This is a genomic window from Microlunatus speluncae (genome assembly GCF_009299835.1).
Taxonomy (GTDB): Bacteria; Actinomycetota; Actinomycetes; order Propionibacteriales; family Propionibacteriaceae; genus Microlunatus; species Microlunatus speluncae.
Window position 1 is genome coordinate 341005 of sequence record NZ_VKCZ01000001.1, and the last position, 56083, is coordinate 397087.

Below are 56083 nucleotides of genomic sequence, written 5' to 3' on the forward strand. Positions count from 1 at the left end.
CGAGACCCGGGCCCGCAGCGCGTCCAGTTCGGCATCGGCATCGCCGGCGTCGACCGCGTGCTGGTACGCGGTCCGGGCCCACTCGCCCGCATCCTCGATCAGGTTGAGCTCGAGCAACGCACAGGCCAGCTGTGCCTCGATCCGCGCCCGCAGCCACGGCGGCCCGGCCTCGCCCAGCAACCCCAGCGCTCGGTGGCACAGGTCGACCAGTTGTTGGTTGATCGCCGGATGGGCGATCCCTTGGACGATGACCGCGGCCCGGCCGATCACCTCACCCCGCGTCGTCCGTTCCCCCTCGTCGGCCGCTCGCAGGCAGGTCTCGATGCTCTGCTCGAGCCGGCCACCCAGATACTGCGCCCGAGCCAGGTCCAGCAGCAGTTCGGCTCGGTCGATCCCGGCCGCCGGCCCGGCGTCGAGGGCGAGCCGCAGATAGCCGGCCGCTTCGTCGTACGCTCCGGCAGCGCGGGCGGCATCGGCCGCGCGGACCGCCCAGGCCGCCGCCTGCACCGGCTCGCCGGCCCGGTGCCAGTGGGTCGCCACCACTCCGGTACGGCCATCGTCGGTCACCGCCAGCGGCTCCAGCAGCAGCGCCGCCCGCCGATGCAGCTCGACCCGCCGCGCCGGAGGCAGGGAGGCATAGCAGGCGTCCCGGACCAGCCCGTGAGCGAACCGGACCCGCGCGCCGTCCGGCTGGATCTCCACCAACCCGGCCGGCACCGCGGGCCGCAACCGCTCCAGCACCGGACAGTCGCCACCGACCAGCGCGGCGAGCAGCTCGGGATCGGCGTCCAGCCCGAGCACGCTGAGTCCGGCCACCAGCTCGGCGGTGTCCAGCCCGGCGGCCCGCAGCGCTACCGCGACCAGATGGCGCAGTTCGGGCTGCTCACCGAGCGTGTCGACCCAGGTCTGGTGACCGCGCAGTTGGCCGCCGGCTACCCGGGCCAGGGTGCGAAGGTACAGCGGGCTGCCGCCGGCCAGCTCGGTCGCGTGCCGGACCGCGGCGGCATCGGCGGGGCCGACCGAGGAGGTCAGCACCTCGGCCGCCTCGGCGGGGGACAGCGGGCCGAGACCGATCACCTCGCTGGCCCGGTGGGCCGGCGTCTCGGCGAAGCCGCTGCCGACCGCATCCCGATGGGTGCCCACCACCAGCAGCGGCAACCGGCGGATCTCGGCCGCGAGCCGGTCCAGCAGTCGCAGCGTCGCCTGGTCGGCCCATTGCAGGTCGTCCAGCACGATCAGCAGCCCGGGATCGGCCGTCGCGCAGTCGGCCAGCGCGTCCAGCACGGCGGTGTCGGCGGCGAAGGTGGTCGCGGCGGTGTCGTCGACCGAGGCGTTGACGCGTTCGCCGCTGCCGGCGGCCAGGGCGGTGATCGCGGCGGCCGGGCCGGGTAGGTCACGGGTCGCCCGCGACCACGGCCAGAGCGCGGGCACCCCGGCGTCGGCGAGCGCGGTGCCCCAGCCGACCGGTCCGGACGCGTCGGCCACCAGTTCCTCGACCAGCCGGGTCTTCCCGATCCCGGCCGGTCCGGTGACCAGCACCAGCTGACCGGTGCCGGCCCGGGCGTCGGCCAGCCGCCGACGCAACAGAGCCACCTCATCGTGCCGCCCGACGAGCGGGTCGGCCGTCCCCGGAACGGGCCTCATTTTCCCTCCCCGGAACGGGCCTCTTTTCGCAGTATGCAGTACCGAATTGCGTACCACCACGGATGTCGCCGAACCGGTGCCCGGGCGACCGTAGCGGCATGAATCAGAGCAGGAAGCTGAACGAGGCCGTACGCCGGCTGTTCGCTCCGGCGCGGCGACCGGGCCGCCTCGGCGCCGAGGTGGAACTGATCCCGGTCACCGACTGTGCGGACCCGCGACCGGTCGATCCGGCGACGCTCGTCGCCGGGTTCGATCCGGCCTTCGTCGCCGCCGCCCGACCCACGTTCGAGCCGGGTGGCCAGCTCGAGTTGAGTCCCGCCCCGTGCGCCGGGCCGGCCGCGCTGGTGACCGAGCTGCACCGGCTGCTGGGCCGGGCCGAGACGATCGCGCGGACCGGCGGCGTCCGGCTCGAGCTGGTCGGCGTGAACCCGTACCACGGCTGCGCCGACGTCCCGCTGCGGACGCCCACGCCGCGCTACCGCGCCATGCAGGCGGTCTTCGACCAGACCGGCGAGGACGGGCGGCGGATGATGCGGCTGACCGCGTCGCTGCAGCTGGCAGTGGATCTGCTGCCCGGCACCGCGGGGCGGCAGCAGTGGCTGGTCGCCAACCTGGCCGGTCCAGCGCTGGCCACGGCCTTCGACAACTCCGCCGGCGAGCGCACCCGGATCTGGCGCGGCCTGGATCCGGCCCGCACCGGCTACGACGGCCGGCATCTCGATCCGGTCGACCCGGTCGGGGCCTACCTGGCCTTCGCCGCCGCGGCGCCCCGGTTGCCGATCCCGGACACCGCCGACGCCGGCTATCACCTGAGCACGCTGTTTCCGCCGGTCCGGCCCCGTGGCGGCTACCTCGAGCTGCGCTACCTGGACGCTCAACCGGTGCACCGGATCGAGGGCGTCGTACGGACGATCAGCACGCTGTTGCTCGTCCCCGCCGCCCGCCGGGCGGCCCTGGAACTGCTGTTGCCGCGCGCGGCGGATCAGGATCGGGCCTGGGCCGAGGCCGCCGCCGGGTGCTCGCCCGAGACCGAGGCACTGCTGGCCATCGCGGGCACCGAACTCACGGCCCCGTTGGCCCGGTCGGCCCCATCGGCTCCGGCAGTCCGGTCGGCTCCGGCAGTCCGGTCGGCCGCGGCAGTCCGGTCGGCCTCGGTGATCGGCAGTGTGCGATGAGGATCGGGTTCGTCGCGGATCCGCTGGAGCGGCTGGACCCGTCGATCGACACCAGTGTCGGGCTGATGCATGCCGCCCGGGACCGCGGTGCCGAGGTCTGGGTGACCGAGGCCGTACGGCTGGAGGCGGTGGGCGGCCGAGCCCGGGCTCGGGCCCGGCGGATCGAGCTGGCGCCGGCGTGGCCCGAGGGCGGCTGCCGGTGGAGCGTGCCGGACCCGTGGTTCACCGTCGTCGAGACGAGCCAGGTCTGGCTGGACGAGCTGACCGCGCTGTTTCTGCGCACCGAGCCGCCGGTCGACGACGCCTTCGTCGCCGCGACGTTGATCATGGATCTGATCGACCCGGCCGGCACCGTGCTGGTGAACGATCCGCGCGGCCTGCGGGAGTGCAGCGAGCACCTCTTCCCGCTCCGCTTCCCCGATCTTGTCCCGCCGACCGCCGTGACCGCCGACGAGCGCACGATCCGTGACTTCCTGGCCGAGCACGGTGCGGCGGTGATCAAGCCGGTCGACGGATTCTCCGGCCGCGGCGTGCTCCGGCTGGACCGGCACGACCCCAACCTCGCCTCGTTGATCGAGATCAGCACCGCGCTGGGCAGCAGACCCGTTCTGGTGCAGCGATTCCTGCGTGACGTGACAGCGGGCAACAAGCGGGTGTTCGTCGTCGACGGCGAACCGGTCGGCGCGGTCTATCGCTTTCCGGTGGCCGGTGACTTCCGGATCGGTCACCCGAGCGTCGAGGCCCCGGTCACGGCGCGCGACCGGGAGATCTGCACCCGGCTGGCCCCGGATCTGCGCCGGCTGGGGATCCGGCTCGCCGGCCTGGACGTGATCGGCCCGTCCTTGATCGAAGTCAACGTGACCAGCGTCGGCGCGCTGCGCAAGGCGGATGCGTTGCTCGGCTGGACCCTGTGCGCCGACCTACTCGACCACCTCCTCGAATCCGCAACCCTGGAAAGGAAATCAGCATGATCACCAATCTCGATCCCGCCTCCCTCGGCCTCGGCATGATCACCGCGATCGTCTGCATCGCGGTGCTGGCCGCGATGATCTTCCTGCTCGGCTTCAACGTCTCCCGGATGCGCGGCATCACCGCGCAGCAGGGTGGTTCGCAGACTCCGACCGACCCGGCCAGTCCGCTGTTGATCGCGATCCGAGCCCACGGCAACGCGATCGAATACGTTCCCACGTTGCTGGTCCTGTTCCTCCTCGTCGCCGCCCTGGCCCCGGCCTGGGTCGCGCTGCCGTTGATCATCGGCGCGACCGGATCCCGCCTGCTGCACGCGTACGGAATGGTCACCTCGAAGACACTGGCGGCGGAGGATCATCGGCGGCTGGCCGGCGCGATGGGCACCTATCTGTTCGGCGTCGGGCTGGCCGTGGCCGCGGCCGTCACCGCCTTCTGAGGATCGGCACCACGATGCCCGGTCAACCGCTGCGTGGACGCTCGGAGCCTCAGCCCTCAGGGCGGGGGCGCCGGCTGGCCGATCACCCGTCGGCCGCGGCCCTGAGATCACCGGCGCTGCGCCGCTATCTGGCGGGGCAGTTGCCGTCGGTGACCTGCTCCTGGGCGCAGGTGGTCGCGCTCGCCTGGGTGGTGGTGCAACTGGATCCGGCCGCGCTCGGCCTGGTGATCTTGCTGCAGTTCCTGCCCACGCTGGTGATCGGGCCGTGGTTCGGTGCCCTGGCCGATCGCTACGACCGGCGCCGGCTGCTGATGATCGCCGAGACCGGGCTGGCACTGGTCGCCGCCGGCTACGCGCTGGCCGCGGCGGCCGGAGCCCTGACCCTGCCGATGATCTTTCTGCTGGCCGGGGTCTGGGGCGTGATCAACGCGTTGGACACGCCGGCCCGGCGGGCGATGGTGCCGATGCTGGTGCCGTCCGGGCTCGCTCCCGCGGCGTCCGCGTTGACCGGGACCGCGATGCTCTTCGGGATGACCGCCGGCTCGGCGCTGGGCGGGATCCTGGTCAGCACGGTCGGGGTGAGCCTCACCTTCCTGATCAACGCGGCCTCGTTCGCCGCCGACGTGATCATCCTGGCCACGATCCGCACCGGTCCGTCACCCCGGGTGGCCCGCGCCGCCGGCCAGGTCCGCGCCGGGCTGCGCTATCTCTGGTCGACGCCGCCGCTGCGGGCGACCATGATCGCGTTCGCGCTGGTGGCCACCTTCGGGTTCACGCTGCAGGTGTCGGTGCCGATCCTGGTCCGGGTCACGTTCGACGGTGGGCCGGATCTGGTCGGCGCCGCGTTCACCGCCGGCACCGCGGGCAGCCTGGCCGGGATGGTCGCCACCGCCGCCCGCCGCGGCGCCGACCCGCCCTCGCTGGCCCGGGCGGCCGCCGGCCTGGGCGCCGCCCTGCTGCTGACCGCGGCCGCCCCCGTCGTGCCCGTCCTGCTGTTCGCCCTCGCCGCCGCCGGCTTCGCCTGGTCGGTCTGCATCATCGCGGCGACGGCCACGTTGCAGTCCGCCGAACCGGCGATGACCGGCCGGGTGATGGCGATCTTCGCCGCCGTCCTGCTCGGTGGCACCGCGACCGGCGGCCCGATCGCCGCCGCGGTCGCCGACCTGACCGACCCCCGCGCTCCGTTCGTCGTCGGCACCCTGGCCGCCGCCGGCGCCGCCTTCCTGGCCTCGACCGGCCGCGCCCGCTTCCGTACCGGCACCTTCGCGACCTTCCTCGCCCTCCACTCCGCCTACCGGCCAACCCGTCGAATCACCCCACTCGCGCCACGTTCCGCGGCGACCCGTCACAACCGCTGCGACACGCCGCCAGAACGGCCGCGGATGTGACGGGTCGGCGGAGTAGGAAGGGGGGATGGGGTACGGAGCGCGGGTGGTGGCCGACTCGGTGGCGGAGTCGGGGCGGCGGCTGGTGACGATGGAGGTCACGTTCCCGCGGCTGGTGCTGGCGGAGTTCAACACGCACCGGGTGTTCTCCCGCAACAGCGCGTCCAGCCGGGCCATCCCGATCAAGAAGCAGCTGGTCCGGATCCGGGAGGAGCCGTTCGTCCCGGCCACCTGGGGGCTCAACCAGGCCGGGATGCAGGCCGAGCGGGAAGCCGACGAGGAGACCGCGGCGGCGGCACGGACGGCGTGGCTGGTCGCCCGCGACCGGGCCGTTGAGCAGGCCGAGGAGCTGCTCCGGCTCGGCATCCACAAGCAGCTGGCGAATCGGCTGCTCGAGCCGTTCATGTGGCACACGGTGATCGTCACCGCGACCGAGTGGAGCAACTTCTTCGCGTTGCGCGCGAACCCGATGGCTCAGCCGGAGATCAACCAGGTGGCCACCCTGATGCTCGACGCCTACCGCGGCAGCACCCCGGTCACCATCCCGGCCGGCGGCTGGCACCTGCCGCTGCTGCAGCCGGAGGAACGCGACGGCACCTTCGAGCACAGCGAGGAGGCCCGCCGGATCTCGGCGGCGCGGTGCGCCCGGGTCAGCTACCTGACCCACGACGGCACCCGTGATCTCGAAGCCGACCTCGGGCTCTATCGCCGACTGGTCGACGGCGGGCACCTGTCGCCGCTGGAACACGTGGCCACGCCCGAAGCCGACGGAGCCTGGGTCGGCAACTTCCACGGCTGGCGGCAACTGCGCAAGACCATCCCGAACGAGCAAGACTTCGGCCTGGTGTCGTGAGTCAGCGCAGCCCGACTGAACCCCGCCCCGCAACCCCAACAGTGGTCAGCGGACGGTGATGATCACCTGGCGCTTCTTCGCCGGTGCATCGGCCTCGACCCACTCGCCGCGATCCGCCGGCGCGACCCGCCAGATCTGATCGGCGACGGTCACGGTCGCGACGCCGAACTCATCCAGGCTGGCCAGCGCGAACTGCCCGTACGCCCACGCCTTCGCGTTCGACGACGCGTCGATGGTCAGCGTCGTGCCCTCGCGGTCGACGGTGATCTTGCCGAACGTCTTCTTCACCGCGGCGGCCAGGCCCTTGGCGTCGCCCTCGGCCGGGGTCTCGTCGTAGCAGGTCACGGCGGCCTGGGAATGCCCGGTCAGCGTGCTGGCCAAGGCCTTGCCGTCCTCTTCATGATCACGGTAGGCGTCGGGATAGGCGCTGATCTGGACGGCCTGGGCCACCTCGGTGATGTCTCGTTCTTCCCAGTTCTTGATCTTGACCAGGGCGTCGTAGAACTCGCCGGTGGAGTAGTACGGATCCATGATCTGCTTCACCGTGCCCCAGTCCTGGGAGGGGCGCTGCTGAAACAGGCCGACCGAGTCCCGGTCGCCGTAGTCGATGTTGCGGATCCCGGATTCCTGGTACGCGGTCGCCAGCGCGACCGACGCGGCCCGGGCCGGCAGCGACCGCCGGACCGAGAGGCCGGCGATGATCGAGGCGTACTTGGCCTGCTCCAGATCGAGCCCAACGGTGTTGTCGCCGGTGCGGATCAGGCAGCCCTCGGGCGTCGACGAGACGGCCTGGCTGAGCCCGGAGCAGCCGGCGCCGGTGATCAACAGCGCCAGCCCGCCGAGCAGAGCAGTGACTTTGGTCTTGATCATCAGTTGACGTGCAGGGCGGCGTTCAGCTCGACCGCCTTGCCCTGCCGGTTGCGAACCTCGACCTTGCCGGTCACCGAGTTCCGGATGAACAACAGGCCGTTCTGGCCGGCCAGCTCGATCGCCTTGACCACCCGGCCGTCCGGCAGCGTGATCTTGGTCCCCTCTGTGACGTACAGGCCGGCCTCGACCACGCAGTCGTCGCCCAGCGGGATGCCGAGCCCGGAGTTCGCGCCGAGCAGGCACCGCTCACCGACCGAGATCACCTGCTTGCCACCGCCGGACAACGTGCCCATGATCGACGCGCCGCCGCCGACGTCGGAGTTGTTGCCGATCACCACCCCGGCGGAGATCCGGCCCTCGACCATGGCGTGGCCGAGCGTGCCGGCGTTGTAGTTGACGAAGCCCTCGTGCATCACCACGGTGCCCTCGGCCAGATGCGCGCCGAGCCGGACCCGGTCGGCGTCGGCGATCCGCACCCCGGACGGCACGACGTAATCGATCATCCGCGGGAACTTGTCCATGCCGAACACCGTGAGGTGCCCGCGCTCGGCCCGGAGCCGGGTCCGTACGTCTTCGAAGCCGTCGACCGCACACGGACCGGCCGAGGTCCACACCACGTTGGCCAGCGCGCCGAAGATCCCGTCCAGGTTGACCTGCCAGGGCCGGACCAACCGATGGCTCAGCAGGTGCAGTCGCAGGTAGGCGTCCGGGCCGTCCTTCGGCCCCGCGTCGAGGTCGATCTCGGTCCGCACCACCTCGGTCCGCACCTGTCGCACCTGGTCGGAGCGAGCCGAAGCGGCCAGCACGGCCGGTGCCTCGGTCGGCACCCCGTCCAGGCTCGGCGCCGGGTAGTAGGTGTCCAGCACCTGTCCGCTGTCATGGATCGTCGCGACGCCCCAGCCGTACGCGCGGGAGCTTGGCCTCTCGGTCATGGCGCCAACTGTAGCGGGGGCGGACAGGCGCCCAGGACCGTGCGCAGCCGGGTCGGTGACGGTGGACAGTCGTATGGTTATCGTTTATCGTTGTTATCGAAGAACGATAAACATGGATCGACAGGGGAGCAGTGATGAGCACAGGAATCTGGCGCTGGACCCGGGCCGACGACGTCGGGCTCCGGGTCGTGATCATGGTCGGGGTGCTGGTCCTGGCGGTCCGGGCGCTGTGGCCGATCGGGGGCTGGCTCACCGGAGCTCCGCTGACCTGGCACGGTCGGGTGCAGGCGGAGGCGCCGGCCCCGACCGCGGTGGTCGACGGCGCGACAGTCAGCTACCTGGGGCAGGTTCGCTGGGAGATCACCGGCGCGACCGCGGGCCAGTGGCTGCTGGCGATGGTGCCGGATCTGCTCGACCTGATCGCCGTCGCGGCGGCGGCGATCATGCTCTGGCAGTTGCTCGGCCAGCTGCGCGGTGGGGAGCCGTTCTCCGCCCGGGCCGTCCGAGCGGTTCGCGGGCTCTCCCTGGTGCTGGCCGGCTGGCTGGTGCTTCGCCCGTTCGTCGTCGCCCTGGCTGATGCCGGCATCACCACCCCCCTGCGCCGGACCGGCCTGGAGTTCGTCCTCCGGCTCGAGCCGCTCTGGCTGGCCGGGTTCGCCGGGGTGATCGGCCTGATCGCCGTCGCCGAGGCCTTCCGGGTCGGGGCCAAGCTGCGGGCCGACACGGTTGGCCTGGTCTGATGCCGGTCGAGGAGCCGCACCGGGTGGTCTGCCGGCTGGACCAGCTGCTGGCCGACCGCGGCCTCACGCTGACCGAGCTGAGCGAACGGATCGGGGTCTCGCTGGTCAACCTCAGCGTGCTGAAGAACCAGCGGGCCCGGGCGATCCGGTTCACCACCCTGACCGCCCTCTGCGAGGCGCTGGACTGTCAACCGGGTGACCTGTTCGACGTTCCGGCCGGGGGCGGTCAGTAGGGTTCTCCGGGTGACTGACGCAGTGCTGGAACTCGAGGGCGACCGGACCGAGCTGTTGCGGTCCTTGATCGACATTGAATCGGTCAGCGGGAACGAGCAGCGGATCGCCGACGCGGTGCAGGCCGCGCTGGGCCGCTACTCACACCTCGCCGTGTCCCGGATCGACAATGTGATCTTCGCCCGGACCGAGCTGGGCCGGGCCCAGCGAGTGGTGATCGCCGGCCATCTGGACACGGTGCCGATCGCCGGCAACGTCCCGGCCAAGATCACCGGCAGTGGCGCCGACATGATCATCCACGGTCGCGGCGCCTGCGACATGAAGGGTGGTGTCGCCGTCCAGCTGGCGGCCGCGGCGGCGCTGACCGCGCCGAGCCGGGACATCACCTGGATGTTCTACGACAACGAAGAAGTCGACGCGAAACTGAACGGGCTCTACCGGATCTCTCGGCAGCAGCCCGAGCTGCTGGACGGTGACTTCGCCGTGCTCTGCGAGCCCTCCAACGCCGGGATCGAGGGCGGCTGTCAGGGCACCATGCGGGTCAATGTCGTGCTGACCGGCGTCGCCGCCCACTCGGCCCGGTCCTGGAACGGGCAGAACGCGATCCACGCCGCGCACGAACTGCTGCGCCGGCTGGCTGACTTCCGCACCCGCGAGGTCACGGTCGACGGCCTGGTCTATCGCGAGGGACTGAACGCGGTCCGGATCGACGGCGGCATCGCCAACAACGTGGTGCCGGACCGGTGCGAGGTCTTGATCAACTACCGGTTCGCGCCGGACAAGGACCTGGCCGCCGCCGAGGCCTACCTGCGCGAGGTGCTGGCCGGCTACGAATGCACCGTCGTCGACGGCGCCCCCGGTGCCCGGCCCGGGCTGGACCAGCCGATCGCCGCCGAGTTCGTCGCGGCCGTCGGCGGCGAGGTGCAGCCCAAGTACGGCTGGACCGACGTGGCCCGGTTTGCCGAGCTCGGCGTACCGGCGGTGAACTTCGGCCCCGGCGACCCGAACAAGGCCCACGCCGACGACGAGTTCTGCCCCGCCGCCGATCTGGAACGGTGCTACGCCGGACTGCTCGCCTGGCTCGGCTGACACCCCAGCGTCCAACAGCATTCGCCGCGGGCGGACCACTAAGGTCGTCGGCGTGACCCAGATCGTCCGCCGGCACGGCGAGAACCATGATCAACGGCTGCTGGACAGCCGTGCCCCGGCGGACTTTGTGCACACCGATCCGTGGCGGGTGCTCCGGATCCAGGCCGAGTTCATCGACGGCTTCGACGCGCTGGCCGAGCTCGGGCCGGCGGTCGCGGTGTTCGGCTCGTCCCGGGTCGCGGCCGATCACCCGATGGCCGCGGCCGCCGAACGGCTCGGTGCCGAGCTGGCCAAGGCCGGGCTGGCGGTGGTCACCGGCGGCGGGCCAGGCATCATGGCCGCCGCCAACAAGGGCGCGCTCGAAGCCGGCGGGACGTCGGTCGGGCTGGGCATCGAGGTGCCGCACGAGCAGGGCCTGAATCCGTACCTGAATCTCGGCGTCAACTTCCGCTACTTCTTCGTCCGCAAGGTCTGCTTCGTGAAGTCGAGCCAGGGTTTCATCGTCTTCCCCGGCGGCCTCGGCACCTTCGACGAACTGTTCGAGGCCCTCACGCTGGTGCAGACCAAGAAGGTCACCCGATTCCCGGTCGTGCTGTTCGGCAGCACGTACTGGCAAGGCCTGCTGGACTGGCTGGAGCACACCATGTTGGCCGAGGGGTACGTCAGCCCGGCCGACCTCGCCCTGGTCACCGTCACCGACGACATCGACGAGGCCGTGGCGATACTCCGCGCCGCGACTTGAGCCCTGTGAAAGCATCAACCCCATGGAGTGGTTCATCGCGGCCCTGGTCGTCGTCGCCCTCGGCGTCGTCGCGGTGGCGGCCTCGGGCAGGCTGGGTGGCATGAGCCGGGAGCCCGATCGCGACGTGTATCGGCAGAATCCCTGGCCGGATGAGGAGCCGGTGACCCCGACCGAGGTGTCCGACGTCAAGTTCGGGATCACCCTGCGCGGGTACGCGATGGATCAGGTCGACGACGTGCTGGACCGGTTGGCGACCGAGCTGGCCGGCCGGGACGCGACCATCGCCGAGCTCCAGGCCCGGCTGCAGACGCCCGACGTCTCCCGCTAGTGGCGTGGTCAGGAAGTTCTGTGACGTTTGCCGGCGCCCAGGCACGCACCTCGCTGCGTTCTCCTCGGTCGATATATGACCCGATATGTCTTCCTCGTCGGCCTGGCGATGCACGCACCTGAACACCGGCAAACGTCACACAACTTCCTGACCACACCACTAGCTCCCGAAGAGTCCACGTGCCGCTGCTGCTGACCGCGTCGGTGACCGTCAAGGTCCCGGTCGCCACCGCCTGGCGGGCGGTGATCGACTGGCCGGGGCAGTCCCGTTGGATCCCGTTCACCACGGTCACGGCGGTCCCGTCACCCGAACGACCGGACACGGACGAGGGGATCGGGGTCCGGGTCGAGGCACTGTCCGGAATCCGCCTCGGGCCGCTGCGGATCGGGCTGCTGGACCGCTTCGTCGTGACCGGCTGGACGGCGCCGTCTGAGCACGGGCCGGACGGGACCGGGCCCCATGAGGTCGAGGTGCTGCATCTCGGCCCGGGGTTCACCGGCGTCGGCACGATCCGGGTTCTGTCGGCGGCGGGTGGCAGCATCATCGCCGTGACCGAGTCCTTCCTGCCGCCCGGCGGCGCCCCTGCCGCGATCATCGTGCGCCCACTGCTGCCCGTGCTCCGCGCCGGACTGACCTTCAGCCTGCGCAGGCTGGCCGCGCTGCTCGAGCGGGGCGAGCGGTGACCGACGCGCTGCCGGGGGCGGACGGCCGGCTGCGCTGCCCGTGGGGCCTGTCCACCGCCGAGTACGTCGCGTACCACGACACCGAGTGGGGCCGTCCGGTGAGGACGGTGGATGGGCTGTACGAGCGACTGACCCTCGAGGCGTTCCAGTCCGGCCTGGCCTGGATCACGATCCTGCGCAAGCGGGACAACTTCCGGGCGGCGTTCGCCGACTTCGATCCGGAACGGGTCGCCGAGTTCGGCCCGGCCGACGCCGACCGGCTGATGGCCGACACCGGCATCGTCCGCAACCGGGCCAAGATCGAGGCGGCGATCACCAACGCGATCGTGGTCCGGCGGCTGGGGGAGTCCTTCGCCGAGCTGATCTGGTCCTACGCCCAGCCCGACCGGCCCCGACCGACGAGCAACGCCGGCGTGCCGGCTCAGACGCCCGAATCGGTCGCCCTGTCGAAGGCGCTGAAACGGGAGGGGATCCGGTTCTTCGGGCCGACGACGGCGTACGCGATGATGCAGGCGGTGGGCCTCGTCAACGACCATCTGGCCGACTGCGAGACCGGATGATACGACGCGCGGTATCCGACCCGAACTGCGCCCCGGTGGTTCGATGCGGAATAATTGCAGCAATAGCTGCCTAACACTGATGATGATCGTCGATGACAAAGGGATTGAGGGTGAGCGATGGCTGCCATGAAGCCGCGGACGGGTGATGGCCCGATGGAGGTCACCAAGGAAGGTCGCGGAATTGTCATGCGGGTGCCGCTCGAAGGAGGTGGCCGGCTCGTCGTGGAGCTCAACGCAGAAGAGGCCGCCAAGCTGGCCAGTGAGCTGAAGTCGGTCGTCGGCTGACCGAATCCGTCGGTGTCGGCCCCGCGGTCCAGCTCGGACCGCGGGGCCGTCCCCTGTGTTGACAGCGAATCGCGAAGGAATCTCGTGACCACTCTCCACCCGAACTGTGCGGCCGTGCAGTCGATCTTGGTCGACCAGGGGCTGCCCGGCCGGATCCGGCTGCTGTCCGACGCCGCGACCACCGCGCGCCTGGCCGCCGATCAGCTCGGCTGCGATGTCGGCGCCATCGCCAACTCGTTGATCTTCGCCGGTGATCCCGGGCCCGGTGACGAGGCAGCGGTGCCGGTGCTGGTGATGGCCAGCGGCGCGTACCGGATCGACGTGGAGAAGGTGTCCGCGACGGTCGGCACCCGGTTGCGCCGGGCCGATGCCGCCTTCGTCCGGACCCACACCGGCCAGCCGATCGGCGGCGTCGCCCCGGTCGGGCATCCGGCGCCGATCCGGACCGTCGTCGATCGGAACCTGGCCCGGTACGAGACCCTGTGGACCGGCGGCGGCATTCCGCACGCCGTCGTGCCGTGGAGCTACGCCGATCTGCTCCGGCTGACCGGCGGCACCGAGATCGACGTCGTCTGACCTCGATCAGGCGGGGGCCACGGCGGCCTGCAGTTGGCACTGCAGGTCGAGCTCGTCCCGGATGCCCCAGTCCTCGATGATCTTGTCGTCGGCGAAGCGGAGCAGGCGCATCATTCGCAACGCCACCACGGCACCACTCGGCGGCAACCCGGGCAGCGGCCCGACCTGCCGGCCGTGCAGGGTGCAGTGCAGCGCGACGAGGTCGCCCTCGGCCACCGCGTGATGGATCTCGTACGACAGCCCCTCGAAGGCTGATCGCAGGAACTGGATCGTCCGCCAGACTCCGTCCGGCCCGGTGGGTGACCCGGGCGGCGCCTCATGCCCGACGCCATCCGGATGGACCAGCGCGGCCACGTCTTCGTACGTCCCGGTCGGGAAGATCTCGGTGAACAGCCGCACCGCGGCGGCCTTGTTGTGCTCGGACATCGTTGTCCCCTTCCGCCGTCGGCAACTCTGCCTCGGCTATGATTCAGTAGAACTGAAATGAATTGATGTCAGATAGGTTCCACTGAATGAGCGAGACTGTCAAGGGCAAACGACCCTACGATTCGCGGCGGCGACGAGCGCAGGCCGAGCAGACCCGGCTGGACATCCTCGCTGCGGCCGCGGAACTGTTCACCGAGCGCGGCTATCCGGCGACCACCCTCGCCGCCGTCGCCGCCTCGGCCGAGGTGGTGGTCGAGACGATCTACCGTGCGTTCGGCAACAAGGCCGGCCTGTTCCGGGAGGTCGTCCGGGCCGCGGTCGCCGGCGGCGGGGACCGGGCGAAGGTCGATCCCGAACGCCGGCCGGCCATCCAGGCCGTGATCGAGGAGACCGATCCGCGGCGCAAGCTCGCCCTCTACGCCCGGACGCAGCCCGGCATCCACCGCCGTTCCGGCCCGCTGCTCCGCGCCCTGGCCGTCGCGGCCGCGACCGACCCGGCCCTGGCCGAGCTCGCCACGCAGATCGAGGACGAGCGCCGGGCCGGTCTGCAGCGCTTCGCCGCGCACCTCGCCGAGCGAGGCATGCTCCGACCGGGCCTGAGCATCGACGAGGCCGGCGACACCCTGTGGATGATCAACGCGCTCACCGTGTACGACCTGCTCGTCACCCAACGCGGCTGGACCCTCGAGCGCTACCGAGACTGGTTGGCCGACACCCTCCACCGCCTCCTCATCGCCGACTTGTCAGAACTGAGTAGCCCCATGACACAACTGAGTTCTGACAAGTCGGCGGAGGAGTTGCCAGGCAGCCGACGCGGTGCCGGCGCCGACCACGAAGATGATCTTGCCGAGCAGTGACCCGATGACGCCCGGATCGAGCCCGATGATTGCCACCCCAACCCCGAGTTGTCAGAACTAGGGGACGCCCTGGCGGCCCCTAGTTCTGACAACTCGGGGTTGGGGAGTCAGCCGGCGTGCCGGGTGATCGCGGCGTGGTAGACGTCCACGGTCTCGGCCGCGATCTTGGACCAGGAGAACTCGTCGATGCAGCGCTGCCGGCCCGCCCGGCCGAACCGGGCGGCCCGGTCCGGGTCGCGCAGCAGCGAGTTGATCTTGGCGGCGAGGTCGGCCTCGAACTCGGCCACGTACTGATCATCGCCGGCCCGCTCCGGCTGGTAGGGCACCAGCAGCCCGGTCTCGCCGTCGACCACCACCTCGGGGATGCCGCCGACCGCGCTGGCGACGACGGCGGTCTCGCAGGCCATCGCCTCCAGGTTGACGATGCCGAGCGGTTCGTAGACCGACGGGCAGGCGAAGATCGTGGCCCTGGACAGCACTTGCCGGACCTGCTCCCGGGGCAGCATCCGCTCGATCCAGACCACGTGCTCCCGGGTCTGCCGCAACCGGGCGAACGCGTCGCCGATCTCCCGGGCGATCTCCGGCGTGTCCGGCGCTCCGGCCAGCAACACCAGTTGGGCCTCCGGATCCAGCTCGGCCGCGGCCCGGACCAGATGGATCAGGCCCTTCTGCCGGGTGATCCGGCCGACGAAGACCACGGTCGGCCGGTCCAGGTCGATGCCGAGCTCGGCCAGGTGGTTCCGCCCGGGGTCGGGCGCGAACTCGTCGGGGTCGATGCCGTTGCGGACCACGTGCACCTTGGCCGGATCCAGGTCGCGGTAGGAGGCCAGGGTGTCGGCCCGCATCCCGTCGCTGACCGCGATCACCGCGTCCGCCGCCTCGAACGCGGTCCGCTCGGCCCAGGAGGACAGCCGGTAGCCGCCGCCGAGCTGTTCGGCCTTCCACGGCCGGTGCGGCTCCAGCGAGTGCGCGGTGACGACGTGCGGGATGTCCTGATAGAGGCCCGCCAGGTGTCCCGCGAGGTTGGCGTACCAGGTGTGCGAGTGCACCAGGTCGACCGGCCCGACCGCCGCGGCCATCGAAAGATCAGCACCGAAGACGCGGAAGGCGGCGTTGGCCTCGGCCGGGTAGTCCTCGGCGTGCGCCGTCGCGCCCGGTCTGGCCTCGCCCATGCAGTGCACCTCGACGTCGATCAGATCCCGCAGTTGCGGCACCAACTGCCCGACGTGGACCCCGGCGCCGCCGTAGATCATCGGCGGATACTCCCGGGTCAGCAGTGCGATCGACATCTGCTCGGCCATGGCCCGATCGTGCCACACCGGACCCGTCCTCGACCTAGATCACCGAAGAGAGGTTGAGACGCCGGCTTCTCGGGTAAGTTGCGGTCATGGCGACGCGTCCAAAGGTGTTGTCGATCGTGCTGGCGGGTGGCGAGGGTAAGCGGCTGATGCCGCTGACGATGGACCGGGCCAAACCTGCTGTGCCGTTCGGGGGTACGTACCGGTTGATCGATTTCGTGTTGTCCAATCTGGCCAACGCGAACCTGCGGCAGATCGCCGTGCTGACCCAGTACAAGTCCCATTCGCTGGACCGCCACATCTCCCTGACCTGGCGGATGTCGACGATGCTCGGCAACTACGTCACGCCGGTCCCGGCCCAGCAGCGGCTCGGCCCGCGCTGGTATCAGGGCAGTGCCGACGCGATCTTCCAGTCGATGAACTTGATCATCGACGAGGCTCCCGATCATGTGGTCGTCTTCGGCGCCGACAACATCTATCGGATGGACGTCGAGCAGATGCTGGACGCCCATCTCGACGGCGGCAGCGGCTGCACCGTGGCCGGCATCCGGGTGCCACGCCAGCAGGCGAGTTCGTTCGGCGTGATCGACTCCGACGCCTCCGGCAAGATCAAGAGCTTCCTGGAGAAGCCGGCCTCGCCGCCCGGGCTGCCGGACGATCCCGGGTCGAGCTTCGCCTCGATGGGCAACTACATCTTCACCGCCGAGGCGTTGATGGACATGCTGACCAGCGACGCCGAGTCCACCGACTCCCGGCACGACATGGGTGGCGACATCATCCCGGCGTTCGTATCGGGCGGCGATTCCCGGGTGTACGACTTCACCGCCAACACGGTGCCGGGCGCGACGATCAAGGACGCCAGCTACTGGCGCGACGTCGGGACCATCGACGCTTACCACGAGGCGCACATGGATCTGGTCTCGATCGATCCGGTGTTCAACCTCTACAACCTGGACTGGCCGATCTGGACCTATCAGGTGCAGATGCCCGGCGCGAAGTTCGTGTTGGAGGGGACGGCCGAGGATTCGATCGTCAGCCCGGGCTGCGTGATCTCCGGCGGATCGGTGGACAGCTCGGTCCTGTCGCCCAACGTCCGGGTCGAGGAACGGGCCACCGTCGAGCGGTCGGTGTTGCTGAACGGCGTCCACGTCGGCCCGAACGCGGTGATCCGGAACGCGATCCTGGACAAGAACGTCACCGTCCCGGCCGGAGCGGAGGTCGGCGTCGATCCCGAAGCTGATCAGGCCCGCGGCTACACGATCTCCGACGGCGGCATCACCGTGGTCGGCAAGGGCATCACGGTCGAGCCGTGATCATGGCCGTCGAGCCGTGATCTTGGACCTCAGGGCTTGATCGCGACCAGCAGGCCGTCGCCGCAGGGCAGCAGAGTGCTGACCAGGTCGTCGTCCTCGCGGACCCGGTGCAGGGTCTCCCGGACAGCGATCGTCTCGTCATCGGAGTTGGCCGGGTCGGCCACCCGGTCGTGCCAGAGCGTGTTGTCCACCGCCAGCACGCCGCCGGGCCGCAGCAGCCGCAACGCCTGCTCGATGTATTCGGGATATTCGAGCTTGTCGCCGTCGACGAAGACGAGGTCGTACGCACCGTCGCTGAGCCGCGGCAGCACACCCAGCGCCGCGCCGGCGATCAACCGGATCCGACGGCTTTCGATCCCGACCTCGGTGAACGCCTCGCGCGCGATCCGCTGGTGCTCCGGCTCGATGTCGACGCTGGTCAGGATCCCGTCCGGCACCATGCCGGCATACAGCGCCAGCCCGGACACCCCGGACCCGGTGCCGATCTCCACCACATGGGAGGCGCGGACCAGCCGGGCGAGCATGGTCAACGCGCTCGCGGTGCCGGGGCTGACCGGCTGCACTCCCAGATCCATGGCCTCCTGCCGCGCCGCGGCGGAGGCCCCGGACTCGGCAGTGAAGTCCTCCGCGAACAACCACGAAGCCGGCTTCGGCGCGGACCTTTCCTGCTGCGACTGGCCATTCATGCCGCTCACCCTATCCGCGCGCGTCCCGTCCATCCGCCGAGACGTCACTTATGCACGGGGATTTGCGGAGTGTCGGTGCACGAGTGACGTCTCGGCCGATGTGGAACATGTCGTTGTTGTCGTGCTGCGGTGGAGAAATCCGAGGTGTACCCCCAGCCCGGCGCCGATGTTCCTGCCAAGTCCGGATCACGCCGCCAACCAGGGATGACGCCGCCCTGATCGGCAGGCTCGGCGACGGCCGGCGACACTAGAATGACGGCCATGTCCGTCGTGCCACCGTTTGGGAATCTGATCACCGCCATGGTGACGCCGTTCGCCGAGGACGGGTCACTCGACCCGGACGGCGCGGCCGAGCTGGCCCGCTATCTGGTCGACGAACAGGACAACGACGCCCTGGTGATCAGCGGCACCACGGGAGAGTCGCCGACCACTACGGCCGGTGAGAAGGTGACGCTGCTGCGCGCCGTGATCGAGGCGGTCGGTGACCGGGCCAAGGTGATCGCCGGGGTCGGCTCGTTCGACACCCGGCACACGATCGAGACCGCGCACGAGGCCGAGGCCGCCGGGGCGAACGGACTGCTGGTCGTCACTCCGTATTATTCCAAGCCGCCGCAGGAAGGCCTGGTCCAGCACTTCCGCACCGTCGCCGACGAGACCGCGCTGCCGATCATGGTGTACGACATCCCGCACCGGACCGGCACCCCGATCGCGACCGAGTCGATGCTCCGGCTGGCCGAGCATCCGCGGATCGTCGCGGTCAAGGACGCCAAGAAGGACTTCGAGGCGACCTCGATCGTGATCAGCCGGACCGACCTGGCGTACTACTCGGGCGACGACGCGGTGACACTGCCGATGCTCGCCATCGGCGGAGTCGGTGTCGTCGGCACGTCGACTCACTTCACCGGCCGCGGGATGAAGCGACTGATCCAGGCGTTCGCCAAGGCCGACACCGCAGAGGCGCTGCGGCTGCACCAGGAGTTGCTGCCCGTGTTAACCGGCGTGTTCGCGGCCCAGGGCGTCAGCATGGTCAAGGCAGGGCTGGAGCTGCAGGGCCGCGGCGTCGGCGGCCTGCGGCTGCCGCAGGTCCCAGCCACGGATGATCAACGGGAGACCTTCGCCGGCTTGCTGCGAGCCGCCGGCCTGCTCGACTGAGGCCCACCTTCCGGACGGGCTGACCGTGCCGTCCGAATTCCGCCAGAAACTGTCAGTGGCCGGGAGTTGACTGTCTCCGTGCCCGTCGCCGACCTCGATCCCGACACCTGCTTCCGCGCTGCCGACAGCCGGGACGCCAGGTTCGACGGGATCATCTACATCGCGGTCCGGACGACCCGGATCTACTGCCGGCCGTCCTGCCCGGCGACGATGCCGAAGCCCGGCAACCTGACCTTCTATCCGTCGGCGGCCGCCGCCCAGCGGGCCGGCTACCGGGCCTGCCGTCGCTGTCGTCCGGACGCGACGCCGGGCTCGCCGGAGTGGGACTTCCGGGCCGATGCGGTCGGCCGGGCGATGCGGCTGATCGCCGACGGCGTGGTCGAACGCGAGGGGGTCGCCGGCCTGGCCGCGCGCACCGGCTACAGCACCCGGCAGTTGAACCGGCTGATGCTCGACCGGCTCGGAGCCGGCCCGCTGGCGCTGGCCCGCAGCCAGCGGGCGCACACCGCCCGGATCCTGATCGAGCAGACGGCGATGTCGTTCGCCGACGTCGCCTTCGCCGCCGGCTTCTCCAGCGTGCGGCAGTTCAACGACACCATCCGCGTCGTGTACGCGAGCACGCCGCGCGGGTTGCGCGCGGGCGCGGACCGACATGCCAAGCCCCGGGCGGACCAGAACGGGCGGGTCAAGGCGCCGCAGGCCTCGCTGCGGGTGGACCTCGACCTGGCGGTGCGGCGGCCGTTCGACGGCGCCCGGCTGATCACCTTCCTGGCCGACCGCGCGATCGCCGGCGTCGAGACGGTCGACGAGACCGGCTATCGGAGGACATTGGCGCTGCCCGGCGGGCCGGCCGTGGTCCGGCTCAGACCCGGCGAGGGACACGTCCGGGCCGAGCTGGCGCTGACCGACCTGCGCGACCTGGCCAGCGCGGTCGAGCGCTGCCGGCGGCTGCTCGACCTGGACGCCGATCCGGTCGCGATCGACGAGACCCTGGCCGGCTCGGCGCTGCTCGGGCCGCTGGTCCGGCGCCGGCCCGGGCTGCGGGCGCCGGGGCATGTTGACGGGTTCGAGGTCGCCGTCCGCGCCATCGTCGGTCAGCAGGTCTCGGTGGCCGGGGCGCGGACGGTGCTCGGCCGGATCGCGGAGCAGTACGGCAGCCGACTCCAAGATTCACGTTCCCTGAGCCTGTCGAAGGGCAGGCCAGATCCGCCTTGCCCTTCGACAGGCTCAGGGAACGAAGGGGTGCCGGATCTTGTCTTCCCCGGCCCGATCGAGCTCGCCGTCGCGGATCCAGCGGACCTGCCGATGCCGCGCAGCCGGGGCCGGGCCCTGGTCGTGCTGGCCGGAGCGGTCGCCGACGGCGGGCTGTCGCTCGACCGGAGCGCCGACCGTGCCGAGGTCCGGCGGAGCCTGCTGGCGCTGCCCGGCATCGGTCCGTGGACCGCCGACTACATCGCGATGCGGGCCCTCGGCGATCCGGACGTCTGGCTCGGCACCGACCTCGGCGTCCGGCACGCCCTCACCGCTCTGGCCGCCGGACCGGCCACCGCAGACCAGATCGAGCGCTGCCGGCCGTGGCGTTCGTATGCCGTGATGCACCTGTGGCACGCGGCCGAAGCAGCATGATCACCAGCACCGGGAGCCCGTCATGACCGACCGACCAGGCGGCAGGACCGTCATCGACTCACCGATCGGCCCGCTGCTGCTGGAGTCCAACGGTCGGGCGCTGACCCTGATCCGGTTCGACGGCGAGTTCGAGCCGGAGGATCGGCTGGCGCCCGGGGCCGTGCCGACGGATCCGGTGCTGGCCGCCGCCGTCGCCCAGCTGCGGGATTACTTCGCCGGCCGGTTGCAGGTGTTCGACCTGCCGCTGGAGCCCGCCGGTTCGGCGTTCCAGCGGGAGGTCTGGACGGCGCTGGGCGAGATCGGATACGGCGAGACGATCAGTTACGGCGAGCTGGCGCTGCGGACCGGCCGGACCACCACGGCCAGCCGAGCGGTCGGCCTGGCCAACGGGGCCAACCCGATCCCGGTGGTGATCCCGTGCCATCGGGTGATCGGCGCGAACGGCACCCTGGTCGGCTACGGCGGCGGCCTGGACCGGAAACGACAGCTGCTCGGCCTGGAGGCCGAACATGCCGTGACCGCACAGGATCGTCTACTCTGATGGAGCGCTGCGTCGCGGGATTTTATGGGCACGATCACACGACAGCGGCTGACATTGACAGCGAACGCTTAGCAGATTGCCAGGTTGGGTCGGAACAATGACGACCATGAGCAGCACGGTCAGCCAGCCGAGGCACGAGACGACAGAGGGGGAGGGCGGCATGCAGAACTGGCCGGCACCCGACCCCAACGCCTGGCAGCCGCCGGCCGAGCCCGAGTGGCGACCGCCGAGCTGGGAAGAGGTCGTCCGCGACCACAGCGCCCGGGTCTATCGGCTGGCGTACCGGCTGACCGGCAACCCGCACGACGCCGAGGACCTGACCCAGGACGTGTTCGTCCGGGTGTTCCGCTCGCTGCACCGGTTCCAGCCCGGCACCTTCGAGGGCTGGTTGCACCGGATCACCACCAACCTGTTCCTCGACTCGGCCCGCCGGAAGCAGAAGATCCGCTTCGACGGCATGCCCGACGGCACCGCCGAGCGGCTGCAGAGCAGCCTGCCCACCCCGTCGGAGCAGCTCTCCGACGCCGGCATGGAGCACGACGTCGCCTCGGCGCTGGCCGCGCTGCCGCCCGAGTTCCGGGCCGCGGTCGTGCTCTGCGACATCGAAGGCATGAGCTATGAGGAGATCGCCAGCGTCCTGGACGTGAAGATCGGCACCGTCCGCAGCCGGATCCACCGCGGCCGGGCCCAGCTCCGGGATTCGCTGGCCCACCGTCGGCCGACGGCCGATCGGGAACGTTATCTGGGCGTGCCCGTTGAGGGAGATGAGACATCTTCCGAGCCGGTCGAGCCGCGACGACGCGGACTACGCGGCCTGCTCGGCGCGAGGACGGCGTGAAGAGGACCACTTGTCACGATTTGGCCGAGCTCCGATCCGCTTACGTGGACGGAGCGCTGCAACGCGCCGATGAGGACCGGGTGGTCAAGCACCTGGCCCGCTGCCCGGGCTGCCGGGACGAGATCGAGGAACTCTTCCGGCTGCGCCAGTTGCTGACCCAGCGCGTGCCCGCCGGTCCGGCCGCCCCCGGCACCCTGTCCGACCGGCTGGTCTCCATCGCCGGACCGCGGGCCGGGCGACCGCTGGACTCCCGCCCGTTCGAACGCCGGGAATGGGCCGATCTGCCGCGGGAACGCCACGCCGCGCTGCGTCGGACCGCCGCAGTGCTGGTGATCGTCGCCGTCCTGACGGCCACCGTTTCCGGCATCGGGTACGCGTCCGCGCCGACCCATCAGCCGCCGTTGGTCGCGGACCCGGCACCGGGCGCCCGGACCGAGTTCGGCTCGACCCTGGCCCAACTGCCGCTGGCCAGCAGCCTGGTCAGCGCCGCCGCGCTGGTCGACCAGACCGCCCTGTCCGCGCCGGACGCCGAGCTCGACGCCCCGGCGCCGGGCACCGGGCCGGAGCTGTCCTTGATCGCCGCGTCGAACTGGTTGCGCCGGGCGATCGACGCCTCGACCACGGTCGGCTATTCGGGCTACCAACGGATGGTCTCCGGGGCCGGCGCCGATCGGACCGCCGGATCGATGGCGATCGCGTACGAACCCGGCCGCGGCGGCCACGTCAAGGTGCGTGGTCCCAACGGCCGGCAGCTGACCGAGGGCTTCCTGACCGCGCCGGCCCGGACGCCGATCGGCGACAGCGACCTGTTCCGGCTGCTGGCCAGCGGCTACCGGTTGACCGGCGCCGGCCAGGCCAAGGTCGTCGGCCGCTCGGCCGTGATGGTCGACGCGATCAGTTACGCCACCGGCCGGCTCGCCGCCCGCTGGTGGATCGACGAGCACACCGGGCTGGTGCTGTGGCAGCAGCGCTTCGCCGACGACGGGTCGGCGCGGCTGTCGGCCGGATTCACCCAGGTCGACGTGAGCAACGCCCTGGCCCCGGACGACTCGGCGCCCCCGCTGACCGGCCCGGACGACGCGACCGCGCTCACCCTGTCGAGCGCACCGATGATGTCCGACCGTGGCTGGTCCTGCCATGATCAACTCGCCGGACTGTCACTGGTCCGGCTGCGCAGCGACGCGGTCGAGCAGCCGGAGTCCTTGCACATGACGTACAGCGACGGCCTGACCACCGTCGCGGTCTTCGAGACCCGGGGTCGGCTGGCCGGAGCGCCGTCCGGAGCCACCTGGGACGAGGAAGCCCGGGCCTATCTGCGGGCCGGGTCGGCCATGGTCGCCACCTGGCAGTCCGGCGACAAGGTCTTCACCGTGATCACCGACGGTGATCGCGACGCGCTGACCGAGGTCGTCGGTCAACTGCCCCATGAAACGACGCCGGAGCCAACTACGATGGGCCGCGTGCAGGCGGGCCTGACCCGCATCATCCACGACCTGGTCGGATAGACGGACATGGCAGCTGACGACCGCCCCGCCGGGGGCAGTCGCAATGACGACTACCACTACTACGGCCCGTTCGGCGCGCCGTCCGGTGGCCCGGAGTCGTCGCCCACCTCGGCCGGCGTGCCGGGCGAGACCGGCGTTCCGGCCGGACCGCCGCCGTCGACCCCGCGGCGCGGCGCCGACGACACCCAGCCGATTCCGACCGTCGGCCCGGCCTATCAGCAGCCGCTGCACCAGCAGCCGATGCACCAGCCGACCCCGCCGCCGACGCAGCTGTTCCCGGCGCCGGGCAACGTGCCGCCGCTGCAGCCCGGGCTGCCCTACCCGCCGCCGAAGCCGCAGCGCCGGGAGCGCCGTGGCCCGACGGTCGGCATCCTGCTGCTGGCGGTGATCCTGGCCGCGGTGATCGGCGGCATCGCCGGTTACGGTGGCGGCCTGATGGCGGCGCCGCGGCCGGCCGGACCGGACCCGGCCTCGTCCCAGCCGGCGAACCCGACCAGTCAGGCACCGCTGCCACCGGCACCGCCGACCGCCAACACGGTCGAGGTGGCCAAGCGCGCGCTGCCCAGCACGGTCATGATCAGATCCGGTAGCGGCGACAACGGCACCTCCGGCTCCGGCTTCGTGCTCGATGCCGAGGGCCGCATCGTGACCAACAACCATGTGGTCGAGAACGCCGCGGACGGCGGCCGGATCACCGTGATCTTCAACGACGGCAACCGGGCCACGGCGAAGATCCTCGGCCGCAGCCCGACCTACGACCTCGCGGTGATCCAGGTGCCGAAGTCGGAGGAGCTGAAGCCGATGGCGGTCGGCGACTCCGACGCCATCCAGGTCGGTGAGACGGTGATCGCGATCGGCTCGCCACTCGGCCTGGCCAACACCGTGACCCAGGGGATCGTCAGCTCCAAGGACCGGCCGGTCGTGGTCGGCGGCGACGATCAGGACCCGTCGGCCTCGTCGGCGTACATCAACGCCCTGCAGACCGATGCGCCGATCAATCCGGGCAACTCCGGCGGCCCGTTGGTCGACGGTGAGGCCCGGGTGGTCGGGGTCAACTCGGCCATCCTCACGATCAGCTCCGGCCGGGGCCAGTCCGGCAGCATCGGGCTCGGCTTCGCGATCCCGATCAACCAGGCGATGGACATCGCCGCGATGTTGATCAAGGACGGCAAGGCGACCTATCCGGTGATCGGGGCCAACGTCACCGACACCCCCGACGGCACCGGAGTCGAGCTGTCCTCGGTCGAGGGCGGTGGCCCGGCGGACAAGGCGGGGCTGGCCGACGGCGACGTGGTGACCAGCATCGACGGCAAGCCGGTCCGGGCGGTCGAGCAGCTGATCGTCGCCATCCGGACCCACCGGCCGGCCGACCAGGTGGTGCTCGAGTACGAGCGCGCCGGGCAGAAGTCGGAGGCCAAGGTCACACTCGGCGCCCGCGAGGGATAGCGCACCCCGGTAGGATCAGATCATGTTCGACATCGGGCCCACGGAGCTGCTGGCGCTGGTCGTCGTCGCAGTGATCATCTTCGGCCCGGAGCGGCTGCCTCAGTTCGCCCGCAAGGCCGCCCATCTGGTGCGGTACGTCCGGACGATGGCCGGAAACGCCCAGAACCAGCTGAAGAAGGAGCTGGGCCCCGGCTTCGAAGACGTCGACTTCCGGGACCTCAATCCCAAGGCGTTCATCAAGAAGCACCTGCTGGACGACGTCGAGCCGATCGTCGCCGACGTGAAGTCCGATTTCGCGGCCGGCACCGAGGCCGGCAAGGGGATCTCGAAGGACATCACCGACGCGGTGAACAACGCGAAGAACGGCAACGGCGTCAACGGCGCCGAGCCCGCCTTCGCCGGCCGCGTCCTCACCCCGTTCGACCCCGACGCCACCTAGATCTCCTTCACCCCTTACGGGATGAGGCGGCCGATCAGTTCCAGTTGCTCGTCGATCGGGAGATCCATCGACCAGAAGACCTCGGTGACTCCGAGCCCCTCCAACTTCGCCAGGGCCTCGGCGATCTGATCCGGCGAACCGATCACGGTCGGCTCCGTCCCCTGGGCCTGCTCGGTGATCCGGCCGTTGACCCGCAGCACGATCGGCAGGGTGGCCGGATCCCGGCCGGCGTCGCGCGCGGCCTGGTGGAACCCGTCGATGCCCGCGGTCAGGGCGTCCCAGCCGTGCCAGCCGGGGTTGAGGCCGAGGCCGGCCGCCGCGGTCCGCCGGATCGAGGCCGGGGCGCCCGCCGCGACCAGGATGGGCGGGCCGTCCGGGCGCACCGGCTTGGGGCTGATCCGGGACTCGGCGTAGCGGTAGTGCCGGCCCTCGAACGAGACCGGGTCCGGGCGCCAGGCGGCCCGCATCGCCTCGATCAGCTCGCCGAAGCCTGCACCCAACCGGCTCCGGGGCACCCCGGCGGCGTCGTACTCCTGCTGCATCCAGCCCTGTCCGAGCCCGACCACGACCCGGCCGTTGCTCAACTGGTCCAGCGTGGCGAACCGGCGGGCGAGGTCGGCCGGATTGTGCAGCGGGCCGACCACGACGCTGGTGCCGAGCCGGACCCGGTTGGTCCGGGCCGCCACGTAGGCCAGCACCTCCAGCGGCGAATAGACGTTCCCGTACGCCTCCGGCAGCGCGATCTCCTGGCCGCCCATGCTGACCGGCCCGGTCGGAGCGAGCAGCCGCTCGAACGTCCAGACCGAGTCCAGGCCGAGCTGTTCGGCCCCCTCGGCCGCCTTCGCGATGGCTTCCGCGCCGGCCAGTTCGCCGGCGGTGGGAAGCGCGAGTCCCAGCTTCATCTACGTTCTCCTCGTTGTCGTCGTTCAAGATCGACAACAGCGAGCGCTCCGGCCTATTCCGAGATCGGCCGGCGTTCCGCGATCAGCGAAATTCCATGATCACGGCGATCATGATCAACGACCGGCGGGGGCCAATCCCAGTTGCTTGCCGAGCAGTCCGCGGCCGCGGCCGGCCAGGTGATCGGCGAGACCGGTCAGCGCCTGCGCCGCCGGCTGGCCCGGCTCGGAGATGACGATCGGTGAACCGTCGTCACCACCGGCCCGGAGTTTCGGATCCAGCGGCACCTGGGTCAGCAGCGACACCGGATAGCCGAGCCGCTGGGTGAGCGTCTCCGACACCTCCTGGCCGCCGCCTTCGCCGAAGATGTAGTGCTTCTCCGGGGTGCCGCCAGGCACCAGGTAGTACGACATGTTCTCCACCACGCCGATCACCCGCTGGTTCATCATCGAAGCCATCGTGCCGGCCCGCTCCGCCACTTCGGCCGCGGCCTGCTGCGGCGTGGTGATCACCAGCACCTCGGCGTTCGGCAGCTTCTGGCCGAGAGAGATCGCGACATCGCCGGTGCCGGGGGGCAGGTCGATCAGCAGGTAGTCGAGATCACCCCAGTAGACGTCGGCCAGCATCTGGGTCAGCGCCCGGTCCAGGATCGGCCCGCGCCAGGCGACCACCTGATCACGCTTCGGCTTCAGCATCCCGATCGAGATCACCTTCAGGCCCAGCGCCGGCACCGGCATGATCATGTCCTCGACCGATGTCGGCCGGGCGTCGGCGACGCCGAGCATGGCCGGGATCGAGTGGCCGTAGATGTCGGCGTCCAGCACCCCGACGGTGCGCCCCTTCGCCGCCAGCGCCAGCGCCAGGTTGACCGTGACCGACGACTTGCCGACGCCGCCCTTGCCGGACGCGACCGCGATCACCTGGGTCAGCGAGTCGGCGCGGGCGAACGGGATCTCCCGGTCGGTCTGGCCGCCCTTCAGCAGTTCCCGCAACCCGGCTCGCTGCTCGTCCGACATCACGCCGAGCACGACCTCGACCGAGCTGACCCCGGCGACGGCGGTCGCGGCGGCGGTGACGTCGCGGCGCAGGGTGTCCTTGAGCGGGCAGCCGGCCACGGTCAGCAGCACCTCGACGGTGACCGCGCCATCGGCTCCGACCTCGATCGAGGCGACCATGCCGAGCTCGGTGATCGGCCGGCGGATCTCGGGATCGTTGACGCTCGCCAGCGCCTGCCGGATCTTCGGTTCGAGGGGATGGGCGGTGGTCGTACGGTCGGACATGTCGTCCAGCGTAGACCGGCCCGGCGGCCGCCGATCACCCACCGAGTCGGCGTGAAACCCCTGGTCGTCCTGGAGGTGACGTGAGTCACCGGCGTCCGGCACGGCCGTCGATGGCAAGGTGGGTCCATGACACCGAGTGGCGACCCGGCCCGCCGGACCGCTCGCGTTGCTGCCGGTGACACCGAAGCCTGGTCGGAGGTGGCGCCGCGCGGCACCCGGCCGGTCTCGACCGCCTCGCGTCGGCAGGTCGTGCTGGTCGTCTATGACGGCGCCGAACTGGTCGACATCGGCAGCGTCACCTCGGCCCTGCACCTGGCCACCCGGCTGGGCGCCGACCCCGGCTACCAGGTCCGGGTGGCGACGGTCGACGGTACCGACATCGTCAGCGCCGGTGGTCTGGTGCTGCGCGTCGACGCGGCGCTGACCGAGGTCGAGGAACCGCCCGACACGGTGATCGTGTCCGGCGGCTGGGGCCACCTCGACGCGATCCGGGACCGCCGGCTGGTCCGGGAGGTCCGCCGGCTGGCCTCGGTCGCCCGGCGGGTGGTGTCGGTGTGCACCGGGGCGTTCGTGCTGGCCGAGGCCGGGCTGCTGGACCATCGTCGGGTCGCCACCCACTGGTATTACGCCGACGACCTGGCCGCCCGCTATCCGGCGGTCCGGGTCGACGCCGATCCGGTCTACATCCAGGACGGCCGGATCGCCACCTCGGGCGGGGTGACCGCGTCGCTCGACCTGACCCTGGCGCTGATCGAAGATGATCATGGTCCGGAGCTGGCCCGGTGGGTGGCGATCGGCATGGTGACCTATCTGCACCGGCCCGGCAACCAGGCGCAGATGAGCATCTTCACCGCGACCCGGCGACCCGACGACACGGTGCTGCGGACGGTCGTCGACCACATCGTGGCCGAGCCGGGCGGCGACCTCAGCGTCGCAACCCTGGCCGCCCGGGTCAACGTCAGCCCGCGGCACCTGACCCGGTTGTTCCGGGACCGTCAGGGCGAGACCCCGGCCGCCGTCGTCCGGCGGATCCGGCTGGAGATCGCGGCCCGGCTGCTGGCCACCACCGAACTGTCGCTGGCCGTGATCGCGCGGCGTTGCGGGTTCAGCTCGGTGGAGACGCTGCGGCAGGCCTTCGTCGCCAAGTACGAGCTCAGCCCGCGGGCCTTCCGCCGGACGATCGGCTCAACCGTTCCGCCGCCGGACCAGGGCAGTCACCCCGACCGCGACCACGAGGCCGCCGACGCCGAGCCCGATCGGGAATTGCAGGCCGGACCACGGAAACGCTGATCCGGCCAGCTCGAGGTCGGCAGGCGCGTACTCGAGGATCTTGGCCGCCCAGCGCGCCGTCGGTACGTCGGTCGTCGCGGCGAGCACCCGCAGCGCGGGCTCGAACGCGAAGCCGGGCTCCGCGTGGAGGTAGGCGACCGGCACCCCGGCGGCCTCGGCCGCCGCGTCGACGCCGTCCGGATGCCGGGCCGCGGCGTCCGTGCCCGGGACCAGCAGCCGGCCGGTGGAGCCGATCGCGTCCAGTCCGGCCCGGGGCAGGAAGGTCAGGCCGTGCCGGCTGCGCACGGTGGCCGGGCCGATCGCCAGCGTCCGGGCGGACCGGATCTCGGCGTACGGGTCGAACGCCGCGGCCAGTTCCAACTCGCCCACACCGTCGGTGAGCAGCACCCCGATGGTGGTCGTCGGCGACCGGTAGCCGAGGTTGAGCAGGTGCAGCAGGCGTTCGGACCAGGTGATCTCCGAGACCGGGATCTCGGCCGGGGCGTTCGGGCTGTAGCCGCGCCAGTGCACCGCCTCGGCGGCGGCCGCGGCGGCCGGCTCGGACACCAGCCGTTCCACCACCCGGAGTGCGCCGTCGATCGAGGACAGGAGCCCGCCGGTGGTGATCACGTCGCCGGTGTCGACGTAGCGGACGCCGCGGCGCCAGTCGACGTCGGGATGGTCGGGGGCGATCTCGTTCAGTCGATACCAGTGCGAGGTCGCCGGTCGGCCGTCCAGCAGCCCGGCGTCGGCGACCAGTCGGGCGCCGGAACAGACGCCGAGGACGAGGCCCTCGGCCGCGGTCTCCCGCAGCCAGGCGACGACGGGCGCGTCGTGCTGCTCGTCGTTCGGCATCTCCGGCACCACGGTGACGTCTGGGGCCACGCCGCCGAGCCGGTCGGCGAGTTCGGCGAAGCTCAGATCGGGGACCAGGTCCAGCCCGCCGAGCAGGGTCACCGGGCGCCGCTGCGGCGCGACCACATACAGGTTGAACGCCCCGGTCGCCGCCAGCACCTCGTACGGGGCCAGCACGTCGGCCGCGTTGGCGCCACCGTTGCCGACCACGACGACCGCCGTCGGCCGGCCGGATTGATGAGCGGGCGGGGTGGCCGTGACGGCGGCCGGCCGGTCCGGCGGCGCGTACCGATAGCGCTCGAAGCTGATCGCGCCGACGCCGAGCATGGCCGCCGGGAGCACCAGGAAGGAGGCGAGCAGGCCGAGCCCGGCCCCGATCACCCGCAGGGTTTTCACCGGAGCACCGGCCGGCGGATCGTGAACTCGTCGCGGCGACGCAGCATGACCGCCAGCATCAGCACGAACATGGCGATGTGCTCGAAGATCATCGCCGTTCCGAGCGCGATCACCCCAATGCCGGTGAGCGCGGCCGCGACCAGCGCCGGGAGCAGCATGGTCGCCGCCATCGCGAGGGTCGTCGGCCAGCCGAACCGGCGGAAGCGCAGCCAGCCGATCATGATCAACGCCATGATCACGCCCATCTCGACGCTGGCCATCGCGCCGCGGGCCTCGGCCGGATAGGTCAGCCCCAGCGCCCCGCGAACGGCGCTCACCAGCATGGCCAACAGCACCATGCCGACCAGCAGCACCGCGGCGAATTCGACAGAGCGCAGCGCGAACCGAAGCCACGGTCGATCGACCGATCCAGAACCCATGGGCCCCAGGGTGATCACTCCGGGGCCGGACCGCGAACGCCGCGGAGCACCGGTCCGAAATCCTGGGAAGCTTGTCTGAACGGCCATGATTCTCGGGTGCCCGGTTCGGCGATCGTTAACCCGGGAGGGCTGGTGCACAAAGCCGCCAGCCTTCAGACTGTGCGTGTCAATAATTTCCCTCAGTGGAGGTGGCCGATGACGCAGCGCATCCGGGGGCGGGTCCTGCTGATCGCTCTGTCCGTGCTCGCTCCGCTGCTGGTCGTCGGCCTCGCGCCGGCCGCGGCCGAACCCGCCGCCGGGACGCCCGCGGGCGCGATCGAGACCTATCAACGGAGCCGGCCGGTCGCCCCCGGCGTCACGGCCGAGCAACTCGAGACGCTGGACGCTCGCGGCTGGCAGCAGGGCAACGCGCTGACCATCGACACCACCCAGGGCGCCCGGATCGACTACCTGGGCAACAAGGACCTGACGACGCTGCGGCCGATCACCGAGCAGGCCGACGCGGCCGGGGCGGTCGCCGCGGTCAACGGCGACTTCTTCGACATCAACAACTCGGGTGCCCCGCTCGGCCCGGCGATCAAGGACGGCGAGTTGATCAAGTCGCAGTCGGAGGATCCCTACCGTGCGGTCGGTTTCGACGCCGACGGCGTCGGCCGGGTGCTCGAGGTGCTGTTCGAGGGTACGGCGACGCTGCCGTCCGGCCCGGTCGCGCTGGACCGGCTGAACGGACCGGTGCTGAAGCCGGGCGAGGTCGCCGCGTACACGTCACTCTGGGGCGCCTCGCCGCGCGGCCGCGCCGTGCAGGGCGCCACCACGGTGGTCGAGGTGATGATCACCGATGGCGTGGTCAGCGCGGTCGCTGATCAGGCCGGAACCGGCGCGATCCCTGCCGACACGACGATCCTGCTCGGCCGGGAGGCCGGAGCCGACGCCTTGCGGGCCCTGAAGCCGGGGGACGAGGTCGCGGTCTCCTACCGGCCGCGACCCTCCGACGGCCGTCCGCTGCACACGGCGATCGGGGTGCACGAACTGCTCGTCCAGGACGGCCAGGCGCGGCCCGTCGACGATCAGGAGTACGCCGGCCGCACCGGCCTCGGATTCTCCCGGGACGGCACCAAGATCATCATCGTCGGCGTCGACAGTGATCGGCAGACGCACAGCAGGGGCGCCACGCTGGCCGAGCTGGGGCGGCTGCTCGCGGCCCGCGGCGCCTGGGTCGGCGTCGAGCTGGACGGCGGCGGCTCGACCACGCTGGTCAGCCGGTTGCCCGGCGCCGCGAAGGTGCAGGTCGACAACACCCCGGGCGACGGCTCGCTGCGGCCGGTGCCGAACGGGCTGGCGATCATGGCGCCGAAGGGCAGCGGCGACCTGGCCGGCTTCTGGCTGGAGCCGGCCGCGTCGCCACGCACCGCGGCGAGCGACAGCCCGGTGGCCGGGAAGGCCCGGCCGGACCGGGTGTTCAGCGGCCTGTCCCGGGCGCTGACCGCGACCCCGCACGACGAGACCTACGGCCCGGCGGCCGTCGGTTCCCCGGTGCAGTGGTCCGCGACCCGCGGGACGGTGCGGGACGGCGTCTACCGGGCGACCGACCCGGGTCCGGCGACGATCACCGCTCGGTCCGGCTCGGCCCGGGGCACCCTGCAGCTGGACGTGCTCGGCCGGCCGGCCCGGCTCGCCGCCACCGCCGAGACGGTGAACGTGCCGAGCGTCGACGCGACGGCGACCTTCGGCATCCTCGGCTACGACGCGTTCGGCACCTCGGCGCCGATCGATCCGGCCGACCTGGAGCTGAGCTATGACCGGTCGCTGTTCATGATCACGCCGACCGCCGATGGGCGGCTCCGGGTGAAGCCGATCAAGGGATCCGGGGCCGGGCTGGTGACTGCTCGGATCGGCGATCTGAGCGCGACCCTCGGCGTCTCGGTCGGGGTCACGAAGCAGCAGTTGGCGACCTTCGACGACGCCGACCAGTGGACCGTCGGAACCGCCCGGGCGACCGCGACGGTGAGCCAGGTGCCGGACGGCGAGGACGGGGCCGGCCTCAAGCTGGCGTACGACTTCGGCCAGAGCACGCTGACCCGGAACGCGTACGCGATCCCCCCGAAGCCGCTCGGCGTCGCCGGCCAGGCCCGGTCGTTCGGGGTGTCGATGAAGGGGCAGGGGAAGGGGGAGTGGACGGCGTTCGGGCTCTATGACGCGACCGGCAAGTTCACCGCCGTCTACGGGCCCTACGTGGACTGGACCGGCTGGAAGAACGTCGAACTCGCCGTGCCCGCCGGGCTGCCGCAGCCGGTGACGATCGGCCGGATCTACACCTTGGAGACGAAAGCCTCGGCGCAGTACAGCGGCGAGGTCTTGATCGACAACCTCTACGTCAACGCCGCGCCGGCAGTCGAGGTGCCGGCCGCCCCGGCGGTGCGGGCGCCGATCATCCAGACCCAGGCCGACGTCGACGGCCGCGACTGGCGGTTCGCGGTGATGTCCGATGCCCAGTTCGTCGCCCGGGAGCCGGACTCGGCACTGGTCCAGGCCGCCCGCCGGACGCTGCGCGAGATCAAGGCGGCGAAACCGGACTTCTTCGTCATCGCCGGCGACTTCGTCGACGAGGCGACCGAGGCGGATTTCCAACTGGCGAAGAAGATCCTGGACGAGGAGATCGGGACGTCGGTGCCGTACTACTACGTGCCCGGCAACCACGAGGTGATGGGTTCGGCGATCACCAACTTCGTCAAGTACTTCGGCGATCCGCACCGGACGTTTGATCATGAAGGAACGCGCTTCGTCACTCTGAACACGTCCGGCGGCACGCTGCGCAGCGGCGGCTTCGAACAGCTCGCCGGGTTGCGCTCCGAGCTGGACGCGGCCGCCGAAGATCGTTCGATCAGCTCGGTGGTGGTGATCGAACACCATCCGCCGCGGGATCCGACACCGGCGAAGAACAGCCAGCTGGGCGATCGCCACGAAGCCGCGTTGCTGGAGGGCTGGCTGGCCGAATTCCAGCGGTCGACCGGCAAGGGCGCGGCCTTCATCGGCGCCCACGTCGGCACCTTCCACGCCGCGACCGTCGACAACGTGCCGTACTTGATCAACGGCAACTCCGGCAAGACGCCCGCCACCGCCCCGGCCGAAGGCGGCTTCACCGGCTGGAGCCTGCTCGGGATCGACGAGGTGTCCCGGTCGGACCAGGCCCGGGCCCGCCGGTTCCCGTACCTCGGCGGACCGGACTGGATCTCGGCCCAGCTTCGGCCGCACGTCGACGACCTGACCCTGACCGCGCCGGCGACCCTGGCCGTCGGTGCGACCGGGACGGTGACCGCGACGCTGAAGCAGGGCGACCGGCCGGTGCCGATCGCCTATCCGGTGAGCGCGGACTGGCGGACCACGGCGAATCTGCAGCTCGACCCGGAGACCGGGATGATCAAGGCCCTGCGTCCCGGGCCGGCGACGATCTCGGTCACCGTGAACGGCGTCATCCGCTCGGCCACGATCGACCTCACCCGTTAACGGGGAAGGCCTGTGGTCGATGAGGCGGGTGGGGCGGAAGTACGCTCCTCGTCGAGTTCGGCGAGGATGGCGCGGAGTTCGGACCTGAGCTCGGACCGGACGTAGTCGCGGGTGGCGATCTCGCCGACCGACATCCGGAGTGAGGCGATCTCCCGGGCCAGGAAATCCATGTCGGCCCGGTTCTGCGCGCCCTGGGCCCGGTCCTGTTCCAGGCCGACCCGGTCCCGCGCCTCCTGCCGGTTCTGCGCCAACAAGATCAACGGCGCCGCGTACGAGGCCTGCAACGACAGCATCAGGGTCAGGAAGATGAACGGATACTCGTCGATCCGCGGCCGCGGCGGGCCGAACGGTGAGTTCCAGACCACCCAGGCGATGATGATCAAGGTCATCCAGATCAGGAAGCCGGCCGTGCCCATGAACCGGGCGAAGCCCTCGGCGAACTGACCGAAGGCGTCCCGATCCCAGCTGGGACGGGGGAGTTTCACCCCGCGACGTCGGCCGGGGGTGTTCAGCCGTTCTCGTTCGCGATCACCAGCAGCCCGGTTCCGGTTGGTCTGTCGGTCGCTGCTAGCCACTGTTCACCGCCTGGGAGGAGAGTTGATCCAATTGAGTGCCCCGCCAGTCGGCCGGCAGCACATGATCGAGTACGTCATCGACGGTCACCGCACCGATCAGATGATGATCATCGTCGACCACCGGGGCGTTGACCAGGTTGTAGGTGGCGAAGTAGCGGCTCACCGTGTGCAGATTGGCCTCCGGCGACAACGGCTCCAGCTCGGCGTCGATCAAGGCCGAGACCAAGGTCGACGGAGGTTCCCGGAGCAGCCGCTGGATGTGCACGCTGCCGACGAACTGGCCGGTCGGCGTCTCCAGCGGGCTGCGGCAGACGTAGACCATGCAGGCGAGGGCCGGGGTCAGTTCGGCGTCGCGGACGTGGGCCAGCGCGTCGGCGACGGTCGCATCCGCGGGCAGCACCACCGGTTCGGTGGTCATCATCCCGCCGGCGGTGAACTCCGCATAGCTGAGCAGCCGGCGTACGTCCTCCGCCTCGTCCGGCTCCATCCGGCGCAGCAATCCCTCGGCGACCTCGGGGGAGAGGTCGGCGATCAGGTCGGCCGCGTCGTCCGGGTCCATCTCGGCCAGCACGTCCGCCGCCCGCTCCGCCTCCAGCTCCTGGATCAGTTGCACCTGCTCGTCCTCGGGCAACTCCTCCAGCGCGTCGGCGAGTTTTTGATCATCGAGGGCCGCGGCGACCTCAGCCCGGCGATCGGGCAACATGTCGTGCAGCTCACGGGCGATGTCGGCCGCTTTCATGTCCTCCATCTGGGCCAGCAGCCGCTCGGTGCCCTGTTCATGATCAACACCAAGATCACGGACCGCCGACCAGTCGACGATCGTCACGTGACCGCGCCGGCCGAAGCGGCGCGGCCGGGAGCCTTCCCGGATCGCGACCTGGGACAGCTCCCAGTCCAGGCTGCGCACCGGGTGCATCGCCACATCGAAGATCGTCGCCGGGTCCGGGCTGTCGGTCCGGGTGATCTGCAGGTCGAACAGGTCGCCGATCACCAGCATCTCCGACTCGCGCCGCTCGAACCGCCGCGGATTGACCGGACCGGAGATCACCACCTGGGCGGCGTCGATGCCCCGGACCCCGGCCATCGGCAGGAAGATCCGGTGCCGGGCGAACAGCTCGACCACCAGGCCCTTGACCCGCGGCGGCCGGCCGGCCGAGCGTCGCTGCACGACGGCGTCGCGGACCTTGCCGATCTGGTCCCCCGAGCCGTCCAGCACCGGTAGGCCGCGAATCCGGGAGATGAAGATCGAACTCGACGCGGCGTTCACGTGCCGAGAGTAGCGCCGCGACCGTGCTCCCGCACGGCCGAGCGTCAGCCGCCTCGCCACGCCCCGCGTCGGACACAGCCAACTCACAGCGCGGCGGAGTAGATTGGGCCCCAGTTCATGCCAGGAGGAACCATGTCATTTTCGCAGCCGAAAGGCGTCGGCTCGATCTTCGAGCTGGAGTTCCCGCAGTCGGTCGGGATCTACAACAGCTATGCCGACGCGCAGAAGGCCGTGGACTATTTGTCCGATCAGAAGTTCGAGGTGCAGAACCTCGCCATCGTCGGCACCGAACTCAAATCGGTGGAACGGGTGCTCGGCCGGAAGACCTGGCGGACCGTCCTGATCAGCGGCGTCCAGACCGGCGTCTCCACCGGCCTACTGGTCGCCCTGCTGATGTTGATCTTCGTCCCGGTCCCCAACCTGCTGGTGCTGTTCCTGGTCGCCCTCGCGATCGGCATCGCGATCAGCATCGTCTTCCAGGCCATCGGCTACGCGTTGACCCAGGGCAAACGAGACTTCACCTCGATCACCCAGACCGTGGCGACCAAGTACGAAGTGCTGTGCGAACACAAGGTCGCCGCGAAGGCGCGGGAGCTGCTGCTCCAGCTGCCCGGCGCTCGGGCCGCCGCCTTCGAGTGATCAACCACCCTCCCACCGAGTTGTCAGAACTGAGTTGTGCTATGACACAACTCAGTTCTGACAACTCGGGAGATGGCGGAGGGATGCTCCGCGACACTAGCTTTCGAGGATGTTGCGCATCCAGGTTTCAACGTCGTCCGGGGTGCGCGGCAGCATGGCGGACAGGTTCTCGTTGCCGTCGGCGGTGATCAACACGTCGTCCTCGATCCGGACGCCGATGCCGCGGAACCGCTCCGGCACCAGCAGATCGTCGGCCTTGAAGTAGAGGCCGGGCTCGATGGTGATGATCATGCCCTCCCGAAGGGTGCCCTCGCGGTAGTTCTCGCGCAGGGCCTGGGCGCAATCGTGGACGTCGATGCCGAGGTGGTGCGAGGTGCCGTGCACCATCCAGCGGCGGTGCTGGCCGCCGGTCTCCAGATCTAGGGATTCCTCGGCCGAGACCGGGAGGATGCCCAAGCCGGCCAGCCTGCGTGCGATCACCTCGACCGCGGCGGCGTGCACGTCGGAGAACTTCGCCCCGGGCACGGCGGCGCGGAAGCCGGCCTGCTGCGCTTCGAGGACGGCCAGATAGACCTCCCGCTGCGCTTCGGTGAAGGTGCCGTTGAGCGGCAGGGTCCGGGTGATGTCCGCCGTATACAAGGTGTCCAGCTCGATCCCGGCGTCGATCAAGATCAACTCACCGGGGTTGAGGTCGCCATCGTTGCGGATCCAGTGCAGGGTGCAGGCATGATCACCGGACGCGGCGATCGTGTCGTAGCCGACGGCGTTGCCGAGGTGCCGGGCGTGCAGGCCGAAGATCCCTTCCACCCAACGCTCGCCGCGGCCGCGCCGGACCGCCTCGGGCAGGTCGGCGACCACCGCCGCGAACGCCTCGGCGCTTCGCGCGCACGCCTGGCGCAGCTGCTCGACCTCGAACTCGTCCTTGGTCAGCCGCAGCTCACTCAGCGCGGTCGCCAGCTCGGCATCGGGGTCGGCCTGTTCTTGATCATCGGCCGCCTCGGCCGCCTGCTGCTGGCCGGTCTGGTGCTCGGCGCGCAGGGCGACCACCCGGGCGGTCAGCTCGGGGTCGGCGTCGGCGAGGATCCGCAGCGCGGTGTCCGCGGCGTTCTTGGCAAGATCATCATCGAGTTCCTCGATGGCGGCGCAGCGGATGCCGCAGAGCGCGCTCAGCTCGTCCAGCGACGGCCGCTGGCCGACCCACATCTCGCCGTAGCGCGCGTTGGCGTAGAACTCCTCGGCGTCCCGGGGCGCCCGCGGCTTGAAATACAGCGTCGCGTCGTGGCCGTCGTCGGTCGGCTCCAGCACCAGCACGGCGTCCGGCTCCCGATCGGTGCCCAGCCCGGTCAGATGGGCGAACGCCGAGTGCGGCCGGTACCGGAAATCGGTGTCGTTGGACCGGACCTTCAGCCCGCCGGCCGGCACGATCAGCCGCTCACCCGGAAACAGCTTGCTCACGGCCGCCCGCCGGGCCGGCGTGTACGCCGCCGCCGGCAGCGGCTCGGGCAGCTCGGCCGGGTACGGTGCCCAGTCGGTCCCGATGAACGCCTTGAAGGCTTCGGAGAACGGGGTCTGACGGTTCGACACGACCGGCTGCTTCTCGCTCATCCGCCCAGTCTCTCCCGCGGGTCCCGGATCGCCCAAGTCCTTCTCCTGACGGGTTCGTCACCCGGGCGAGGAAACGATCACCGCTGTCGGAGATTAGGGTGATCACGTGGTCGACGCGTACTCCGAACTCAGCCGAACCGACCTGGCCGAGCGGGCCGAACTGCTGGGCTTTCGCGACGACGATCGCGAATGCCTGCTGGCCGCGGCGGACCGGGCCCTCCGTGATCAGGCCCTGCTGGCCGAGATCGGCCGCCGGGCCGCCGTCCTGATCGAGAGGATCGGCGTCCTCGACCGCGACGGCGATGATCCCTGGGCCGGCTACGACCCCGAGGCCGGGCTGGAGTCCGGCGATCCCGGTGCGGATGGGGTCATGCCGCTGTTGGCGCTGCTGGTCGCCGTGGACGCGGTCCGCGCCTTCCACGCCGGCCGCGGGATCCCGGACGACGTGTCCTGGCGGTCGTTGTCCGACCTCGGACAGCAGGTCTGGGTGCACCGGCTGACGTACGACCGCTTCGGGCTGCACACCTTCGGCTGGCTCCGGGTCGCCTGGTCCGGCGCGCTCTATTGGCTCGGCCGGCTCCAGTTCAACCTGCAGCGGGACACCTTCGACGACGGCGTCGACAAGGGCTGGGTGATCTCCACCCACATCCCGCGGACCGGGCCGCTGACGCCGGCCGGCGTCGAGGAATCGATCGCCGCCGCGGTCACGTTCTTCGACCGGCACTTCCCGGAGATCGCGACGACGACCGTGTTCTGTCACAGCTGGCTACTCGATCCGGAGCTCAGCGCCGGGCTGGCGACGGACTCCAACATGGCCCGGTTCCAGCGGCTCTGGCGGCTCCGCGACGAGGGCCGGCCGGCGGACGGTGACGCGCTGTTCTTCACCTTCAGCCGGCGCGGCGACGTCGACCTGGACACACTGCCGCAGGACACCAGCCTGCAGCGACTGATCGTCAAGCGGCTCCGCGCCGGCGACCACTGGCGGATCTACAGCGGTACGGTCCCGATCGAGCCCTACCGCGACCGAGCCGAGGCGGCGGCGACGCGATGAGCCGGGACCTCGAGCTGACCCTGATCCGGCACGGCGAGACCGAGTGGAGTGCCGCCGGCCGGCACACCTCGACCACCGATCTGCCGCTCACCCCGAAGGGCGAGGAGCAGGCCGGCTCCCTGGCCGGCCGACTGGACCCGGCCGGGTACGGTCTCATCCTGTCCAGCCCCCGGCTGCGGGCCCGGCACACCGCCGAGCTGGCCGGCTTCACCGGTCCGTACGCCCCGCAACTGGACGACGACCTGGTCGAGTGGGACTACGGCGACTACGAGGGCCGGACCAGCGAGGAGATCCGGGAGACCGTGCCGGACTGGACCATTTGGGAGCATCCGGCGCCGGGCGGCGAGACCGCCGACCAGGTCCGGCAGCGGCTGCTCCGCGCCATCGCCCGGATCCGCGAGTCCGGGGTGGAGCGGGCAATCTGCTTCGGCCACGGCCATGCCCTGCGCGCGCTGACCCTGTGCTGGCTCGGCTTCGACCTCGCACTCGGCAACCACTTCCCGCTGCACACCGGCACCGTCTCCGTCCTCGGCACCGAGAAGGACGACCCGGCCGTCCTGCAGTGGAACGCCCCCTAGGAAAGTTCATGAAGCTCGCCCGGCGAGCAGCGCTGAACGGCGAGAACGCGCCCTCCCGGTATGAGCGGGAGAGCGCGTTCTGAGCTGGTTCATCGAGTCGGCCCCAGCAGGGGCGCGACCCGCGGATTGGTGGTCCGTCAGGCGCTGGCGGCCTTCTTCAGCCGGGTGCCGGGACGGAGACGGGCTGCCTTGCTGGCCGGGATCTCGATCGCCTCGCCGGTCTGCGGGTTACGGCCCTGACGGGCGGCCCGGTCGACGACGTCGAGGGTGAACACACCCGGCCACTTCACCTCGTCGCCGGAGGACGCGGCCTTCTCCAGGGTCCCCGCCAGGGCATCCAGCACCCGATCGACGGAGTCCTTGGTCAGCTCGGTCTCCTTGGCGATCGCCGTGGTGAGTTCGGCTCGGTTCACGCTTGCTCCTTCGATTGAATTCATGCACGTTTGACCAGGGATGGCCTCGCGGCTCCCCGGCGGCGGTCAGCATACCCGCCGGGCCTAAGGCTCAGAACTGGAAGGCCGACATCGGCCGCCGCCCGATCAGCAACAGGACCAGCGCCAGGCCGGTGGTGCCGACCATCACGGCCGCCATCGGGACCGCCGTTCCGTTGGCCAGCGCACCGACCAGCGGGGCCGCCAGACCGCCGACCAGGAACTGCGCCGAGCCCAGCAGCGCGGCGGCGGCGCCGGCCGCCTCACCGTGCCGGCTGAGCGCGATCGCCGGCGCGTTGGGGAACGACAGACCGGCCGAGGCGATCACGAACCAGAGCGGGATCACCAGGCCGAGCAGCCCGCCGGTCTGGGTCAGCGCCAAGGTCAGGGTGACCAGGCTGGCGACCACCGCGAGGGTGATGCCGCCGCGGAGCACCCGGACCGGTCCGAAGCGCCGGACCAGGATCGGATTCAGTTGCGACATTCCGATCAGGCCGGCGGCGATGATGCCGAAGACCAGGCCGTACTGCTGCGGGCTGAGGCCGTGCAGCTCCTGCATCACGAACGGCGACCCGGAGATGTAGGCGAACATCGTCGCGAACATCAGCCCGGCGATGCCGACCATGATCACGAACAGCCCGTCACTGAGCAGGAAGCGGTACGAGGCCAGGGAGCGGCCAATCTTGGCCGGCAGCCGGCGCTCCGGCGGCAGCGTCTCCGGCAGGGCGACCGCCGCCAGCACGACCAACCCGACGGCCGCGATGGCGAGCACGACGAAGATGCCGCGCCACGAGGTCAGCTGCAGCAGCCCACCGCCGAGCGACGGGGCCAGGATCGGCGCGATGCCCATCACCAGCACCAGCCGGGACAGCAGCTGGGCCGCCTTGAGGCCGGTGAACAGGTCCCGCACCATCGCCATCGCGACGACCGAGACGGCGGCGCCGGCCAGCCCTTGCACGGTCCGGGTGACGGCGAGCAGCTCGACCGAGGGAGCGAGGGCGCAGAGCACGGACATCAGGCCGTGGCCGAGCAGGCCGATCAGCAGCGGCCGGCGCCGGCCGACCGCGTCCGACAGTGGGCCGATGATCAATTGGCCGAGCCCGATCCCGGCCAGCACCCCGGTCAGGGTCAACTGCGCCTGGGCATCGGTCGCGCGCAGGTCCTCGGTCAGGGCCGGCAACGCCGGCAGATAGGTGTCGATGGTGAGCGGTCCGAGCGCGCTGAGCGCGCCCAGGACCAGGACCAGTCGGAGGTAGGCACTCCCGACGAAACGGTCGGCCAGCGAAGCCGGTGCGGCCTCCGTGACCTGGTCGGGCACAGTGGTCATGCGGGATCCTCGAAGGTCGGGCTGCGATCGTGCGCGCCACAGCGCTGTCGGCGACGATCGAGGGAGCGGGCGTACAACCGGACCGAACTTCCGAGTGGGCCGATTCATTCCCGATCCGGTTGAGTAGGCTCGCTCGCACAAGTTCCATGGCGCACGGAGGGAGAACATCATCAAAGCCGATAAGGGTGCCCAACTGCGCCTGCTGTCCCTGCAACAGCTGGACAGCGCGCTGGCGCAGCTGCTGCACCGCCGCAAGACCCTGCCCGAGCATGATCAACTGGCGGCGGCCGAACGGGACCGGGACGAGGTCGAGGCGGCCCTGATCGAGGCCGAGACCGAGGTCAGTGATCTCAGCACGGACCAGGTGAAGGCCGAAGCCGACCTGGAGCCGGTACGCCAGCGACTGGCCCGTGACCAGGAGCGGATCGCCGACGGGACGGTCGCCGACCCCCGCCAATTGGAGTCGTTGATCGCCGAGGTCGATCACCTGCAGAAGCGGATCTCCGACCTGGAGGATTCCGAGCTGGAGATCATGGAGAAGCTCGAGACCGCGACGGCCCGAGCCAACGAGCTGACCGGCAAGGCCGATCAGTCCCGGGCCGAGGTCAAGCGGCTGACCGGTGAACGCGACGCCAAGGTGACCGCGATCAACTCCGAGGCCGCGGAACGCAAGACCGAGCGGTCGACGCTGCAGCCCGATCTGCCGGCCGACCTGATCACGCTGTACGAGCGGATCCGGGGTGGGCACGGCGGTGTCGGTGCGGCCGAACTGCGGAACCGTCGCTGCACCGGCTGTCAGTTGGAGATCAACGCCGCCGAGCTGCGCGAGTTCGCCGCCGCCCCCGCGGACGAGGTGCTCCGCTGTGAGGAGTGCAGCCGGATCCTGGTCCGGACCGAGCACTCGGGTCTGTAGCCTCCCTGCCGGCTGCTCAGCGGATCAGCAGCATGACGCCGATCAGGACACCGGGGAAGTAGTGGAAGGCCGGCAGGGTGTCGCCGGTGATCAGCAGGTGGGCCAGCGTCGCCGTGCACAGGGCGATGGCGGTCCAGCAGGCCCAGGCGGGAATGACGCCGGTCAGCAGCAGTGAGCCGGCCAGTGCGGCGAGACCGAGACAGCCGAGCAGGATGTAGACCTTGAACTGGGCGTAGCCCCAGCCGGCGAGCGGCTCGTAGTAGGTCGGCATCGTGCCGGTCCGGTCCAGCTCCTCGGCGGCACCGATGGTGAACGTGGCGCGGAACGCGGAGAAGGCCAGCCAGAGCAGGGCGGCCAGCAGCATCGAGGTGAGGGCGATCCGGGACAGCAGGCGCTCATCCAGGTGCTCCTGGACGGCCGTCACCATCGTGGTCGCGAACACCAACGGCAGGATCGCCGCGCCCATCAGGAAGTTGGCCCGACGCCAGGCCACCGGGTTGTCCGCCACGGCCCGCAGGTGCTCCCGGACCGGCAGGGTGAAGATGTCGATGCTTCCCTTGGCACCCAGAATCGGCTGCACTGCTCCGACCGCGAAGACGGCGAACGCCAGGACGAGCAGCGCACCGGCCAGTCGATACTGGGTCGGATCACTCAACACGGCCACGGCATCCCCCTCGCTAGAAGCGCTGATCACCCAGTCTTCCGGGCCGCGAACGCCGATGGAACCCTTCCAGCGGACCGCCGGCTGGAGATCCTCCTCCGGTTCGGCACTAGTGCCCTGCGCCCGAAGTTCGCTACATAATTCAGCGCGCTGAAGCGGCGATCTGCCGCGTTCTCCTCCGTCGCGGTACGACCCGGTAACACTCCATCGTCGGCCTTGCAGCTCACCACTTCATCCCACTGACTTATGCACCGAACTTCGGGCGCAGGGCACTAGGCTCCGGGCTATGCCGGCACGCAAGGTAGCCCTGTCCGAACAGGTCCAGGTCGAGGTGGCCGACGGGCTGACCGCTCTGCGGGCCGAGTTGCAGGTCCCCGACGAGTTCCCGGCCGACGTGGTCGCCGCGGCCGAGGCCGCCGCCCGGGCGATACCGCTGCCCGAGCTGGACCGGACCGACCTGGAGTTGATCACCATCGACCCGGAGGGTTCGCGGGATCTCGATCAGGCCCTGCACCTGGCGCCGGACGGGGACGGCTTCGTGGTCTCGTACGCGATCGCCGATGTCGGGGCGTTCGTCGAGCCGGGCGGGCCGATCGATCTCGAGGCACAGCGGCGGGGCCAGACCCTGTATGCGCCGGACCGGCGGACGCCGTTGCATCCGCCGGCGCTGAGCGAGGGCGCGGCCAGCCTGCTGCCGGATCAGGTGCGACCGGCGGTGCTGTGGACGATCCGGCTCGACGCGGCGGGGAAGCAGGCCGACGTCACGGTGCAGCGGGCCCGGGTCCGCAGCCGGGAGCAGCTGACGTATGTGCAGGCGCAGGCCGAGATCGACGGCGGGTCGGCGCGGCCGTCGCTGGAACTGCTGCGCACCGTCGGCCGGTTGCGTGAGCAGCAGGAACGCGACCGCGGCGGGGTGAGCCTGCCGATCCCGGAACAGGTGACCGCCGTCGATGATCATCAGTGGTCGCTGGAGTTCCGGTCGCCGCTGCCGGTCGAGGGCTGGAACGCCCAGATCTCCCTGCTCACAGGGATGGCGGCGGCGCGGATCATGCTGGACGGAAAGATCGGCATCCTGCGCACCCTGCCGCCGGCCGAGGACGCGTCGCTGCACCGGCTGCGCCGGATCGCCAAGGCGCTGCGGATCCCGTGGCCGGACGACCTCGGCTACCCCGATTTCGTCCGCACGCTGGACCCGGCGCAGGGCCCGCACGCGGCGATGCTGGCCGCCTGCACGTCGCTGTTCCGCGGCGCCGGCTACGCCTCCTTCGCCGGCGCCGCGCCGGAGCAGCCGGTGCATGCCGCGCTGGCCACCGAATACGCCCACACCACCGCTCCGCTGCGCCGGCTGGTGGACCGCTACGTCGGTGAGATCTGCCTGGCGCTGACCGCCGGCGAGCCGGTCCCGGACTGGATCACCACCGCCCTGCCGGAGCTGCCGGCGACCATGCAGGCCTCGGAGCAGAAGGCCAAGCGGTACGAGCGCGAAGTGGTCAACCTGGTCGAGCTGGCCCTGCTCCGGACCAAGGACGGAATGATCTTCGACGCGATGATCACCGAGGTGGACCGGAAGAAGGGTCGCGGCGAGGTCGTGATCGCCGACCCGGCCGTCGAGGCCGCGGTGCTCGGTGACGGGCTGCGGCTCGGCGAGGAGCTCAAGGTCCGTCTGGTCCAGGCCGAGCTCGATCGCGGAACCGTGGCCTTCGAGCCGGCCTGAGAGATCCTCGAGTCACTGTGAGGGCTGATTCTTAGCCGTGGCGGCGGTTTCAGTTGGGCGGGTGTGCTTCAATCTTTCGTAAGTTGCCGTTTGGGGGAGGTTTGATCGACGACCCGTTTCGGGTCAGTCGGTCTTGTCGGGACAACGCAACCGGTCGCGACGGGGGACGGCCGAGAGGGCCGACCCGTCCCACATGGCTGGTCGGCCCTCGCCTGACCGGTTGCCACAGAGCCACGACAACGGGGAATCTTCAGCCGGGAGTAACCGGCTCGGATTTCCCCAATCCCCGTTACCCAGTCCCGTCCTCAGACCGTCGCCTCGACATGGTCGCGCCAGGAGTGCTCCGGCTGGTAGCCCAGAACCTCCCGGGCCCGGTCGATCGCCAGCAGCGTCTCGTACTCGCCGATCTCGCGGGTCAGCTCCGTCCCGGGAAAGACCTCGGCGAGCAGTTCGGCGGACGGGCGGTTCATGCAGGTGTCGGCGGCGGCGATGACGAAGCTGTGACTGCCGGCGACCCTGTCGGCGGGCGCGGTCAGCCCGGCCCGGCAGGACGCGGCGACGTCGCGTTCGTCGACGTAGCCCCAGACGTTCCAGCGGCGCAGTTGCGGATCATTCCAGAACGACGGGAAGCGCTGATAGTCGGCGACGGTCATGATGTTGGAGAACCGCAGGCCGATGAACGGGATGCCGGACCACTGGGCCAGGTGCTCGGCGATGGTCTCCGACGCCACCTTGGACAGCGCGTACGTCGAGGTCGGCAGGGGATAGTGGTCCTCGTCCACCGGGGCATAGCGCGGCGGCGTCTCGAACGGCAGCCCGAGCGTCGTCTCGCTGGAAGCCCAGACGACTCGGCCCAGGCCGAGCTCGGCGGCGGCCTGGAACACGTTGAAGTTCATCGTGATGTTGCTGTTGAACGTCACCGCCGGGGTCGCGATCCCCGGTGCCGGGATGTTGGCCAGGTGCACCACGGCCGCGGCCCCGGCCAGCACCTCGACCGCTTGCCCGTAGTCGGTCAGGTCAGCCTGCAGGACCCCGGCCCGGCGCTGGTCCGGCGTGACCGTGAGATCGGTGGCCCGCACGTCATAGCCGTGCTCGCGAAGATCGGCGACCACCGCCCGCCCGGCCTTCCCGGTTGCTCCGGTGACACAGATCAGTTCAGCCATCGCGATTCCCCCCTCGTGCCTCGATCTGCGAACCAGTAGATCCAGCGCGGACCTCAGACCAGCAGGACCTGAGCCCATCGGTCCTTCATGGCAAAGGTCTTGACTGCCGAAACCCCGCGGCCGTGAACAAAGAAGACCCGGCGCCGGAGGCGCCGGGTGGTATGGCCACAGAGTACACCCGTCGCAGTCGATAGCGCTACCACGGAGCGGGCTTGATGATCCGCGAGGCGACAGTGGAAGGGAGCTGATTCGAATACAGGTCAGCCGGCTCCAACCGGTACCACCAATGGTTCCCAGCCCCTTGATTCGGGGTCCCCGCGAGTCTCCCGGCCCGCACCCCTTTGGTCGGATTGATCAAGCCGACTGGAACCAGACCCCGGACGACTTCGACCGGGTACGCGAGATCGCTGTCGTTGCTGATGACTACGGCCGCATCGACCGTCCCGGACAGGACATCGATCAACAAATGCGATGCAACGTTCACGTCACTGCCCTTCTCCTCGCGCTTGGCGACCGAGGCCATGAAGGTTGCGTCGGGCACGCTGCCGCCGGACACATCTTGAACCATGATGGGCCAGGCTGGTGGAACGAGCACCGGCTTGCCGTTCGGCCCCCTGATCGCCAGCGGGGCCGTCGCAACTCTGGAAACGTACGTGCCGTAGCTGATCCTTGTCACGGAGCCTGCATGAACCAGTGCTCTGAGATAGACGTCCTGCTCGCGATGGCCTTCCGGGTTACTGGCCCCGCTGATCCGGGCCGTGCAATAAGAGATGTTCTCGATCGTGAAGTCTGCCCACCGCGAGCGGCTGCGAATCAGAGCTTCGGACAATGCCCTCAGATCGAGCCACCGCCATCCAGGCGTGGATCGTCCGCAGATCCCGCGGGCACCGTAGTACAGGTTGTACCCGTCGATGTAGACGCCGACTCGCATGGTGCGAATCGTAGAGGCGAGGTCTGACGGTACATCCGAATACATCCAGGCAGAAGAAGGGCCGGGATCCCTTGTTATCCAAGGATCTCCGGCCCTCAATCTTGGGGTGAGTAACGGGACTCGAACCCGCGACATCCTGGACCACAACCAGGTGCTCTACCAGCTGAGCTATACCCACCATGCGCGTTTAGCGGCAGCGTGAAGCATAGCGTCCGCTGCCGGGCTGGGCGAAATCAGTTCTCGGTCGACGGGTCATCGGAATGGGGCCGGTGCCCGGTCAGCAGGCCCTGATGGCGCTCGGCGATCTGCCGCGCGGTCGCCGTGTCCGGGCCGGGCTGCGGCACGAAGACGGCCTCCCGGTAGTAGCGGAGCTCCTCGATCGACTCCTGGATGTCGGCCAGCGCGCGGTGATTGCCGGACTTGGCGGGCGACTGGTAATAGACCCGCGGATACCAGCGCCGGGCGAGTTCCTTGACCGAGGAGACGTCGACGTTGCGGTAGTGCACGTGGGCTTCCAGGGCGGGCATGTCCCGGGCCAGGAAGGCGCGGTCGGTGCCGATCGTGTTGCCGGCCAGCGGCGCCTTGCCGGCCTCGGGCACCTGGGAGCTGACGTACTCGAGCACGCGCTCCTCGGCCTGCGCCATGGTGAGGCCCTGATCCAGTTCCTCCAGCAGCCCGGAGTTCTGGTGCATCGCGCGGACGAAGTCGCTCATCTGCTCCAGCGCCTCGTCGCTCGGCTTGATCAACACGTCGACGCCGTCGCCGAGCACGTTGAGTTCGGCGTCGGTGACCAGCGCGGCCACCTCGATCAGGGCGTCCGCGCGCAGATCGAGGCCCGTCATCTCACAGTCAACCCACACCAACATCTCATTCACCGGCCACACTCTACGGACCACGGCGCCAGAACTCGGCCGGAACGGGCTCCGGGCCTGTCGTCGGGTCGCCTCCGGGCCGGCCTCAGCCGGCGTCGCGACGGTCGGTGCCGGCCGTCTCGACAGGGGGCGCCGGTGCTGCCGTGCCGGGCTTCGGCGGACTGAACCGCGGCACCCAGCGGGCCACCCAGGCCGAGCCGGCCAGGGTCAGCCCGGCCAGGCCGAGCGAGGCCGCGGCCAGCGGTCCGATGATGGTGATCAGGGTGATCAGGGCCGGCCCGCCGGCGTGACCGAGGTCGGCGAACAGCCGCCAGCCGCCGAGGAACTGGACCCGGGCGTCCGGCGGCGCGGCGTCGGCGCCGAGGGTCATCACGATCCCGGAGGAGATGCCGTTGCCGAGACCCATCAGCATCGCGACCAGCCCGATGGTCAGCGCATCGTGGGTGAACGGGAGCAGGATGAAGCCGGCAGCCAGAATGATCATGGACGGTACGGCGACCCAGACCCGGCCGAAGCGGTCCATGATCGCTCCGCCCGGATAGAACAGCAGCATGTCGACGCCGGCCGAGATGCCGAAGATCAAACTGGTCGTCGCCGCGTCGACCCCGACCGACTCGGCCCACAGCGGGATGATCGACTGCCGGGTCGACCGCGCTGCGGCGATCACCAGCACCCCGGTGCCGAGCGTGGCCAGGGTGCGCCGGTGCTCGACGATCACCGACCAGATGCTGCGCCGCTCGGCGGCGGGCGGCCGGGTCTTGGTGTTCAGGTCCGGAAGCAGGAAGACGAGCACCGCCGCCGCCAGACTCATCACGGCCGCGAAGCCGTACGCGGCGGCGAGGTTGAGGTGGGTGACCAGCAGGGCGGCGACGAATGGGCCGATGAAGGTGCCGATCCGGCTGGTGCCGCCGAGCGTGGACAGGGCCCGGGCCCGTTGGTTGATCGGCACGATCTCGGTCAGGTACGCCTGCCGGGCCAGGCTGAACACCGCCCCGGCCAGCCCGGCGACGAACACCGCGACCGCCAGCAGGATCAGCGACTTGGCGAAGAACGCCCCGAGCAGTGCCACCGTGTCCAGCAGGCAGGCCGCGATCAGCGCCCGCCGCTCACCGATCCGCGCCGCCAGCGCTCCCGCCGGAAGGTCGCCGGCCAGTTGGCCGATGCCAAGCAGGGCGACGACCAGGGCGGCGACGCCGACACTGGCCCCCAGGTCACGCGCCGACAGCGCCACCAGCGGAAGGATCGCCCCCGATCCGATCGACACCAGGATCGTCGGACCGTACGCGGGAACGGCGATCCGTCGCCACCGAATCGATTCAGGGTTCGGTGGATTCACGGGTGGAATTATCGCTCCACCCATGCCTCCGGCCGACGGGGAGTCCCACCCCACGGGTCGCCGGTTCCCGGACCGGATCGGGCACCCGGCCGATCCATAAGCGTGGCTTATCGAGTGTGTCCCGGATCGCCGCTGCACCCGACGGCCGTCCGCGGCAGGGTGGGGTGCACCGACGAAAGGACGATCCGTGGACCCAGCGCAGGTCATGATCATCGGCGCCACCGGGAAGATCGGTGGCGCGACGCTGCAACTCCTCGCCGACGACCGGTCCGCCGACCCGCTGCGCCTGGTGGCCGCGTCCCGGCGGCCCGAGACCGTACCGGCTCGAGCCGGGGTCGAGGTGCGCCAACTCGATCTCGACACCGCGGAGCTGCAGGGGCTGTCGGCGCTGGTGGAGGCGATGGCGGGGATCGACCGGCTGCTGTTGATCACCGGCTACGGGGTGCGGATGCTGACCCAGTCCAAGGTGGCGATCGATGCCGCGCGGATCGCCGGAGTCCGGCAGGTGGTGCACATCGGCGCCCATGCCGCGGCCGACACGACGGTGGTCCACCTCGGCTGGCATCAGTTGATCGAGGCCTATCTGGCGGCCTCCGGGATGGCCTTCACCAACCTCCGGCCGACCGCGTTGATGCAGAACCTGATGCTGCTGATCGACGTCGGCGGAGTGCGCGGCACCGACGTGCTGCCGCACTACCTCGGGTCCGAGCCGACCAGTTGGGTCGATGTCGCCGATGTCGCCGCGGTCGCCGCTCGGGTGCTGCGGGATCCGGTGCCGCACGCCGGCCGGTCCTACGGGCTGGGCACCGAATCGTTGACCATGGCCGAGATCGCGACCCTGCTCGGCGAGGTCACCGGCCGGCCCTGGCGCGACGAAGCCCGCCATCCCGACCGGTTCCTGGACGCGGTGGTGGCGGCCGGAGCGGATCCGGTCTACATGGAGTGCGTCCGGAACATCTTCGTCCGCACCGCGGCCGGCACGCTGCCCGACCTGAACGAGACCTTCGACACCGTCGAACGCCTGGTCGGCCGGCCGGCGATCACGATGCGATCATTCCTCGACCGGCACCACCAGCAGCTTTCCTGAGGAGGTCCTGACGAACGCAAGCTCAGGGTTTCGGCGCCCCCGGCAGGATTCGAACCTGCGACCGGCGGATTAGAAGGCCGCTGCTCTATCCAGCTGAGCTACGGGGGCACGGCGTCTCAGCTTAGCCGGACGGCGCACCGTGGCTGGGCACTCCCGCGCACGGGGATGATCAGCCGGCGTGCCGCTCGAGGTATTCGTCGAGGGCCTTCCGGGCAAGCCTGGATCGGGTCATGCCTTCCCGCTCAGCCTGCGCGTCGAGCGCCTCCTCCATCGTTTCGGGCACGCGGAACTGCACCACCGGTGAGTGCTTCGCGCCACCAGACATCGACTTGCCGCCCGGGACGAGGTTGCGCCGGCGGATCTCGGCGAGCGACTCCTCGGCGATCTGCTCAGCACGCTCGCCTGCAGTGTTAGTTCTCTTTCCCGACGTTTGAGGGAATGCCGGACCGGATCGCGGTGTTGGCCGGGGCAACGTCTATCCGATCCTCGAAAGAGAGCCCAGCCCATGTCCTTCGTGATGTCTGCCGCCGAGCGCGAGACGTTTCTCGCCGAGCCGCGGATCGGTGTCCTCGCGATCGAGCGCGTCGGTCGGGCGCCGCTCGCGGTGCCGGTCTGGTACGACTACCGGCCGGGCGGTGAGGTGCTGGTCTGGATCGATGGCGGCTCGGTGAAGCACCGGCTGTTGGGGAAGGCGGGACGGTTCAGCCTGGCGGTGCAGTCGGATCGGCTGCCGTACCGCTATGTCACGGCCGAGGGGCCGGTGGTGGCGATGGACGGGCCGCCGACCCGCGAGCAGGCCGACCGGATCGCGGGGCGCTACCTGGCCACCGCGGAGGCCAAGGAGTACGTGGACGGCGCGCTCGGCGACGATTCGGTGCTGGTCCGGATGCGGCCGGAGAAGTGGCTCAGCAACGATCAGGGCAAGGTCGCCTGAGCGTGATCGAGGGTGAGGCCGTTCCGGGATGCAGTACGGCCCGAGGGTCGGAGGGGCGCGCGCCGTAGCCTAGAGCCGTGCAGCGGTGGGGAACTCGATGATCGACAGTCGTCGCCGCAACACCGCGTTGCTGGTCGCCGGATGCTTCTTCATGGAGAACTTCGACGGCACGATCGTGACGACGAGTGCGCCGCGGATGGCCGAGGCGTTCGGCGTGGAGCCGGCGGCGGTCGGGCTCGTCTCGGCGGCCTATCTGATCACCCTGGCGGTGTTGATCCCGCTCAGCAACTGGCTCACCCGCCGGTACGGCACCCGGCCGGTGTTCCTGTCCGCGATCGTGATCTTCACCCTGGCCTCGCTCGGCTGCGCGCTCAGCCAGAGCCTGCCGATGCTGGTGATCATGCGGATCCTGCAGGGCGTCGGCGGGGCGATGATGGTGCCGGTCGGCCGGATGGCGGTGCTCAACACGGCGGAGAAGTCCGACATCGTGCGGCTGGTCGCCTACATCGTCTGGCCGGCCCTGGTCGCCCCGGTGATCGCGCCGCTGGCCGGTGGACTGATCACCACCTATCTGTCCTGGCACTGGATGTTCTTGATCAACCTGCCGCTCGGCGTGGTCGCGTTCATCGCGGCCTGGCGGTTGATCGACTCGATCGACGCGCCGGCGCCGCCGCCGTTGGACTGGACCGGGATGGTCCTGTCCGGGATCGGACTCGGCGGCCTCACCTATGCCGCCCACCTGGTCACCGACCCGGCCCCGGGTCCGTGGCCGGTGATCATCGGCGCCGCCTCGGTGATCATCACGGTGATCGCCGTCCGGCATCTGCTCCGAGCCCGGCATCCGCTGCTCAACCTGCGGATCTGGTCGGTCCGGACGTTCCGCGCCTCGCAGGCGTCGGGCTTCGCGTTCATGCTCGCCATGTCGTCGGTGCCGTTCCTGTTGCCGCTGCTGTTCCAGCAGGTCTTCGGCTGGAGCGCCATCCAGTCGGGCGCGGTCGTGCTCTGCGTCTTCATCGGCAACATCGGGATCAAGCCGGCGACCACCGGCTTGATCAACGCGTTCGGGTTCCGGCCGCTGCTGGTGATCGCCACGATCGGGCTGGCCGGCTCGGTGATCGGGCTCGGTCTGACCACGACCGGCACACCGATCGCGGTGATCGCCGTGCTGGCCATGATCAGCGGCGTGTTCCGTTCGCTCGGCATGACCTGCTACAACACGATCGGGCTGGCCGACGTGCCGGCCGACCGGATGGGTGACGCCAATGCGCTGTCGGCGACCACGCACCAGCTGGCGGCGGGCCTGGCGATCGCGCTGGCCTCGGTCGTCTGGCAGCTGGCCACCGTCACGGCGCCGGGCATGATCGGCGGGCTACCGTACTCGATCGCCTTCGCCGGCATCGCCCTGTTCGCGCTGCTGGCGGCGATCGGAGCAATCCGGCTGCCGGCCGGCTCCGGCGACGCGGTCCGGCATCCCGCCCGGGTCCGCTCCGGCGGCCGCTGACGGCTGTCCGTGCACGGCATTAGCCTGACGCCATGATCACGTTCCCGGAACTGATGGTCGGGCCGGTGGAGCGGCTGCTCGGGCTCGGGCCGCCACGGGTCGCCCGCTACCGGGTCGAGTCGCCGCCGATCGAGCTGCCGGACGGCACCACGCTGGCCGCCGACCACTACCGGCCGGAGGGGATCGAGCGGGGGCCGGTCGTGCTGGTCCGCACCCCGTACGGCAAGCACACCCTGATGGGATTCGGCTACGGGATGCTGCTGGCCCGACGCGGGCTGCAGGCTGTCGTCCAGGATGTGCGCGGCACGTTCGCCTCGGCCGGGGAGTTCGATGCGTTCCGGCAGGAGCGGGCCGACGGGGTGGCCACGGCGGAATGGATCCGCCGGCAGCCCTGGTGCGACGGCCGGCTGGCGATGACCGGCGCCAGCTATCTCGGGCTGACCCAGTGGGCGGTCGCGGCCCATCTCGATCCGCCGCTGGCGGCGATCACGCCCGCGATCACCGGGTCGACGTTCACCCCGAACTTTTATCCCGGCGGCTCGCTGGCGTTGCAGCTGGTCGCCTCCTGGTCCAGCGGGATGGGGGTCCAGGAGGAGCGGCGCAATCCGGTGGACCGGCTGCGGCATGCGTTCCGGGTCGGGCAGGCGATGAGCGCGGTCCCGCTGACCACGGCGATGCCGGTCGCGATCGACCGCCAGGTCCGGGTCTATGACGATCTGATCGGGCACGCGGAGCCGGGCGACGACTTCTGGGCGCCGGCCGAGCATGATCAACAGGTCGCCGACCGGGCTGTCCCGGCCAGCCTGTTCGCCGGCTGGCACGACCTGTTCATCGCCCAGCAGCTGCGCGACTTCACCGCGCTGCAGGCGGCCGGGGTGCCCAGCCGGCTCACCGTCGGACCGTGGATCCACGGCGAGTTCGCGTCGCTGAAGGCCATGTTCACTGACCAGCTCGGCTGGCTGGAGGGTCAGCTGCTGGGCGACACCGCGGCGCTGCAGCGGGCCCCGGTCCGGCTGTTCCTGCAGGGCGCCGGGCGTTGGCTCGACTTCGACCGCTGGCCGGTGCCGGTCGATCGGGTGGCCTGGTCGCTCGGTGCCGACGGTCGGGTGACGCCGGGGGAGGCCGAGCCGGGCCGCCGGGAGTTCCGGTACGACCCGGCCGATCCGACGCCGACGGTGGGCGGGAACACCCTGTCGACGACCGCCGGACCGAAGGACAACCGCGTGATCGAGGCCCGGGCCGACGTGCTCACGTACGACAGCGCCCGGTTCGAGGAACCGCTCGACCTGATCGGCGAGGTGACGGCGCGGATCGTGGTCAGCACCGAGACGGCCGACGCCGACGTGTTCGTCCGGATCTGCGACGTCGAGCCCTCGGGCCGGTCGATCAACGTCACCGACGGGCTGCGCCGGCTGCGCGCGACGGATGGGCCCGACGATCGCGGCGACCGGGTGGCCGAGGTGGAGCTGAACCCGACCGCCTACCGGTTCCGGCCCGGGCACCGGCTGCGGATCCAGGTCGCCGGCGGCGCCTTCCCCAACTACTCCCGCAACCACCAGACCGGCGAGCCGATCGCGACCGCGACAATCCTGCGCGCGGGCACGACGACGATCCGGCACGGCCGCGGCACGGACTCCTCGATCAGCCTGCCCGTCTACGGCCGCGGCCCACGTTCCGACAAGTCGACTTATCGCTGACCGCAGGCCGATACCCTGCAGCGGTGCCGATCTCGACCTTTCAGGACGTCGTCGACGACTGCGTCCTGTCCGCGTCGGAGGGCCAGCTCCGGCTGGCCGACCTGACCGGCGCGGAGGGGGTCGAGGACGGCTACTCGATCGACCTGCCGAACGCCTGGTTCACCTTCACCGGGCTGTCCGGCGCGAGCCTGCCGGCCCGAGCCCATTTCATCGGTACGGCCTCGCCGCATGACGGCCGCTGGCTGTGGGGCTGGCACAACGTCAACGAGCTGCCGGACACGGCCGTGCAGCTGGTCGGCCGGATCCGCGACTTCGGGGCCCAGCACGGCCTGGCCGAGTTCACCGAGGCGTTCCAGCCGCTCGAGTTCGGTCCGCGGCAGGACGCGACCCGCTACGCCTGGATCAGCACCGTGATCGGCGGCGGTCTGCCGCACCACGTCTTCGACGCCGGCAGCGGCACGATCGCAGTGCTGCTGCTCGAGTCCAACCTGTTCCGGCCGCCGGCGGCCAGCGTGACCCGCGCGTCCGAGGTGATCCAGCAGGTGCGGCGGCTGGGCGCGGTCGCCGACTGGCGTCGCGCGATCGCCTCGTACGCAGAACTGCGCGGATTCGGCCATCGGTCGGGCGCTCGCGGAGTCGATCTGACCGCCGCGGACGGGCGGCTGACCGTCAACCTCGACGAGCGCGGCCGGATCACCGAGCTGGGTGGCGTGTTCCGCTCGTCCGACGGCTGAGCCCGCCCCCGCGCCGAGTCCCTGTGTGCCCGCTACGACACTGGGCCCGAGCGTCGGTAGCCTAGGGCGCGTGTCGGAAACCGTTGCGGAGAGGCGTGCCCGGATCCGGTCGGGGATCCCGCGTGAGCCGGACCTCAGCCAGCCGGCGCCGAAGCGGCTGCTGACCAATTGGCTGTTCTGGATCGGCGTCGCGTTGCTGATCACGTACGCCGTGCTGCTGACCCTGCTCTATCAGCAGGTCGTGCCGGACAAGGAGGTGCCGGGCGGCCGCCTGATCGGGATCGGCACGGAGATCATCGGGATGGTGACCGGCTACGCGGCCCTGACCGCCGGCGCCCTGACGCTGATCTTCTTCCTGGCCGACCGCTTCCGGCCGCAGCGGCTGTGGATCTGGTTGCTCACCTTCGGCTGGGGGGCCTGCGTGGCCACCTTCGTCTCGGCCAACGTGAACAGCTGGGCCGCCTCCCAACTGAGCATCGTCGGTGACGGCGATCCGGCCACCGGCGCCCGGGCGGCGATCTTCGTCGCCCCGTTCGTCGAGGAGTCGACCAAGGCCACGGTGCTGTTCGGGATCGCGATCCTGCTGCGCTACCGGCTGGTCAGCCGGATCAGCGGCGTCGTGCTGGCCGCCCTCTCCGGAGTCGGCTTCGCCTTCGTCGAAAACATCATGTATTACGGCCGCCTCTATCGTTACGCGGTGCAGAGCTCCGGCGCCGTCGGGATCGACCCGCTCGCGGAACTGCAGTCGCTCGTGGTCCAGCGCGGCATCCTGACCTGCTTCGGTCACCCGCTGTTCACCGCGATGGCCGGGATCGGGCT

General features: G+C 70.5%; 57 protein-coding genes and 2 tRNA genes (2 of these 59 running past the window's edge). 36 read left to right on the forward strand and 23 right to left on the reverse strand.

Annotated elements, in window-relative coordinates:
* Window positions 1-1644: the 5' portion of an ATP-binding protein gene (locus tag FNH24_RS01565; protein WP_152360361.1), read on the reverse strand. 1233 nt of this gene lie to the left of the window's left edge; the window shows 1644 of its 2877 coding nt (coding positions 1-1644); the start codon lies at window positions 1642-1644; its stop codon lies off the left edge, out of view.
* Between the two features lie 98 nt (window positions 1645-1742).
* Here FNH24_RS01565 and FNH24_RS01570 point away from each other — a divergent pair, with 98 nt between their 5' ends.
* The 5 genes from FNH24_RS01570 to FNH24_RS01590 are packed head-to-tail and all read left to right on the forward strand — an operon-like array spanning window position 1743 to window position 6462.
* Complete coding sequence (locus FNH24_RS01570) at window positions 1743-2819, forward strand: glutamate-cysteine ligase family protein (RefSeq protein ID WP_161605950.1); 1077 nt, start codon at window positions 1743-1745, stop codon at window positions 2817-2819.
* The gene (gene gshB, locus FNH24_RS01575; RefSeq protein WP_152360363.1) at window positions 2816-3790 is read left to right on the forward strand and encodes a glutathione synthase; all 975 of its coding nucleotides are present in this window, start codon (window positions 2816-2818) and stop codon (window positions 3788-3790) included. The genes FNH24_RS01570 and gshB overlap by 4 nt, the downstream gene beginning before the upstream one ends.
* Complete coding sequence (locus tag FNH24_RS01580) at window positions 3787-4224, forward strand: MAPEG family protein (protein WP_217427989.1); 438 nt, start codon at window positions 3787-3789, stop codon at window positions 4222-4224. The genes gshB and FNH24_RS01580 overlap by 4 nt, the downstream gene beginning before the upstream one ends.
* 14 nt (window positions 4225-4238) lie before the next feature.
* Window positions 4239-5612, forward strand: coding sequence for an MFS transporter (locus FNH24_RS01585; protein ID WP_152360364.1), 1374 nt, complete (start codon window positions 4239-4241; stop codon window positions 5610-5612).
* A 25-nt stretch (window positions 5613-5637) separates the two neighbouring features.
* Entirely contained in the window at window positions 5638-6462 is an 825-nt protein-coding gene (locus tag FNH24_RS01590) for an FAD-dependent thymidylate synthase (protein WP_152360365.1), read from the forward strand.
* A 45-nt stretch (window positions 6463-6507) separates the two neighbouring features.
* Here the strand turns inward: FNH24_RS01590 and FNH24_RS32555 are convergent, their stop codons facing one another.
* Entirely contained in the window at window positions 6508-7332 is an 825-nt protein-coding gene (locus FNH24_RS32555; protein WP_152360366.1) for a hypothetical protein, read from the reverse strand.
* Entirely contained in the window at window positions 7332-8264 is a 933-nt protein-coding gene (dapD, locus tag FNH24_RS01600) for a 2,3,4,5-tetrahydropyridine-2,6-dicarboxylate N-succinyltransferase (RefSeq protein ID WP_152360367.1), read from the reverse strand. Before dapD ends, FNH24_RS32555 begins: the two co-directional genes overlap by 1 nt.
* Before the next feature lie 134 nt (window positions 8265-8398).
* Between dapD and FNH24_RS01605 the strand changes: the two genes are divergently transcribed.
* The 9 genes from FNH24_RS01605 (at window position 8399) to FNH24_RS01645 (ending at window position 13498) form a co-directional block, all read left to right on the forward strand.
* Window positions 8399-9004, forward strand: coding sequence for a DUF2975 domain-containing protein (locus tag FNH24_RS01605; protein ID WP_152360368.1), 606 nt, complete (start codon window positions 8399-8401; stop codon window positions 9002-9004).
* Window positions 9004-9237, forward strand: coding sequence for a helix-turn-helix domain-containing protein (locus FNH24_RS01610; protein WP_152360369.1), 234 nt, complete (start codon window positions 9004-9006; stop codon window positions 9235-9237). The genes FNH24_RS01605 and FNH24_RS01610 overlap by 1 nt, the downstream gene beginning before the upstream one ends.
* Window positions 9238-9247: 10 nt before the next feature.
* Window positions 9248-10324, forward strand: coding sequence for a succinyl-diaminopimelate desuccinylase (gene dapE, locus FNH24_RS01615; protein WP_246186698.1), 1077 nt, complete (start codon window positions 9248-9250; stop codon window positions 10322-10324).
* Window positions 10325-10376: 52 nt separating this feature from the next.
* Window positions 10377-11066, forward strand: a complete 690-nt coding sequence (locus FNH24_RS01620) for an LOG family protein (protein WP_246186699.1) — start codon at window positions 10377-10379, stop codon at window positions 11064-11066.
* Between the two features lie 22 nt (window positions 11067-11088).
* The gene (locus tag FNH24_RS01625; protein WP_152360371.1) at window positions 11089-11394 is read left to right on the forward strand and encodes a DivIVA domain-containing protein; all 306 of its coding nucleotides are present in this window, start codon (window positions 11089-11091) and stop codon (window positions 11392-11394) included.
* 179 nt (window positions 11395-11573) lie between these two features.
* Entirely contained in the window at window positions 11574-12077 is a 504-nt protein-coding gene (locus FNH24_RS01630) for an SRPBCC family protein (RefSeq protein ID WP_152360372.1), read from the forward strand.
* Window positions 12074-12637, forward strand: coding sequence for a DNA-3-methyladenine glycosylase I (locus FNH24_RS01635; RefSeq protein WP_152360373.1), 564 nt, complete (start codon window positions 12074-12076; stop codon window positions 12635-12637). The genes FNH24_RS01630 and FNH24_RS01635 overlap by 4 nt, the downstream gene beginning before the upstream one ends.
* A gap of 117 nt (window positions 12638-12754) precedes the next feature.
* Complete coding sequence (locus FNH24_RS01640) at window positions 12755-12922, forward strand: DUF3117 domain-containing protein (protein ID WP_152360374.1); 168 nt, start codon at window positions 12755-12757, stop codon at window positions 12920-12922.
* A gap of 84 nt (window positions 12923-13006) precedes the next feature.
* The gene (locus FNH24_RS01645) at window positions 13007-13498 is read left to right on the forward strand and encodes a YbaK/EbsC family protein (protein ID WP_152360375.1); all 492 of its coding nucleotides are present in this window, start codon (window positions 13007-13009) and stop codon (window positions 13496-13498) included.
* A gap of 6 nt (window positions 13499-13504) precedes the next feature.
* Here the strand turns inward: FNH24_RS01645 and FNH24_RS01650 are convergent, their stop codons facing one another.
* Complete coding sequence (locus tag FNH24_RS01650) at window positions 13505-13924, reverse strand: ester cyclase (RefSeq protein ID WP_152360376.1); 420 nt, start codon at window positions 13922-13924, stop codon at window positions 13505-13507.
* Between the two features lie 86 nt (window positions 13925-14010).
* Between FNH24_RS01650 and FNH24_RS01655 the strand changes: the two genes are divergently transcribed.
* Window positions 14011-14781, forward strand: coding sequence for a TetR/AcrR family transcriptional regulator (locus FNH24_RS01655; protein WP_152360377.1), 771 nt, complete (start codon window positions 14011-14013; stop codon window positions 14779-14781).
* A gap of 107 nt (window positions 14782-14888) precedes the next feature.
* Here the strand turns inward: FNH24_RS01655 and glgA are convergent, their stop codons facing one another.
* Window positions 14889-16070: a glycogen synthase gene (gene glgA / locus FNH24_RS01660; RefSeq protein WP_152360557.1), complete on the reverse strand. Its 1182-nt coding sequence runs from the start codon at window positions 16068-16070 to the stop codon at window positions 14889-14891.
* 98 nt (window positions 16071-16168) lie between these two features.
* Between glgA and glgC the strand changes: the two genes are divergently transcribed.
* A complete protein-coding gene (gene glgC, locus FNH24_RS01665) occupies window positions 16169-17392 on the forward strand; it encodes a glucose-1-phosphate adenylyltransferase (RefSeq protein WP_152360378.1) in 1224 nt (407 codons plus the stop codon).
* A gap of 29 nt (window positions 17393-17421) precedes the next feature.
* Here glgC and FNH24_RS01670 read toward each other — a convergent pair whose 3' ends face one another.
* Window positions 17422-18078 (reverse strand): O-methyltransferase, encoded by a 657-nt coding sequence (locus tag FNH24_RS01670; protein ID WP_152360379.1) that lies wholly within the window; start codon window positions 18076-18078, stop codon window positions 17422-17424.
* A gap of 261 nt (window positions 18079-18339) precedes the next feature.
* Here FNH24_RS01670 and dapA point away from each other — a divergent pair, with 261 nt between their 5' ends.
* The 7 genes from dapA to FNH24_RS01705 all read left to right on the forward strand — a co-directional run bounded on the left by dapA (window position 18340) and on the right by FNH24_RS01705 (window position 25625).
* A complete protein-coding gene (gene dapA / locus FNH24_RS01675; RefSeq protein ID WP_152360380.1) occupies window positions 18340-19230 on the forward strand; it encodes a 4-hydroxy-tetrahydrodipicolinate synthase in 891 nt (296 codons plus the stop codon).
* Between the two features lie 78 nt (window positions 19231-19308).
* A complete protein-coding gene (locus FNH24_RS01680; RefSeq protein WP_152360381.1) occupies window positions 19309-20856 on the forward strand; it encodes a DNA-3-methyladenine glycosylase 2 family protein in 1548 nt (515 codons plus the stop codon).
* Window positions 20857-20878: 22 nt separating this feature from the next.
* Window positions 20879-21397, forward strand: coding sequence for a methylated-DNA--[protein]-cysteine S-methyltransferase (locus tag FNH24_RS01685; RefSeq protein WP_152360382.1), 519 nt, complete (start codon window positions 20879-20881; stop codon window positions 21395-21397).
* 160 nt (window positions 21398-21557) lie between these two features.
* Complete coding sequence (sigE, locus tag FNH24_RS01690) at window positions 21558-22235, forward strand: RNA polymerase sigma factor SigE (RefSeq protein WP_152360558.1); 678 nt, start codon at window positions 21558-21560, stop codon at window positions 22233-22235.
* On the forward strand, window positions 22232-23740 hold the full coding sequence (locus FNH24_RS31875; protein WP_281350974.1) for a zf-HC2 domain-containing protein: 1509 nt from the start codon (window positions 22232-22234) through the stop codon (window positions 23738-23740). Before sigE ends, FNH24_RS31875 begins: the two co-directional genes overlap by 4 nt.
* Window positions 23741-23746: 6 nt before the next feature.
* Window positions 23747-25186 (forward strand): S1C family serine protease, encoded by a 1440-nt coding sequence (locus FNH24_RS01700; protein ID WP_152360384.1) that lies wholly within the window; start codon window positions 23747-23749, stop codon window positions 25184-25186.
* 22 nt (window positions 25187-25208) lie between these two features.
* Window positions 25209-25625 (forward strand): sec-independent translocase, encoded by a 417-nt coding sequence (locus tag FNH24_RS01705; protein ID WP_152360385.1) that lies wholly within the window; start codon window positions 25209-25211, stop codon window positions 25623-25625.
* 14 nt (window positions 25626-25639) lie between these two features.
* Here the strand turns inward: FNH24_RS01705 and FNH24_RS01710 are convergent, their stop codons facing one another.
* Both FNH24_RS01710 and FNH24_RS01715 read right to left on the reverse strand, forming a co-directional pair.
* Window positions 25640-26527: an LLM class flavin-dependent oxidoreductase gene (locus tag FNH24_RS01710; protein ID WP_152360386.1), complete on the reverse strand. Its 888-nt coding sequence runs from the start codon at window positions 26525-26527 to the stop codon at window positions 25640-25642.
* 114 nt (window positions 26528-26641) lie between these two features.
* Window positions 26642-27805: an Mrp/NBP35 family ATP-binding protein gene (locus tag FNH24_RS01715; RefSeq protein ID WP_152360387.1), complete on the reverse strand. Its 1164-nt coding sequence runs from the start codon at window positions 27803-27805 to the stop codon at window positions 26642-26644.
* A gap of 126 nt (window positions 27806-27931) precedes the next feature.
* Between FNH24_RS01715 and FNH24_RS01720 the strand changes: the two genes are divergently transcribed.
* Window positions 27932-29095: a GlxA family transcriptional regulator gene (locus FNH24_RS01720; protein WP_152360388.1), complete on the forward strand. Its 1164-nt coding sequence runs from the start codon at window positions 27932-27934 to the stop codon at window positions 29093-29095.
* Here FNH24_RS01720 and FNH24_RS01725 read toward each other — a convergent pair.
* Both FNH24_RS01725 and FNH24_RS01730 read right to left on the reverse strand, forming a co-directional pair.
* On the reverse strand, window positions 28991-30325 hold the full coding sequence (locus FNH24_RS01725; RefSeq protein ID WP_152360389.1) for a DJ-1/PfpI family protein: 1335 nt from the start codon (window positions 30323-30325) through the stop codon (window positions 28991-28993). The genes FNH24_RS01720 and FNH24_RS01725 overlap by 105 nt on opposite strands.
* Window positions 30322-30744, reverse strand: coding sequence for a hypothetical protein (locus FNH24_RS01730; RefSeq protein ID WP_152360390.1), 423 nt, complete (start codon window positions 30742-30744; stop codon window positions 30322-30324). The genes FNH24_RS01725 and FNH24_RS01730 overlap by 4 nt, the downstream gene beginning before the upstream one ends.
* Window positions 30745-30939: 195 nt before the next feature.
* Between FNH24_RS01730 and FNH24_RS01735 the strand changes: the two genes are divergently transcribed.
* On the forward strand, window positions 30940-34248 hold the full coding sequence (locus tag FNH24_RS01735) for a phosphodiester glycosidase family protein (protein ID WP_152360391.1): 3309 nt from the start codon (window positions 30940-30942) through the stop codon (window positions 34246-34248).
* Here FNH24_RS01735 and FNH24_RS01740 read toward each other — a convergent pair.
* The gene (locus FNH24_RS01740; protein WP_175047854.1) at window positions 34245-34823 is read right to left on the reverse strand and encodes a DUF1003 domain-containing protein; all 579 of its coding nucleotides are present in this window, start codon (window positions 34821-34823) and stop codon (window positions 34245-34247) included. The two genes, FNH24_RS01735 and FNH24_RS01740, sit on opposite strands and share 4 nt — an antisense overlap.
* The gene (locus FNH24_RS01745; protein WP_425486868.1) at window positions 34816-36090 is read right to left on the reverse strand and encodes a magnesium transporter MgtE N-terminal domain-containing protein; all 1275 of its coding nucleotides are present in this window, start codon (window positions 36088-36090) and stop codon (window positions 34816-34818) included. Before FNH24_RS01745 ends, FNH24_RS01740 begins: the two co-directional genes overlap by 8 nt.
* A 132-nt stretch (window positions 36091-36222) precedes the next feature.
* On the opposite strand from FNH24_RS01745, the gene FNH24_RS01750 reads away from it, so the two are divergent.
* Complete coding sequence (locus FNH24_RS01750) at window positions 36223-36729, forward strand: YflT domain-containing protein (protein WP_152360392.1); 507 nt, start codon at window positions 36223-36225, stop codon at window positions 36727-36729.
* Window positions 36730-36825: 96 nt separating this feature from the next.
* Here FNH24_RS01750 and FNH24_RS01755 read toward each other — a convergent pair whose 3' ends face one another.
* Complete coding sequence (locus tag FNH24_RS01755) at window positions 36826-38334, reverse strand: aminopeptidase P family protein (protein WP_152360393.1); 1509 nt, start codon at window positions 38332-38334, stop codon at window positions 36826-36828.
* Between the two features lie 106 nt (window positions 38335-38440).
* On the opposite strand from FNH24_RS01755, the gene FNH24_RS01760 reads away from it, so the two are divergent.
* Window positions 38441-39385 carry an acyltransferase domain-containing protein gene (locus FNH24_RS01760; protein WP_152360394.1) on the forward strand — a complete coding sequence of 315 codons (945 nt, stop codon included), beginning with the start codon at window positions 38441-38443 and terminating at the stop codon, window positions 39383-39385.
* Complete coding sequence (locus FNH24_RS01765; protein ID WP_152360395.1) at window positions 39382-39963, forward strand: histidine phosphatase family protein; 582 nt, start codon at window positions 39382-39384, stop codon at window positions 39961-39963. The genes FNH24_RS01760 and FNH24_RS01765 overlap by 4 nt, the downstream gene beginning before the upstream one ends.
* Before the next feature lie 137 nt (window positions 39964-40100).
* Here FNH24_RS01765 and FNH24_RS01770 read toward each other — a convergent pair whose 3' ends face one another.
* Both FNH24_RS01770 and FNH24_RS01775 read right to left on the reverse strand, forming a co-directional pair.
* Window positions 40101-40376, reverse strand: coding sequence for an HU family DNA-binding protein (locus tag FNH24_RS01770; RefSeq protein WP_152360396.1), 276 nt, complete (start codon window positions 40374-40376; stop codon window positions 40101-40103).
* Between the two features lie 91 nt (window positions 40377-40467).
* Window positions 40468-41721, reverse strand: a complete 1254-nt coding sequence (locus tag FNH24_RS01775; RefSeq protein ID WP_152360397.1) for a multidrug effflux MFS transporter — start codon at window positions 41719-41721, stop codon at window positions 40468-40470.
* A gap of 217 nt (window positions 41722-41938) precedes the next feature.
* Between FNH24_RS01775 and FNH24_RS01780 the strand changes: the two genes are divergently transcribed.
* Complete coding sequence (locus FNH24_RS01780) at window positions 41939-42634, forward strand: zinc ribbon domain-containing protein (RefSeq protein ID WP_425486873.1); 696 nt, start codon at window positions 41939-41941, stop codon at window positions 42632-42634.
* Window positions 42635-42650: 16 nt separating this feature from the next.
* On the opposite strand, the gene FNH24_RS01785 is transcribed toward FNH24_RS01780, so the two are convergent.
* Window positions 42651-43298, reverse strand: a complete 648-nt coding sequence (locus FNH24_RS01785) for a hypothetical protein (RefSeq protein WP_152360399.1) — start codon at window positions 43296-43298, stop codon at window positions 42651-42653.
* Between the two features lie 283 nt (window positions 43299-43581).
* Here FNH24_RS01785 and FNH24_RS01790 point away from each other — a divergent pair, with 283 nt between their 5' ends.
* The gene (locus tag FNH24_RS01790) at window positions 43582-45009 is read left to right on the forward strand and encodes an RNB domain-containing ribonuclease (protein ID WP_152360400.1); all 1428 of its coding nucleotides are present in this window, start codon (window positions 43582-43584) and stop codon (window positions 45007-45009) included.
* A 305-nt stretch (window positions 45010-45314) separates the two neighbouring features.
* Here FNH24_RS01790 and FNH24_RS01795 read toward each other — a convergent pair whose 3' ends face one another.
* From FNH24_RS01795 to FNH24_RS01815, 5 genes are all read right to left on the reverse strand, one after another.
* On the reverse strand, window positions 45315-46172 hold the full coding sequence (locus FNH24_RS01795; protein WP_152360401.1) for an NAD-dependent epimerase/dehydratase family protein: 858 nt from the start codon (window positions 46170-46172) through the stop codon (window positions 45315-45317).
* 196 nt (window positions 46173-46368) lie between these two features.
* Complete coding sequence (locus tag FNH24_RS01800) at window positions 46369-47103, reverse strand: NYN domain-containing protein (RefSeq protein ID WP_152360402.1); 735 nt, start codon at window positions 47101-47103, stop codon at window positions 46369-46371.
* Window positions 47104-47205: 102 nt separating this feature from the next.
* Window positions 47206-47281: transfer RNA gene (locus FNH24_RS01805), tRNA-His, on the reverse strand.
* A gap of 55 nt (window positions 47282-47336) precedes the next feature.
* Window positions 47337-47969 (reverse strand): oligoribonuclease, encoded by a 633-nt coding sequence (orn, locus tag FNH24_RS01810; RefSeq protein WP_152360561.1) that lies wholly within the window; start codon window positions 47967-47969, stop codon window positions 47337-47339.
* A gap of 91 nt (window positions 47970-48060) precedes the next feature.
* Window positions 48061-49239: an MFS transporter gene (locus FNH24_RS01815; RefSeq protein ID WP_246186700.1), complete on the reverse strand. Its 1179-nt coding sequence runs from the start codon at window positions 49237-49239 to the stop codon at window positions 48061-48063.
* Window positions 49240-49498: 259 nt separating this feature from the next.
* On the opposite strand from FNH24_RS01815, the gene FNH24_RS01820 reads away from it, so the two are divergent.
* Entirely contained in the window at window positions 49499-50398 is a 900-nt protein-coding gene (locus FNH24_RS01820) for an NmrA family NAD(P)-binding protein (RefSeq protein ID WP_152360404.1), read from the forward strand.
* A gap of 34 nt (window positions 50399-50432) precedes the next feature.
* Here the strand turns inward: FNH24_RS01820 and FNH24_RS01825 are convergent.
* Window positions 50433-50506, reverse strand: a tRNA-Arg gene (locus FNH24_RS01825).
* Window positions 50507-50567: 61 nt separating this feature from the next.
* On the reverse strand, window positions 50568-50870 hold the full coding sequence (locus FNH24_RS31880) for a ribbon-helix-helix protein, CopG family (protein ID WP_152360405.1): 303 nt from the start codon (window positions 50868-50870) through the stop codon (window positions 50568-50570).
* Window positions 50871-50903: 33 nt separating this feature from the next.
* Between FNH24_RS31880 and FNH24_RS01835 the strand changes: the two genes are divergently transcribed.
* From FNH24_RS01835 to FNH24_RS01855, 5 genes are all read left to right on the forward strand, one after another.
* Complete coding sequence (locus FNH24_RS01835) at window positions 50904-51332, forward strand: pyridoxamine 5'-phosphate oxidase family protein (protein WP_152360406.1); 429 nt, start codon at window positions 50904-50906, stop codon at window positions 51330-51332.
* 97 nt (window positions 51333-51429) lie between these two features.
* Window positions 51430-52833, forward strand: a complete 1404-nt coding sequence (locus tag FNH24_RS01840) for an MFS transporter (RefSeq protein WP_152360407.1) — start codon at window positions 51430-51432, stop codon at window positions 52831-52833.
* A gap of 32 nt (window positions 52834-52865) precedes the next feature.
* Window positions 52866-54530 (forward strand): CocE/NonD family hydrolase, encoded by a 1665-nt coding sequence (locus tag FNH24_RS01845; RefSeq protein ID WP_152360408.1) that lies wholly within the window; start codon window positions 52866-52868, stop codon window positions 54528-54530.
* 23 nt (window positions 54531-54553) lie between these two features.
* The gene (locus FNH24_RS01850) at window positions 54554-55264 is read left to right on the forward strand and encodes a DUF6882 domain-containing protein (RefSeq protein ID WP_152360409.1); all 711 of its coding nucleotides are present in this window, start codon (window positions 54554-54556) and stop codon (window positions 55262-55264) included.
* Window positions 55265-55334: 70 nt separating this feature from the next.
* On the forward strand, window positions 55335-56083 hold the 5' portion of the coding sequence (locus FNH24_RS01855) for a PrsW family intramembrane metalloprotease (RefSeq protein ID WP_152360410.1). Its footprint extends 709 nt past the window's final position; only the first 749 of its 1458 coding nucleotides appear in the window; it begins with the start codon at window positions 55335-55337; its stop codon lies beyond the right edge, outside the window.

Excerpts from the sequence above, each read along its gene's own strand:
- FNH24_RS01570 (WP_161605950.1), top strand. The coding sequence starts at position 1,743 with ATGAATCAGAGCAGGAAGCTGAACGAGGCCGTACGCCGGCTGTTCGCT.
- gshB (WP_152360363.1), top strand. The coding sequence starts at position 2,816 with ATGAGGATCGGGTTCGTCGCGGATCCGCTGGAGCGGCTGGACCCGTCG.
- FNH24_RS01580 (WP_217427989.1), top strand. The coding sequence starts at position 3,787 with ATGATCACCAATCTCGATCCCGCCTCCCTCGGCCTCGGCATGATCACC.
- FNH24_RS01585 (WP_152360364.1), top strand. The coding sequence starts at position 4,239 with ATGCCCGGTCAACCGCTGCGTGGACGCTCGGAGCCTCAGCCCTCAGGG.
- FNH24_RS01590 (WP_152360365.1), top strand. The coding sequence starts at position 5,638 with ATGGGGTACGGAGCGCGGGTGGTGGCCGACTCGGTGGCGGAGTCGGGG.
- FNH24_RS32555 (WP_152360366.1), bottom strand. The coding sequence starts at position 7,332 with ATGATCAAGACCAAAGTCACTGCTCTGCTCGGCGGGCTGGCGCTGTTG.
- dapD (WP_152360367.1), bottom strand. The coding sequence starts at position 8,264 with ATGACCGAGAGGCCAAGCTCCCGCGCGTACGGCTGGGGCGTCGCGACG.
- FNH24_RS01605 (WP_152360368.1), top strand. The coding sequence starts at position 8,399 with ATGAGCACAGGAATCTGGCGCTGGACCCGGGCCGACGACGTCGGGCTC.
- FNH24_RS01610 (WP_152360369.1), top strand. The coding sequence starts at position 9,004 with ATGCCGGTCGAGGAGCCGCACCGGGTGGTCTGCCGGCTGGACCAGCTG.
- FNH24_RS01625 (WP_152360371.1), top strand. The coding sequence starts at position 11,089 with ATGGAGTGGTTCATCGCGGCCCTGGTCGTCGTCGCCCTCGGCGTCGTC.
- FNH24_RS01640 (WP_152360374.1), top strand. The coding sequence starts at position 12,755 with ATGGCTGCCATGAAGCCGCGGACGGGTGATGGCCCGATGGAGGTCACC.
- FNH24_RS01650 (WP_152360376.1), bottom strand. The coding sequence starts at position 13,924 with ATGTCCGAGCACAACAAGGCCGCCGCGGTGCGGCTGTTCACCGAGATC.
- FNH24_RS01655 (WP_152360377.1), top strand. The coding sequence starts at position 14,011 with ATGAGCGAGACTGTCAAGGGCAAACGACCCTACGATTCGCGGCGGCGA.
- glgA (WP_152360557.1), bottom strand. The coding sequence starts at position 16,070 with ATGTCGATCGCACTGCTGACCCGGGAGTATCCGCCGATGATCTACGGC.
- glgC (WP_152360378.1), top strand. The coding sequence starts at position 16,169 with ATGGCGACGCGTCCAAAGGTGTTGTCGATCGTGCTGGCGGGTGGCGAG.
- FNH24_RS01670 (WP_152360379.1), bottom strand. The coding sequence starts at position 18,078 with ATGAATGGCCAGTCGCAGCAGGAAAGGTCCGCGCCGAAGCCGGCTTCG.
- dapA (WP_152360380.1), top strand. The coding sequence starts at position 18,340 with ATGTCCGTCGTGCCACCGTTTGGGAATCTGATCACCGCCATGGTGACG.
- FNH24_RS01685 (WP_152360382.1), top strand. The coding sequence starts at position 20,879 with ATGACCGACCGACCAGGCGGCAGGACCGTCATCGACTCACCGATCGGC.
- sigE (WP_152360558.1), top strand. The coding sequence starts at position 21,558 with ATGCAGAACTGGCCGGCACCCGACCCCAACGCCTGGCAGCCGCCGGCC.
- FNH24_RS01700 (WP_152360384.1), top strand. The coding sequence starts at position 23,747 with ATGGCAGCTGACGACCGCCCCGCCGGGGGCAGTCGCAATGACGACTAC.
- FNH24_RS01705 (WP_152360385.1), top strand. The coding sequence starts at position 25,209 with ATGTTCGACATCGGGCCCACGGAGCTGCTGGCGCTGGTCGTCGTCGCA.
- FNH24_RS01710 (WP_152360386.1), bottom strand. The coding sequence starts at position 26,527 with ATGAAGCTGGGACTCGCGCTTCCCACCGCCGGCGAACTGGCCGGCGCG.
- FNH24_RS01715 (WP_152360387.1), bottom strand. The coding sequence starts at position 27,805 with ATGTCCGACCGTACGACCACCGCCCATCCCCTCGAACCGAAGATCCGG.
- FNH24_RS01720 (WP_152360388.1), top strand. The coding sequence starts at position 27,932 with ATGACACCGAGTGGCGACCCGGCCCGCCGGACCGCTCGCGTTGCTGCC.
- FNH24_RS01730 (WP_152360390.1), bottom strand. The coding sequence starts at position 30,744 with ATGGGTTCTGGATCGGTCGATCGACCGTGGCTTCGGTTCGCGCTGCGC.
- FNH24_RS01735 (WP_152360391.1), top strand. The coding sequence starts at position 30,940 with ATGACGCAGCGCATCCGGGGGCGGGTCCTGCTGATCGCTCTGTCCGTG.
- FNH24_RS01750 (WP_152360392.1), top strand. The coding sequence starts at position 36,223 with ATGTCATTTTCGCAGCCGAAAGGCGTCGGCTCGATCTTCGAGCTGGAG.
- FNH24_RS01755 (WP_152360393.1), bottom strand. The coding sequence starts at position 38,334 with ATGAGCGAGAAGCAGCCGGTCGTGTCGAACCGTCAGACCCCGTTCTCC.
- FNH24_RS01765 (WP_152360395.1), top strand. The coding sequence starts at position 39,382 with ATGAGCCGGGACCTCGAGCTGACCCTGATCCGGCACGGCGAGACCGAG.
- FNH24_RS01775 (WP_152360397.1), bottom strand. The coding sequence starts at position 41,721 with ATGACCACTGTGCCCGACCAGGTCACGGAGGCCGCACCGGCTTCGCTG.
- FNH24_RS01790 (WP_152360400.1), top strand. The coding sequence starts at position 43,582 with ATGCCGGCACGCAAGGTAGCCCTGTCCGAACAGGTCCAGGTCGAGGTG.
- FNH24_RS01795 (WP_152360401.1), bottom strand. The coding sequence starts at position 46,172 with ATGGCTGAACTGATCTGTGTCACCGGAGCAACCGGGAAGGCCGGGCGG.
- FNH24_RS01800 (WP_152360402.1), bottom strand. The coding sequence starts at position 47,103 with ATGCGAGTCGGCGTCTACATCGACGGGTACAACCTGTACTACGGTGCC.
- orn (WP_152360561.1), bottom strand. The coding sequence starts at position 47,969 with ATGTTGGTGTGGGTTGACTGTGAGATGACGGGCCTCGATCTGCGCGCG.
- FNH24_RS01835 (WP_152360406.1), top strand. The coding sequence starts at position 50,904 with ATGTCCTTCGTGATGTCTGCCGCCGAGCGCGAGACGTTTCTCGCCGAG.
- FNH24_RS01840 (WP_152360407.1), top strand. The coding sequence starts at position 51,430 with ATGATCGACAGTCGTCGCCGCAACACCGCGTTGCTGGTCGCCGGATGC.
- FNH24_RS01845 (WP_152360408.1), top strand. The coding sequence starts at position 52,866 with ATGATCACGTTCCCGGAACTGATGGTCGGGCCGGTGGAGCGGCTGCTC.